General features: G+C 68.9%; 51 protein-coding genes and 1 pseudogene (1 of these 52 running past the window's edge). 32 read left to right on the top strand and 20 right to left on the bottom strand.

Annotation, left to right across the window (positions count from 1 at the left end):
* The 3 genes and pseudogenes from D6T64_RS06770 to D6T64_RS06780 form a co-directional block, all read right to left on the bottom strand.
* Window positions 1-1,405 (bottom strand): annotated as a pseudogene (locus tag D6T64_RS06770) (fructose PTS transporter subunit IIA); the annotation flags it as partial.
* A complete protein-coding gene (locus D6T64_RS06775; RefSeq protein ID WP_119973479.1) occupies window positions 1,402-2,463 on the bottom strand; it encodes a 1-phosphofructokinase family hexose kinase in 1,062 nt (353 codons plus the stop codon). The pseudogene D6T64_RS06770 and the gene D6T64_RS06775, both read right to left, overlap by 4 nt.
* Window positions 2,460-3,248, bottom strand: a complete 789-nt coding sequence (locus tag D6T64_RS06780; protein ID WP_119973481.1) for a DeoR/GlpR family DNA-binding transcription regulator — start codon at window positions 3,246-3,248, stop codon at window positions 2,460-2,462. Before D6T64_RS06780 ends, D6T64_RS06775 begins: the two co-directional genes overlap by 4 nt.
* 211 nt (window positions 3,249-3,459) lie before the next feature.
* Between D6T64_RS06780 and D6T64_RS06785 the strand changes: the two genes are divergently transcribed.
* Window positions 3,460-4,665, top strand: a complete 1,206-nt coding sequence (locus D6T64_RS06785) for an exonuclease SbcCD subunit D (RefSeq protein ID WP_119973483.1) — start codon at window positions 3,460-3,462, stop codon at window positions 4,663-4,665.
* A complete protein-coding gene (locus D6T64_RS06790) occupies window positions 4,662-7,709 on the top strand; it encodes an AAA family ATPase (RefSeq protein ID WP_119973486.1) in 3,048 nt (1,015 codons plus the stop codon). Before D6T64_RS06785 ends, D6T64_RS06790 begins: the two co-directional genes overlap by 4 nt.
* 18 nt (window positions 7,710-7,727) lie before the next feature.
* On the opposite strand, the gene D6T64_RS06795 is transcribed toward D6T64_RS06790, so the two are convergent.
* Entirely contained in the window at window positions 7,728-8,690 is a 963-nt protein-coding gene (locus D6T64_RS06795; RefSeq protein WP_119973488.1) for an alpha/beta hydrolase, read from the bottom strand.
* Between the two features lie 138 nt (window positions 8,691-8,828).
* Between D6T64_RS06795 and D6T64_RS06800 the strand changes: the two genes are divergently transcribed.
* From D6T64_RS06800 to D6T64_RS06810, 3 genes are all read left to right on the top strand, one after another.
* Window positions 8,829-9,743 carry an AraC family transcriptional regulator gene (locus tag D6T64_RS06800; protein ID WP_119973491.1) on the top strand — a complete coding sequence of 305 codons (915 nt, stop codon included), beginning with the start codon at window positions 8,829-8,831 and terminating at the stop codon, window positions 9,741-9,743.
* A gap of 83 nt (window positions 9,744-9,826) precedes the next feature.
* The gene (locus tag D6T64_RS06805; protein ID WP_119973492.1) at window positions 9,827-10,333 is read left to right on the top strand and encodes a 5' nucleotidase, NT5C type; all 507 of its coding nucleotides are present in this window, start codon (window positions 9,827-9,829) and stop codon (window positions 10,331-10,333) included.
* Window positions 10,334-10,447: 114 nt separating this feature from the next.
* A complete protein-coding gene (locus tag D6T64_RS06810) occupies window positions 10,448-11,851 on the top strand; it encodes a S1C family serine protease (RefSeq protein ID WP_119973495.1) in 1,404 nt (467 codons plus the stop codon).
* 89 nt (window positions 11,852-11,940) lie between these two features.
* Here the strand turns inward: D6T64_RS06810 and D6T64_RS06815 are convergent, their stop codons facing one another.
* The 4 genes from D6T64_RS06815 to D6T64_RS06830 all read right to left on the bottom strand — a co-directional run bounded on the left by D6T64_RS06815 (window position 11,941) and on the right by D6T64_RS06830 (window position 16,844).
* Window positions 11,941-13,086, bottom strand: coding sequence for an ABC transporter ATP-binding protein (locus D6T64_RS06815; RefSeq protein ID WP_119973497.1), 1,146 nt, complete (start codon window positions 13,084-13,086; stop codon window positions 11,941-11,943).
* Between the two features lie 70 nt (window positions 13,087-13,156).
* The gene (locus D6T64_RS06820; RefSeq protein ID WP_233550885.1) at window positions 13,157-14,833 is read right to left on the bottom strand and encodes an ABC transporter permease; all 1,677 of its coding nucleotides are present in this window, start codon (window positions 14,831-14,833) and stop codon (window positions 13,157-13,159) included.
* Window positions 14,834-14,898: 65 nt separating this feature from the next.
* The gene (locus D6T64_RS06825; RefSeq protein WP_233550886.1) at window positions 14,899-15,975 is read right to left on the bottom strand and encodes an ABC transporter substrate-binding protein; all 1,077 of its coding nucleotides are present in this window, start codon (window positions 15,973-15,975) and stop codon (window positions 14,899-14,901) included.
* A 122-nt stretch (window positions 15,976-16,097) separates the two neighbouring features.
* On the bottom strand, window positions 16,098-16,844 hold the full coding sequence (locus tag D6T64_RS06830) for a tyrosine-protein phosphatase (RefSeq protein WP_119973502.1): 747 nt from the start codon (window positions 16,842-16,844) through the stop codon (window positions 16,098-16,100).
* 99 nt (window positions 16,845-16,943) lie between these two features.
* Between D6T64_RS06830 and D6T64_RS06835 the strand changes: the two genes are divergently transcribed.
* On the top strand, window positions 16,944-17,348 hold the full coding sequence (locus tag D6T64_RS06835; protein ID WP_119973504.1) for a DUF2834 domain-containing protein: 405 nt from the start codon (window positions 16,944-16,946) through the stop codon (window positions 17,346-17,348).
* A gap of 87 nt (window positions 17,349-17,435) precedes the next feature.
* On the opposite strand, the gene D6T64_RS06840 is transcribed toward D6T64_RS06835, so the two are convergent.
* The 4 genes from D6T64_RS06840 to D6T64_RS06855 form a co-directional block, all read right to left on the bottom strand.
* Window positions 17,436-18,254, bottom strand: a complete 819-nt coding sequence (locus D6T64_RS06840) for an amino acid ABC transporter ATP-binding protein (protein ID WP_119973507.1) — start codon at window positions 18,252-18,254, stop codon at window positions 17,436-17,438.
* Window positions 18,241-18,909 carry an amino acid ABC transporter permease gene (locus tag D6T64_RS06845; RefSeq protein WP_119973509.1) on the bottom strand — a complete coding sequence of 223 codons (669 nt, stop codon included), beginning with the start codon at window positions 18,907-18,909 and terminating at the stop codon, window positions 18,241-18,243. The genes D6T64_RS06840 and D6T64_RS06845 overlap by 14 nt, the downstream gene beginning before the upstream one ends.
* A 53-nt stretch (window positions 18,910-18,962) precedes the next feature.
* Window positions 18,963-19,766: an amino acid ABC transporter substrate-binding protein gene (locus D6T64_RS06850; protein ID WP_119973511.1), complete on the bottom strand. Its 804-nt coding sequence runs from the start codon at window positions 19,764-19,766 to the stop codon at window positions 18,963-18,965.
* A 144-nt stretch (window positions 19,767-19,910) separates the two neighbouring features.
* Window positions 19,911-22,073, bottom strand: a complete 2,163-nt coding sequence (locus tag D6T64_RS06855) for a RecQ family ATP-dependent DNA helicase (RefSeq protein WP_119973513.1) — start codon at window positions 22,071-22,073, stop codon at window positions 19,911-19,913.
* Window positions 22,074-22,270: 197 nt separating this feature from the next.
* Between D6T64_RS06855 and D6T64_RS06860 the strand changes: the two genes are divergently transcribed.
* The gene (locus D6T64_RS06860) at window positions 22,271-23,014 is read left to right on the top strand and encodes a hypothetical protein (protein ID WP_119973516.1); all 744 of its coding nucleotides are present in this window, start codon (window positions 22,271-22,273) and stop codon (window positions 23,012-23,014) included.
* Window positions 23,015-23,027: 13 nt separating this feature from the next.
* Here the strand turns inward: D6T64_RS06860 and D6T64_RS06865 are convergent, their stop codons facing one another.
* Window positions 23,028-23,627, bottom strand: coding sequence for a DUF2510 domain-containing protein (locus D6T64_RS06865; RefSeq protein ID WP_119973518.1), 600 nt, complete (start codon window positions 23,625-23,627; stop codon window positions 23,028-23,030).
* Window positions 23,628-23,755: 128 nt separating this feature from the next.
* On the opposite strand from D6T64_RS06865, the gene D6T64_RS06870 reads away from it, so the two are divergent.
* Genes D6T64_RS06870 through D6T64_RS06880 form a run of 3 tightly spaced genes read left to right on the top strand, consistent with a single transcriptional unit; the run spans window position 23,756 to window position 26,807 of the window.
* The gene (locus tag D6T64_RS06870; protein WP_119973521.1) at window positions 23,756-25,096 is read left to right on the top strand and encodes a M18 family aminopeptidase; all 1,341 of its coding nucleotides are present in this window, start codon (window positions 23,756-23,758) and stop codon (window positions 25,094-25,096) included.
* Between the two features lie 54 nt (window positions 25,097-25,150).
* A complete protein-coding gene (locus D6T64_RS06875; RefSeq protein ID WP_119973524.1) occupies window positions 25,151-25,804 on the top strand; it encodes a MerR family transcriptional regulator in 654 nt (217 codons plus the stop codon).
* 13 nt (window positions 25,805-25,817) lie between these two features.
* Window positions 25,818-26,807, top strand: coding sequence for a hypothetical protein (locus tag D6T64_RS06880; protein WP_233550888.1), 990 nt, complete (start codon window positions 25,818-25,820; stop codon window positions 26,805-26,807).
* 206 nt (window positions 26,808-27,013) lie between these two features.
* Here the strand turns inward: D6T64_RS06880 and D6T64_RS06885 are convergent, their stop codons facing one another.
* Window positions 27,014-27,919 carry an oxygenase MpaB family protein gene (locus D6T64_RS06885; protein WP_119973526.1) on the bottom strand — a complete coding sequence of 302 codons (906 nt, stop codon included), beginning with the start codon at window positions 27,917-27,919 and terminating at the stop codon, window positions 27,014-27,016.
* A 79-nt stretch (window positions 27,920-27,998) separates the two neighbouring features.
* Between D6T64_RS06885 and D6T64_RS06890 the strand changes: the two genes are divergently transcribed.
* Entirely contained in the window at window positions 27,999-28,286 is a 288-nt protein-coding gene (locus D6T64_RS06890) for a hypothetical protein (protein WP_119973529.1), read from the top strand.
* Window positions 28,287-28,305: 19 nt separating this feature from the next.
* Here D6T64_RS06890 and D6T64_RS06895 read toward each other — a convergent pair whose 3' ends face one another.
* Window positions 28,306-28,899: a molybdopterin-dependent oxidoreductase gene (locus D6T64_RS06895; RefSeq protein ID WP_119973531.1), complete on the bottom strand. Its 594-nt coding sequence runs from the start codon at window positions 28,897-28,899 to the stop codon at window positions 28,306-28,308.
* A gap of 162 nt (window positions 28,900-29,061) precedes the next feature.
* Between D6T64_RS06895 and D6T64_RS06900 the strand changes: the two genes are divergently transcribed.
* Both D6T64_RS06900 and D6T64_RS06905 read left to right on the top strand, forming a co-directional pair.
* The gene (locus tag D6T64_RS06900) at window positions 29,062-30,570 is read left to right on the top strand and encodes a sugar porter family MFS transporter (RefSeq protein ID WP_119973533.1); all 1,509 of its coding nucleotides are present in this window, start codon (window positions 29,062-29,064) and stop codon (window positions 30,568-30,570) included.
* 66 nt (window positions 30,571-30,636) lie between these two features.
* Window positions 30,637-32,007, top strand: a complete 1,371-nt coding sequence (locus D6T64_RS06905; RefSeq protein ID WP_199719088.1) for a TIGR02679 family protein — start codon at window positions 30,637-30,639, stop codon at window positions 32,005-32,007.
* 3 nt (window positions 32,008-32,010) lie between these two features.
* Here D6T64_RS06905 and nicT read toward each other — a convergent pair whose 3' ends face one another.
* From nicT to D6T64_RS06925, 4 genes are all read right to left on the bottom strand, one after another.
* Window positions 32,011-33,123: a Nickel transporter NicT gene (nicT, locus tag D6T64_RS06910; RefSeq protein ID WP_119973535.1), complete on the bottom strand. Its 1,113-nt coding sequence runs from the start codon at window positions 33,121-33,123 to the stop codon at window positions 32,011-32,013.
* Entirely contained in the window at window positions 33,120-33,860 is a 741-nt protein-coding gene (locus tag D6T64_RS06915; protein ID WP_233550890.1) for an ABC transporter ATP-binding protein, read from the bottom strand. The genes nicT and D6T64_RS06915 overlap by 4 nt, the downstream gene beginning before the upstream one ends.
* A gap of 73 nt (window positions 33,861-33,933) precedes the next feature.
* A complete protein-coding gene (locus D6T64_RS06920) occupies window positions 33,934-35,043 on the bottom strand; it encodes a FecCD family ABC transporter permease (protein WP_119973537.1) in 1,110 nt (369 codons plus the stop codon).
* Complete coding sequence (locus tag D6T64_RS06925) at window positions 35,033-36,199, bottom strand: ABC transporter substrate-binding protein (RefSeq protein ID WP_119973540.1); 1,167 nt, start codon at window positions 36,197-36,199, stop codon at window positions 35,033-35,035. The genes D6T64_RS06920 and D6T64_RS06925 overlap by 11 nt, the downstream gene beginning before the upstream one ends.
* Before the next feature lie 177 nt (window positions 36,200-36,376).
* On the opposite strand from D6T64_RS06925, the gene D6T64_RS06930 reads away from it, so the two are divergent.
* The 17 genes from D6T64_RS06930 to D6T64_RS07005 all read left to right on the top strand — a co-directional run bounded on the left by D6T64_RS06930 (window position 36,377) and on the right by D6T64_RS07005 (window position 55,811).
* Window positions 36,377-36,724, top strand: a complete 348-nt coding sequence (locus D6T64_RS06930) for a hydrogenase maturation nickel metallochaperone HypA/HybF (protein WP_119973542.1) — start codon at window positions 36,377-36,379, stop codon at window positions 36,722-36,724.
* A 69-nt stretch (window positions 36,725-36,793) separates the two neighbouring features.
* Entirely contained in the window at window positions 36,794-37,648 is an 855-nt protein-coding gene (gene hypB, locus D6T64_RS06935; protein ID WP_233550891.1) for a hydrogenase nickel incorporation protein HypB, read from the top strand.
* Entirely contained in the window at window positions 37,623-38,714 is a 1,092-nt protein-coding gene (locus D6T64_RS06940) for an NADH-quinone oxidoreductase subunit B family protein (protein WP_119973547.1), read from the top strand. The genes hypB and D6T64_RS06940 overlap by 26 nt, the downstream gene beginning before the upstream one ends.
* A gap of 65 nt (window positions 38,715-38,779) precedes the next feature.
* Window positions 38,780-40,573: a nickel-dependent hydrogenase large subunit gene (locus D6T64_RS06945; protein WP_119973549.1), complete on the top strand. Its 1,794-nt coding sequence runs from the start codon at window positions 38,780-38,782 to the stop codon at window positions 40,571-40,573.
* Between the two features lie 2 nt (window positions 40,574-40,575).
* Window positions 40,576-41,625, top strand: a complete 1,050-nt coding sequence (locus D6T64_RS06950) for a NifU family protein (RefSeq protein WP_119973551.1) — start codon at window positions 40,576-40,578, stop codon at window positions 41,623-41,625.
* Entirely contained in the window at window positions 41,622-42,401 is a 780-nt protein-coding gene (locus tag D6T64_RS06955; RefSeq protein ID WP_199719089.1) for a DUF5947 family protein, read from the top strand. The genes D6T64_RS06950 and D6T64_RS06955 overlap by 4 nt, the downstream gene beginning before the upstream one ends.
* Window positions 42,394-43,092: a DUF6084 family protein gene (locus tag D6T64_RS06960; RefSeq protein WP_119973556.1), complete on the top strand. Its 699-nt coding sequence runs from the start codon at window positions 42,394-42,396 to the stop codon at window positions 43,090-43,092. The genes D6T64_RS06955 and D6T64_RS06960 overlap by 8 nt, the downstream gene beginning before the upstream one ends.
* Window positions 43,089-44,552 (top strand): hypothetical protein, encoded by a 1,464-nt coding sequence (locus D6T64_RS06965; RefSeq protein WP_119973558.1) that lies wholly within the window; start codon window positions 43,089-43,091, stop codon window positions 44,550-44,552. Before D6T64_RS06960 ends, D6T64_RS06965 begins: the two co-directional genes overlap by 4 nt.
* Complete coding sequence (locus D6T64_RS23635) at window positions 44,549-44,668, top strand: DUF6893 family small protein (RefSeq protein ID WP_377011093.1); 120 nt, start codon at window positions 44,549-44,551, stop codon at window positions 44,666-44,668. Before D6T64_RS06965 ends, D6T64_RS23635 begins: the two co-directional genes overlap by 4 nt.
* Entirely contained in the window at window positions 44,668-45,195 is a 528-nt protein-coding gene (locus tag D6T64_RS06970; RefSeq protein WP_119973560.1) for a hydrogenase maturation protease, read from the top strand. The genes D6T64_RS23635 and D6T64_RS06970 overlap by 1 nt, the downstream gene beginning before the upstream one ends.
* Complete coding sequence (locus D6T64_RS06975; protein WP_119973562.1) at window positions 45,195-45,485, top strand: HypC/HybG/HupF family hydrogenase formation chaperone; 291 nt, start codon at window positions 45,195-45,197, stop codon at window positions 45,483-45,485. The genes D6T64_RS06970 and D6T64_RS06975 overlap by 1 nt, the downstream gene beginning before the upstream one ends.
* 219 nt (window positions 45,486-45,704) lie before the next feature.
* A complete protein-coding gene (locus D6T64_RS06980; RefSeq protein WP_119973565.1) occupies window positions 45,705-46,343 on the top strand; it encodes a hypothetical protein in 639 nt (212 codons plus the stop codon).
* Between the two features lie 205 nt (window positions 46,344-46,548).
* Window positions 46,549-51,402, top strand: coding sequence for a TIGR03773 family transporter-associated surface protein (locus D6T64_RS06985; RefSeq protein ID WP_119973567.1), 4,854 nt, complete (start codon window positions 46,549-46,551; stop codon window positions 51,400-51,402).
* Window positions 51,403-51,407: 5 nt separating this feature from the next.
* On the top strand, window positions 51,408-52,976 hold the full coding sequence (locus tag D6T64_RS06990) for an anchored repeat ABC transporter, substrate-binding protein (protein WP_233550893.1): 1,569 nt from the start codon (window positions 51,408-51,410) through the stop codon (window positions 52,974-52,976).
* A gap of 53 nt (window positions 52,977-53,029) precedes the next feature.
* The gene (locus tag D6T64_RS06995) at window positions 53,030-54,025 is read left to right on the top strand and encodes a choice-of-anchor M domain-containing protein (RefSeq protein ID WP_233550894.1); all 996 of its coding nucleotides are present in this window, start codon (window positions 53,030-53,032) and stop codon (window positions 54,023-54,025) included.
* Window positions 54,022-54,909 (top strand): anchored repeat-type ABC transporter ATP-binding subunit, encoded by an 888-nt coding sequence (locus tag D6T64_RS07000; protein WP_233550895.1) that lies wholly within the window; start codon window positions 54,022-54,024, stop codon window positions 54,907-54,909. The genes D6T64_RS06995 and D6T64_RS07000 overlap by 4 nt, the downstream gene beginning before the upstream one ends.
* Window positions 54,906-55,811 carry an anchored repeat-type ABC transporter permease subunit gene (locus D6T64_RS07005; protein WP_119973574.1) on the top strand — a complete coding sequence of 302 codons (906 nt, stop codon included), beginning with the start codon at window positions 54,906-54,908 and terminating at the stop codon, window positions 55,809-55,811. Before D6T64_RS07000 ends, D6T64_RS07005 begins: the two co-directional genes overlap by 4 nt.
* 259 nt (window positions 55,812-56,070) lie before the next feature.
* Here D6T64_RS07005 and D6T64_RS07010 read toward each other — a convergent pair whose 3' ends face one another.
* Window positions 56,071-56,877, bottom strand: coding sequence for a DUF6390 family protein (locus tag D6T64_RS07010; protein WP_119973577.1), 807 nt, complete (start codon window positions 56,875-56,877; stop codon window positions 56,071-56,073).
* A 104-nt stretch (window positions 56,878-56,981) separates the two neighbouring features.
* On the opposite strand from D6T64_RS07010, the gene D6T64_RS07015 reads away from it, so the two are divergent.
* On the top strand, window positions 56,982-57,635 hold the full coding sequence (locus tag D6T64_RS07015; protein WP_119973580.1) for a gluconate 2-dehydrogenase subunit 3 family protein: 654 nt from the start codon (window positions 56,982-56,984) through the stop codon (window positions 57,633-57,635).
* Window positions 57,632-57,671, top strand: the beginning of a protein-coding gene (locus tag D6T64_RS07020; protein WP_119973582.1) for a GMC family oxidoreductase. Its footprint extends 1,697 nt past the window's final position; 40 of the gene's 1,737 nt are visible here — the first part of the coding sequence; its start codon is at window positions 57,632-57,634; the stop codon falls past the right edge of the window. Before D6T64_RS07015 ends, D6T64_RS07020 begins: the two co-directional genes overlap by 4 nt.

A 57,671-nucleotide genomic window follows, 5' to 3' on the forward strand; every position in this document is an offset into this window, starting at 1 on the left:
ACGACGGGCATCAGGCTGCGCAACCAGCGCGGCACACTGAGACGGCCAATGGCCGCGGCGACGACGCCGGCGAGCAGGCCACCGACGATACCGCCGAGGAAGCCGGCGCCCATGAAGCCGGCGACGGCACCCGCGACAAAGCCGGGCGCGATCCCGGGGCGGTCCGCAATGGCGAAGGCGATGTAGCCAGCCAGGGCCGGAACCAGGAAGCCCATCGACAGGGCGCCGATCTTGAAGAAGACCGCGCCCAGGTAGATGAGCAGGCCANAACCAGGAAGCCCATCGACAGGGCGCCGATCTTGAAGAAGACCGCGCCCAGGTAGATGAGCAGGCCACCCTCGGGGAGGTTGCCGAAGCTGTTGTTGAGGACCACGTCGTCGGCGACATCGGTGATCTGGTAGCCGCCGAGCAGGAAGCCGAGGGCGATGAGCAACCCTCCGCCGGCGACGAACGGGATCATGTAGCTGACGCCGGTGAGCAGGGCGCGCTTGACCTTCTGGCCGAAGTGCTCACCGGCCTCGGTGGATTCGTCGGCCACGGCGCCGGAGCCGCCGGCGACGCGGCGGGCGTTCGGGTTCTCGGAGGCGGCGAGGGCTTCCTGGATCATCTTCGCGGGTTCGTCGATGCCCCGTTTGACCGGGGAGCTGATGACGGGGAGTCCCGCGAAGCGTTCGCGGCCACGCACGTCGACGTCGACGGCGAAGATGACGGCGTCGGCGGCGGCGATGATCGAGGCGGCGAGCGGCGTCGCGCCGGCCGAGCCCTGGGTTTCGACCTGCAGGTCGACGCCGGCCTCCTTTGCGGCGGCAACGAGGGCATCCGCTGCCATGTAGGTGTGGGCGATGCCGGTGGGGCAGGCCGTGACGGCCACGAGGCGCTTGGTCGCGGAGTGGGCCCCGGAGGAGGTGCCCGTTCCGGTGCCCTCGGCGGGCACGCTGCCGGCGGCGACCGGGACCGGGGCGACGACGGCGCTGACGAGCTGCACGATCTCAGCGGCGGAACCGGCAGAACGCAGCGACGCCGTGAAGTCTTTCTTCATGAGCGAGCGGGCCAGCTTGGCGAGCAGCTTCAGGTGCTCCTGGTCGGCGCCGTCGGGGGCGGCGATGAAGAAGACGAGGTCGGCGGGTCCGTCTTTGGAACCGAAGTCGACGGGGCTCGCCAGGCGGGCGAAGGCCAGCGTCGGCTCGGTCACGGCCGTGGAGCGGCAGTGCGGGATGGCCAGGCCGCCGGGGATGCCGGTCGCGGTCTTGGCTTCACGGGCCAGGGCGTCTTTCAACAGCCCGTCGACCTCGGTGGCCCGGCCGCTGGCGACCACGAGCTCGACGAGGTGTCGAATCACGGTCGACGGCTCGGCGCCAAGGTTGCTGTCCAGAGCGACAAGCTCCGGGGTAATCAGTGCACTCACTGGTCATCCTCCTTTGGATGGGTGGGGTACGCCGCCACGGTGACGACTTCGTTGTTACTGGGTTCTGTATGGGTACTGGGTTCTGTATGCGTGTTGCGTTCTGTATGGGGCTGGGGGAATGCCGTCACGGTGACAGCATCGGGTCTGGTTTGTTCGAGGGCCGGCACGGTCGAGCCGGGCAGGGCGGCGGCGGCGGCGCCATGCGCGGCGGCCTGGCGCAGACAGTCGGCGGGGGAGGCCCCGGCGTTGCTGCTGAGCAGAAAGCCGGCGAGGGCGGAATCGCCGGCGCCGACGGTGCTGACGGCCACCATCGGCGGGGTCGTGGCAAGCCAGTACCCGTCCTTCGTGACGAGTAGTGCGCCCTTGGAACCGAGGGTCGCGAGCACGGCGCCCACGCCGGCGGCGATGAGCGTCTGCGCGGCGGCCGCGGCGAGCTCGGGGTCGGCTTCGAGGCTGTCAGGGTTGGAGATGCCGGTCAGTTCGGCGAGTTCGTCGGCGTTGGGCTTCAGCAGGTCGGGCGCGGCGGCGACGGATGCCGCGAGCGGCGCCCCCGAAGAATCGATCGCCACGCGCGGCGCGGCCGCACCAAAACGTGCGCGCAGGGTGCGGGTGACGTCCGCATAGAACGTCGCCGGCACTCCGGGCGGCAGCGAACCGGCCAGAACGACCCAGCGCGCGCCCTCGGACTGGCTGAGCACGAGTTCGACAAGGGCGTCCTGCTGTTCACGCGTCAGCGCGGGGCCGGGCTCGTTGACCTTCGTCGTCGTGCCGTCGGGCTCGGTGATGGCGACGTTGCTGCGCAGGGCCGTCCCGATCGGCAGACCGAGGTGCGGAACGCCCTGAGCGGTGAGCGCGACCAGCACGGGGTCCTCGGGGTCGCCGGGCAGAATAGCGAGGCTGCGCACCCCGGACACTTCGAGGGCACGACAGATGTTCACGCCCTTGCCGCCGGGTTCCTGGTGCGCCGAGACGGCCCGCTGCACCTCGCCGCGGGCGAGGGCGCCGGGCAGGGCGATGGTGCGGTCCAGGCTCGGGTTGGGGGTAAGCGTTACGATCATGCGATCACGACCTCTACGTCGGCCGCGGCGAGGGCTGCGGCGAGTTCCGGATGGGGGGCGGCGTCGGTGATGAGGGTGTCGATCTCCCCGAGCGTCGCGAAACGCACGAGGGTCTCCTCACCGAGTTTGGAGGAATCGGCCAAGGCCACGACCCGGCGGGCCGAGCGCACGATGGCGCTCTTCACGGCCGCTTCGACGGAGTCGGGGGTGCTGAAGCCGAAGTCGGGGTGCACTCCGTTGGCGCCGATGAAGGCGATGTCGGGGCGCAGGGCCTCGAGCTGTTCGATCGTGGTGCGACCGACGATCGCCCGGGTGAGCCCGCGAACGCGGCCGCCGAGGATGTGCAGCTGCACGGCATCCGTTCCCGAGAGCTTGTAGGCGATCGGGATGGCGTTGGTGATCACGAGCAGCGGGTCGGCGCCGGGAGCGGGCACCCAGTCGCAGAGCAGGTCGGCGAGGCGCTCGGTGGTGGTGCCGGCGTCCAGCACGACCGAGCCGGTGCGGCCGAGCGGCATCATGGCCAGCGCGGCGGTTGCGATGCGGGACTTCTCGTCGAGGCGCTGGGTCTGGCGCTGCTCGAGGCTGGGCTCGGACAGACTCTGCCGGTCGGTGGCGACGGCGCCGCCGTGTACGCGGCGTAGCTGGCGGTTGTCCTCGAGGGTGGACAGGTCGCGGCGCACGGTTTCGGGGGTGACATTGAACCGGGCGGCGAGGTCGTTCACGGTGACGCGGCCCCACTCGGTGACGAGTTCGGCGATCAGTAACTGACGTTCTTCGGCGAACATGATGCCTCCTCGACTTTGAGTGGATGTGCGGTGACCCGGGGCGTGAAACGAAGCTGAACGGGGGTGAATCAGGCTTGTGACACTGACTGTAGCTTCGTTTGCCTGTACATGCAAGAGAAAACACAGACAAACAAAGAAAATTTCTGGCGTTCGGGACGGGCCACGGGGTGGGCGGCGGGGAGTGTCGGTGGGTGCCGTTAGCGTGGAACGCATGAAGATTCTGCATACCTCGGACTGGCATATCGGGCGCACCTTTCATACCCACCCCACCCTCGACCACCTCGGCACGGTGCTCACCGCCCTCGTCACGGTCGTGCGTGACCGGGGCGTCGACGTGGTCGTCGTCGCCGGTGACATCTTCGACTCGGCCATGCCGTCCAAAGACAGCCTGAGCGTGCTCACGACCGTGCTGCGCCAGCTGAAGGATGCCGGCGCGGTTGTGGTCATGACCAGCGGCAACCACGATTCCGCCGCGCGGCTCGGCTTCCAGTCCGAATGGGCCCGGCTCGCGGGCATCCATATCATCACCGGGCCGAGCGAATACCTCGAGCCCGTCACCGTGGAGGATTCCCACGGTCCCGTTCACTTCTACGGCATCCCGTACCTGGAGCCGGTCATCGTCCGCCATCACCTGCGTGCCCTGCAGAGCCCGGAATCTGGCGATGTGGAGCTGAAGACACACGAACAGGTGCTCGGTTTCGTCATGGGGCAGGTGCGGGCCGATGCAGCAGCGCGCGGCGGGCGCAGTGTGGTGCTCGCCCACTGCTTCGCCGCCGGGATCAAACCCGCCGCCGAAGCCAGCGAGGTCGAGCGGGACATCACCGCCGGCGGACTCGACGTGGTGTCCACGAGCGTGTTCGACGGCCCCGACTACGTTGCCCTGGGTCATATTCACGGCCGGGCGACACTCAGCAACCGGGTGCGGTACTCCGGGGCGCCGCTGCACTACTCCTTCTCCGAGGCGGGCAAGCCGCGCGGGGCCTGGCTGGTTGAGCTGGGGACGGTGGATGCCGATCCGATCGTCGAGTGGGTCGATCTACCGGTGCCACGCCGCCTGAGCGAGATCACCGGCACGCTGGAGGAGTTGCTCGGCGACGCTCGGTTTCTCGAGAATGCGGGGGACTGGGTGAAGGCCGTGCTCACCGATCAGGTGCGTCCACTCGACGGCATGCGACAGCTTCACGAGCGGTTCCCGTTCTGCGTGGCGCTCGAGCATCGCCCGACCGTGGTGGTGGCTCTCGAAGCCTCGACCTACCGGGAACGCGTGCGAGCGAAATCCGACCCCGACATCGTGGCCGGCTTCCTCGAATACGTGCGCAACGGCGTCGGGCCGACCGAGTTCGAAGTCGCCCTGATCGCCGAGCTCCTGACGCAGCAAGCCAGCATCGAGTCCGACGGTGCGGTGGTTCGCCCATGAAAATCCTGCGGCTGCGGCTGGCCGGCTTCGGCCCGTACAAGAGCGAACAGCTCATCGACTTCGAGCGGTTCGACGACGACGGCATCTTTTTGATCACCGGCAAGACCGGGGCCGGCAAATCGAGTATCCTCGACGCCATCTGCTTTGCGCTCTACGCCCAGGTGCCACGTTTCGACGGCGGTGAGCTGTCGTTGCGCAGCGACCACTGCGCCCCCGACGACCCCACCTTCGTCGAACTGGATTTCAGCATCGGGGGTCAGCAGTACCGGGTCTACCGCACACCCCGCTACACCCGGCCGAAGAAACGCGGCGGGGGAACCACGGTCTCTCAGCCCGATGCCGTGCTCGAGGTGCGCCGCGGCGACGAGTTCGTCGGTGTCGCCGCCCGCCCGGTCGACGTCGGCAACGAACTGTCCCGCATCCTGCCCCTGAAGGTCGACCAGTTCCTGCAGGTCATCCTGCTCGCGCAGAACCGCTTTCAGAAGTTCCTGCTCGCCAAGACCGACGATCGTCGCACGGTGCTGCGCACCCTGTTCGGCACGGCGCGGTTCGAGCAGCTCGAATCCGCGCTGCTCCTGCGGCGCAAGACGGTCGACGGGCAGCTCGCCACGGTGGTGCGCAGCATTGAACAGCGGGCGGCATCCGCTGCCACCCAGCTGCGGCTGCCCGCCGTGCCCGACACGCCGGGCCTCGATTGGTTCGACGCCGGGCTCGCCGAACTCCACTCAGAACTCGCTGCGGCAGCGGAGCATGCCGACCGGGCCGCCGTGGCCCTCTTGACCGCGGTGGCCGGGCAGAAGCAGGTCGACGATATCGCACGTCGCCAGGCTCGCCGTGACGACGCGACGACGCGGCTGCGCGCCCTCGACGCGGAGCAACCGGCCATCGACTCCGAACGGCTGGCCCTCCAGGCGGCGGACCGCGCCGCGCGGGTGTGGCCACAGATCCGGGCAGCCGAGCAGTCGGCCGCCGCCCTCGCGACCGCCGTCACGGCTGAAACGGATGCCCGCACCCGCTGGGCCGCCGCCCTCGGCGACGTCGCCCTGAACGGCTCGAACGCTGGAGTCATGCCGGATGCAGCCAGGCCCGATGCCGGCGCGCCCGATGTAGCCCAGCCCGACGCCGGCCCGTCCGACACGCTCACGATCGAGAGCGTGCGCGCACTGCTCGACGGTCTGCTCGGGCGCCTCGGAACCCTCGACGACGCCCTCGGCGACGAGCGGCGTCTTCCCGCTCTGGACACCGAGATCGCCGGCCTCGCCGCGAGGGTGAACGCCGCCGCCGACGAGCTGGTCGCCGCCCAGGCCCGCATCGATGCCCTACCCGAACGGATCACCCTCGTCGAGACCGATCTCGCCGCGACGACCCTCGTGGCCGCCGGCGAGGGCGAGGCGAAGGCCGACCTGAAGCGGGCCACAATCGCACGTGAAGCCGCACAGGTCGTCGTCGACTGCGGCGACGAGCTCACGAGCGCCCGGGCCGGTGAGGCCGCGGCGAGCAGTGCCAACGCCGCAGCCGCTGCGCGCTACGAAGCGCTCCTGTCGACTCGGTTTGCGGGATTCTCGTCCGAGCTTGCCACCCGGCTCGTGCCCGGGCAGCCGTGTTCGGTGTGTGGGTCGGCCGAGCACCCACAACCGTCCACGGCGGTAGCCGATCCGGTCACCGAAGCCGACCTCGATGAGGCCCGACACATCATGATCGCCCGTCAGCGGGACCTCGCGGCGGCACACACCACCCTGCAGGCGATCGGTGCTCGCCTCTCCGCCGCACAGGCGACAGCCGGAAACCTCGGTGTCGACGAGCTGACCGTCGCCGTCACGGCCGCAACGGCGTCGCTGCGCACGATTCGGGCGGCTGCCGCCCGGCTGGGCGGCCTGACCGAAACGGTCGCGTCCCTTCGTGCAGACCTGGCCGCGGCGACCGCCGGGCTGGTCGACGTGCGGGCCGTTCGAGACGCCGCAGTCACCGCGCACACCGAGCGCCTGAGCCACCGGCACACGGTCGCCGACCGCGTCACCGTGCACCGCGGCGCCTTCGCGAGCATCGGTGACCAGGTCGCCCAACTGGAGCAGCAGCGGGACGCGAGTCGCCGGCTGGTCGACGCCCTCGATCTGGCGCGGGAACGAACAGACGCAGACCTGGCCGCCCGCAGCACGCTGGCCGTCCAGCTGCTCCACGAGGGCTTCAACTCGGGGGCCGCGGCCACCGCGGCCCGCCTGTCCCAGGCGCAGAGCACCCAGCGACAGACGCTGGTGCGGGCACACGATGATGCCAGCGCCGCCGCCCAGGCAACCCTCGCCGAGCCCGACCTGATCGGGCTGCCGCTCGAGCCGGTGAACCGGGAACCGGCCGACCTGCTGCTGCGCGAGGCCAGTGTCGCCCGCGACGACGCCCTCACCGGCCACAGCTCGATCTCGGAGCGCGCGGGCCAGCTGGCGACCGTGGTGACGGATGTCCGTCGCCACTTCGCGGCATCCGCTGCCCTGCTCGTGGAACAGAAACAGGTGCGCGGCCTCGCCGACGTCGTGCACGGCGACGAACCGAACACCAAGCGGATGCGCCTCGAAAGCTTCGTGCTCGCCGCCCAGCTCGAGGAGATCGTCGCGGCGGCGAACCAGCGGCTGCGCACCATGACAAGCGGACGATACACGCTCGAACACGACGACACGGCGGAGTTCCGGGGCACCAAGTCGGGGCTGGGACTTGCGATACTCGACGAACACACCGGTCGGGCACGGGCGACCCACTCCCTGTCGGGCGGCGAGACCTTCCTGGCGTCGCTCGCGCTCGCGCTGGGACTGGCCGAGGTGGTCACCAATCAGGCGGGCGGCATCACCCTCGACACGCTGTTCGTTGATGAAGGCTTTGGGTCCCTCGACAGTGAAACCCTCGAAACGGCGATGGGCACCCTCGACACCCTGCGCGCCGGCGGGCGCACGATTGGGCTGATCAGCCACGTCGAGTCGATGAAAGAGCAGATTCCGGCCCGGCTGAGCATCGTGGTCACCGACCGGGGCGACAGCTTCGTGGAGGCGCAACGGTAGCGGGCGCCGCAGGCAGGGTCAGGAGTGCAGGGCCTCCTTCAGCGTGGTCGTCGCCTGGGCAATCGCAGCGCGGGCAGCCTGGGTGTCGTGCAGCTGGTTGAGCATCACAAAGTCGTGCAGGATGCCCGTGTAGCGCACCGCCGTCACCGCAACGCCGGCGGTGCGGAGCTTGGCGGCGAAGGCCTCACCCTCGTCGCGCAGCACGTCGGCTTCCCCGGTGATGATGAGCGCCGGCGGCAGGTCGCGCAACTGTTCGGTGGTGGCGCGCAGGGGGCTCGCGGTGATCTGGGCACGGTCCTTCTCGTTGGTCGTGTACTGGTCCCAGAACCATTTCATGGCCGCGAGGCTCAGAAAGTAGCCTTTCGCGAAGAGCTTGTAGGACTCGGTGTCGAACCTCGCGTTGGTCACCGGGTAGAACTCGACCTGCTGCACGAAGTGCACATCCTGGCGTTCCTTGGCCAGCAGGGTGAGCGCGATCGCGAGGTTGCCGCCGACCGAATCCCCAGCCACGGCGAGCCGTGAGCCATCGAGGTTCTGGTCGACACCGTCGCGAACGATCCACTGTGCCACCGCGTAGCACTGCTCCAGGGCGATGGGATATTTTGCTTCGGGAGCCCGGTCATACTCCGGAAAAACGACCGCGGCGTGGGCGCCGATCGCGAGGTCGCGCACGAGGCGGTCGTGGGTGTGGGCGTCGCCGAACACCCAGCCGGCCCCGTGCAGGTAGAGGATCACCGGAAGCGTGCCCGTGGTGCCGACCGGGCGCACGATACGGGCGTTCACGTGTCCGGTTGGTCCGCCCGCGATCGACACCCAGGCTTCGTCAATGTCCGGTTTGTGGATGTGGCTGGACTGCACGTCGTCGACGGCACGGCGGCCGTCGTTGGGCGGCAGCTCGTAGAGATAGGGGCGTTCGTCCGTCGCTTCGGCGAAGGCCTGGGCCGCCGGTTCGAGGACGATGTTGCGGGGGTTTGCGGTCATCAGAATCCCATCAGTTTCGGCTCTCGTTCATCGTCGCCGACCTGAGCGGGATCCGGCAGGCGCGTGCACGGATCGGCTACCTCCCGTGCGTGCAGCGACCAGTGGCCCGCGTCATACCCGGGTGAGTACGATATCGGCATGGTTGTGCTCACCCGCCGATTCGACCAGCATCCGTCTGACAGCCCTGCGGAGCACGGCTACGAACGCTTTGTGATCGGACGCCGCGAATCCCTCCAGCCCGAGGTCATCCGCGGTCCCGGGCACACCGGTTGCGACCTGGTAACCGTGCAGGTTCAGCAGATCGGGTGTCTGGAACTGTTTCAGGGCGGTCAGGTCACGCCGGTGCCCGCGGGGCATCTGCTCATTTTTGACGCCTCTCACCCGTTCGTGCTCACCTATCCGGGGCCCCATCTGAGTTCGCGGTTCGAAACGCCCAAGCGTCGCCTCGGCCTGTCCGACGCCGATCTGGCCGCCCTCTGCCGGGCGCCCCTGGGGCTGGCGGCGACGGATGCGCCGGGTGGCGGGGCATCCGTCGCCGCAGCCGCGATTACCCAACTGGCGCGAGTTGCCGGCACCCTGAGCGCCCGAGCCGGCGCCTTGATGGCGGAGGTGATCGTGGACCTTGTGCGGATCGCCGCCACCGAACAGCTCGCGGTGTACCCGTCCAGTGACCTACGGCATCGCGGGGTGGTGCAACAGGTCAGCGACTACATTGACGCGCATCTGCGCGACGCCGATCTGGCCCCGGCCGCGATTGCAGCTGCGCGGTGCATGTCGCTGCGGGCGCTGCACAAGGCCTTTGAGAACGAGCCTGCCACCGTGCACCGGCTGATCCAGCAGCGTCGGCTCGAGCACGCGCGCACCGACCTGGGCGCGCCGGGGGAGCCCCCGATTCCGGTCGCGGCGATCGCCGAACGGTGGGGGTTCGGCAGCGCGTCGCTGTTCACCCGGCTGTTTCGTCAACGGTTTGGCGCGTCACCGAGTGAGTGGCGTCGGGCGAGGCGTGATTCGCTCGACATCTGGGGGCCGGACTCTGCCCCCAGAGGGGGGTGAGATTGGGGATTGCCCCGGGGCGCGCCCCCTGCCACGCTCGACATGCTGCGCACACTGGGGCGTGCGGCTGACGGGAGCCCGGCGTGACGCAGAAAATTCTCTACATCGACCTCGACAATGCGCTGGTCAACGTGCAATCGGGTATCGACCGGCTCACCAACGCGGAGTACTGCCGCTACGAGAATCGTCTGGACGAGGTTCCCGGCATCTATGCGCGGATGGAGCCGTTGCCCGGCGCGATCGAGGCGTTTTGCACCCTGGCCAAATCGTTCGACACCTACATCCTGTCGACCGCGCCGTGGGCGAACGCCAGCGCCTGGCAGAACAAACTCGAGTGGGTGCACGAGTATCTCGGGGCGGAAGCGGGAACCCCGGCCTACCAACGGCTCATCCTCTCGCATCACAAACACCTCAATCGTGGGGAATTCCTCGTCGACGACCGCTCCGCGATCGGCGCCGACCGGTTTGAAGGCGAACTGATCCAGTTTCTGACCCCGGACTTTCCGGATTGGGCGACCGTCACGCGGTACCTGCTCGAGCGCGCAGGTACCGAAGACGACCGCGCCCCGCGGCGTCTTTCTCACGCCTGACACCCATCTGGGTCATAGGAACCGCATAGCCGCATGCACTTTGCTCTGTCTTAGAGACGATGGCTGCACGCCGTTGCCCTGAGTGACAGACAGAACTGAGTGAAAGGCAGAGCAATGCGCACACCTGACGACGACCACAGCCAGAACGCCCACGACACCGCGAACGACCGGTCGGCAGAGCACATCGAAGCGGATGCCGCTGCGGCCGCTCCATACGTCGTCGTCTACGAGGTGGCCCCGGACGGCACGACGGGGACCAACCGGATCGCGACCGGATTCGCCCCGCCGTCCACACGGAAATCGTTCTGGCGTTCCCGCACCGCTGCGGCGATCGGCGTCGCTGCGGCGCTCATCGTGGGGTCGAGCGGCATCGGTTACGCCGTCGGCCAGGCCGGCAACGCCAGCGCCACGAGCGACCTGAGCACGACCTCCGTCACCGGCGACATCCCCGGAGTGACCGACGGAACGACCGGCACCGACGACGGCACCACATTCGGTGGTCCGCCGGCCGGGTTCTCCGCTCCGAACGGTGTCGACCCCGGTGCGGGCTTCGGGCCCGGCTCGTCGCAGGGCTCCTCGGGATCGTCGACGGACACGAGCACGCTCGAGTCGACGGCCGCAACGGACGCCCAGTCGGCCGGCATCGTGCTGATCGAGACCGAACTCGACTATGAGAGTTCGGCGGCCGCCGGCACCGGTGTGGTGCTCAGCAGCGACGGGCTCATCCTCACCAACAATCACGTGATCGAGGGCTCGACGAGCATCTCGGTGACGATCGCCACGACCGGCGACACGTACACCGCCGAGGTCGTGGGCACGGATTCCAGCGCTGACATCGCTGTGCTGCAGCTGCTGGATGCCTCCGGCCTCACCCCCGCAGACCTCGACACCACATCCGCCGTGGCCGTCGGCGATGCCGTCACGGGCGTCGGCAACGCCGGCGGAACCGGGGAACTCACGGCCGCCGCCGGGGCTGTCACCGCGCTCGACGAAACCATCACCGCCCAGAACTCCGACGGCTCCAACGCCGAAACGCTCAGCGAACTCATCGAGGTCAACGCGCAGATCGAATCGGGAGATTCCGGCGGCCCGCTGCTCGACGCGGACGGCGAGGTCATCGGCATCAACACCGCGGCCTCGTCGGGAACCGCGACCGTGACGGGTTACGCGATCACCATCGAGAACGCCCTGGACACCGTCGCCGCGATCGAGTCCGGCGTCGAGACCGACACCGTCACCATCGGCTACCCGGCCTTCCTCGGCGTCGCGGTCGGCGCCACCGCGACCGACGGCTCAGCCCTGCTGCAGGCCGTCATCGCCGGCACCCCCGCCGCCGCAGCCGGCCTCGTCGAGGGAGACACCATCACCGCCGTCGACGGCGTTCCCGTGACCGGCGCGACCCTGTCGACCGTGCTGCAGGGCTACTCCGTTGGAGACGCGGTCGCGGTGACGTGGACCGATGCCGCGAGCACCAGCCACACCGCATCCGTCACCCTGATCGCCGGGCCCGCCGACTGACCCGCGCCCAGGACTTTCGCCCACCCGACGCCGTACCGTTCGACGGTGTTGGGCGGGCTTTTCGGCGTTTCGGGCCGGAGACGATGGCGCTAGCCGCCAATCTCCGTCGAATGGTACGGGGCTGCGAACACGGCGGCGGGGGCGGGTGCCGCGGCGCGCGGATAGAAGACGGCTCGCCGCACCGACACCCGCACCGGCTCCCCGACCAGCGGGCGGACGCCGGGAACCCGGCACCGCACCGAGGCTCCCTCCCAGTCGACGACCACATCGTTGCCGGTGCGCCCGAACAGCGACGAGGTCACTCGGGCAGAGCCGTGGTCGTCGTCGCCCTCACCGCGGACGTCCTGGCGATCAGCGCTCGCGGCGACGAGGTCGATGTCCTCGGGAAGCACCGCGATCGACCCCGGCCCGGATCGCCCGCCCACCGCCTCGATTCGGCTGCCCGGCACGGCACACGGGTGGTCCGTCGCGACGAATCCGCTGGGCGAGAGCACCCCGCTGAAGATCGTGGCATCGGACAGGAACCTGGCCACCGCGGGGGAGTTCGGCAGGGATACCAGTTCGGGTGGCGCGCCGATCTGCTGCACGCGACCACCGTCGAGAACCACGACGCGGTCGGCCAGTGCGAGGGCTTCCTCCCGGTCGTGGGTGACGTGGATCACGGTGAGACCGATCGAGCGGGTGAGAGCCTGCAACTCGAGGCGCAGCGCACCGCGCAGGGGCTCATCGAGCGCCGAGAGGGCCTCATCGAGCAGCAACACGCGCGGCGAGCCGATGATCGCCCGGGCGAGGGCGACCCGCTGGCGCTGTCCGCCGGATAGGGTCGCCGGGTTGCGCTTGTCGAAGCCGGTCAGGCCAACCGTGCTGAGCACCCGCGCGAGCTGTTGCGCACGCTGTGCCCGGCCCACCCCGGCGCGGCGCAGCGGATAGACGATGTTCTGGGCCACCGTCAGGTGCGGCCAGACCGCGTGCTGCTGAAACACCATGCCGAGCCCGCGTTTCTCGGGTGCCAGCAACGTGCCCGGCCCGGCGACTAGAGTGTCGCCGATGTGCACCGTGCCGGTGGTCGGCGCGAGGAAGCCGGCGATGGCCCGCAGCAGGGTGGTCTTGCCTGAGCCCGACGGACCGACGAGGGCGATGAACTCGCCGTCGGCCACGGTCAGGTCGACGGCGTCGAGCCCCACGGTGCCGTCGGGGTAGGTCAGTCCCAGTCTGCTGAGGGTAACGGATGCCACGGTGAACCTTTCCAAGAATCGGGGAGAGTGCGGCGGCGTTCGTGTCGCCGGCGGTCAGTGTTGCTGGCGATCAGTGTCGCCGGCGGTCGACGAGCCCCAGGCCCGCCAGCCCGACCAGGGTGACCAGCAGCGACAGTGCCGCGGCGGCGTTGTAGGCGCCGGCCTGTTGCAGGCTGAAGATCGACACCCCCAGGGTCTGGGAGCCCGGGGAGAGCAGCAGCACCGAAATGGTCAGTTCCCGCACCGCCGTGAGCGCGACGAGTACACCGCCGGCGACGGCGGCGGGCACGGCCATGCGCCACGAGATGTCGATCAGGGCGCGCAGGCGGCTGGCGCCCGAAATGCGGGCGGCCTCCTCCATGCTCATCGGGGTGGACCGCAACGGCGCGGCGACGGCTTGCACCACGACGGCGACGAACGCCATCACATAGGCACAGAGAATCAGCCACGGCGTATTGAACAGGCCGATTCTCGGCGCGATGATCAGCCAGCCGACCGCGATGACGAGGCCGGGAATCGCCTGCGGCAACAGGGCCACGGTCGCGAGCGCCGCATTGGAGCGGGCACGGGTGCGGGTGACGATCGTGCCGACGGCGAGGCCGAGCACGGTGCAGATCAGCCCGGCGAGCACCGACAGCATGACGGAGTTCGTCGCACCCACGATCGTGCCGGGCGCGGTCGTGGCCCGCACGATGTTATCGAGAGTGAGGTTCTCCCACGCGAGCGGGACGCCCGGCGCCGGCAGCAGCGCCTGGCTGGTGAGGGCCAGCAGCGGCAGCAGCGTGATCGCCAGCACCAGGGTCCAGGCCACGATCGACGTCGCCGCGCGCGCACGGCCGAGGCGAATCGGCTGCGGCGGCGCCGACGATTGGTCGAGTTCGACACGGGTGCGGTTCACGAGCAGATCGATGACCATCGACAGTACCGCGACACCGAGCAACACCACGCCGATGGTGGCCACCACCTCGAGCGGAGATTCCACGGTTCCGGACTGGATGTACCGGTACACCAGCGTCGACAGGGTCACGAACCGCTCGGGCAAACCGATGATGGAGGGAATCCCGAAGTCCGCGAGGTTGGACACCGCAATCAGCGTGAACGCGCTGAAGGCCGCCGGCCGTAGCAGCGGCAGGGTGATCCCGGTCACCGAGCGCAGCAGCGACGCCCCGCTGATGCGCGCCGCCTGTTCCAGATCCGACGGCACCCGCCTCAGGGCCGCCGACATGATGATGTAGGCGATCGGATACGAGTGCACGATCAACAGGAACACCACGCCGTCGCCACCGTAGATGATCCAGAGCGGGCCGCCGAACCACTCGGTCCAGGCCCGGTTCACGGGCCCGGTGGGACCCGCTATCCCGATCCAGGCGATCGCGCCGACGAAGGGCGGCACCAGCAGCGGCGTCAGAGCCAGCAGCCGCAGCGTGCGCCGCCCGCGCAGATCGCTGCGATCGAGCAGTAGCGCGAGAATCGTGCCGACAAGCACCGCCCCGACCGCCGACGTCGCCGCCGAAACCACGCTGTTCCGTGCCGCCTCCACGACGTCACCGCTCAGCAGCAGCGGCAGGTGGTTGTTCGTGATCGCGAGCACGACGATCGCGGACAGCGGCAGCAGGATGACCGCCCCGCAGACCAGCCAGAGCACCGCCCGCAGCCCGTCGATCCCATCCCACGGGGCCGCCCAGCGTGGCCGTCGCTGCGGTTGTGGTCCAGCGGATGCTGCGGTGCCGGATGTGGTGGCAGGCACGGTGGGCCGAACGCGGTCACGACGGACCGGGCCCGGGCCGGGCGGGGCGGCTGGCGGCATCCGCTCTAGCTGAACAGTTCGGTGAAGCGCGCGACAGCGTCGGCGCGCGAATCGCTGATGACCTGCAGGTCGGGGGAGAGGATGGCGATGTCGTCCATCGCCGGTGCGCCCTCGGGGGTGCCGACGTCGTTCCGCACCGGCAGGTAGGACTGCTCGACGGCCAGTTCCTGCCCTTGCGCGCTGACCAGGAAGTCGACGAACGCCTCGGAGGCGTCCTGCTCGCTCGTGCTGGCGAAGATACCGACCGGCTGGGAGACGTACGGCACGCCCTCGGCGGGATAGGAGACATCGATGGGGGACCCGGCGGCCTTGAGCTCGCGCACGAGGTAGTCCACGACGATGCCGATCGGCTGGGTACCGGTCGCGACGGCCTGCGAGACCGGGCCGTTGCTCTCGGCGATGACCGGGTTGTTGGCGGCCAGGGCACTGAGCCAGTCGTCGCCGAGGTCGGGGGTATTGAGCCAGACCGCGGCGTTGTATGCGGCCGCGCCCGAGACATCAGGGTTGGGCATCGTGATCAGGTCGGCGTAGGCGGAGTCGGTCAGCTCCTGCCACGAGGTGGGCGGGGTGTCGATCATGGTCGTGTTGTAGGCGATGACCGTGGGAATGATGCGGGTGCCGGTGTAGAACCCGTCGGGGTCGACGACATCGGGGTTCAGGGCGTCCACGTCGGCGGGCGTGTAGGCCCGGAGCAGGTCGTCGGCCTTGTACCCCTCGAAGGTGCCGGCATCGGCGGCGAGCAGAACGTCGGCCTGCACGTCGCCCGAGGTGAGCTCGGCTTCGATGCGGGCGGTGAGGTCACCGGTGCCGGCGCGGAACACGTCGACCGTGACGCCCGGCTCGATCACGTTGAACGCAGCGACGACGGCATCGATTTTGGCCTGCGGCTCGGAGGTGTAGAGGGTGATCGTGGCGGCCTCGGTCGTCGCGCTGGCGTCGTCGGTGGTGTCGGTGGCGGCGGAGCAACCGGTCAGCGCGAGACCGACCAGGGCGAGTCCCGCGAGGGCGTTGCGGGTGTTGCGGGTGCTGAGGGTGCTGAGGGAATTGCGCATCGGGGGAAGGCGCGGGGTGGTGCGGGGCATGGGGTCCTTCGGGTCGGGCGCGGAAGTCGTGCGGGTGTTGCCGGCAGGCCTGACAGGCAGGCCCGGGAATCGGGGGTCAGCAGCAGTGCCGACGGATGTGTGCACTGTGAGTCCAGTGCGCGTCAGTCCAGCGCGGTGTCGGGGTCGGTGCCGAGGCTCGCGGCGTAACGCTCCCGCAGGGCATGGAACTGGTCGATGGTCAGCCCGCCACGCACGAGGTACGCTTCGACCCCGCCGAAGCGGTCCAGCACGGTCAGCACATGCCGCAGGGCGTCGGCCGGGCTGTCGAGGTGCAGGCTCAGCGCGGCCTCGTATTCCTCTTCCGTCAACGGCAGCTCGCGCAGGGCTGCGTCGGCCAGGTCCCGGCGAAACAGCCGCACCTCGGTCGTCGAGCGCGCGTAGTCGTCGACAACGTCGTCGGGCGCGGCACCCGCGGCGAGCAGAGTCAGGGCGACGACCAGGCCGGTGCGGTCCTTGCCGGCCGCGCAGTGCACGAGAACGGTGCCGGGAGTATCCGCGACCACCGCGACAGCCTGGGTCAGCTGCGCCGCCCGAGCGTAGAGGATCGTCTCGTAGATTTCCTCGAGCGTCTCTCCGTACGGCGACACCGGCGACACCGGCGACTGACCGTGCGGCGCCGCATCCGTCGCCTCAAAAATGGGCAGGTGATGTACCGGAATCGGGTGCCGCACCACCCCGCGCTCGCCGCTGTCGCGCAGGTCGAGCACGAGGGCGACCTTCAACCGGGCCAAGACGGATGCCCCCGCCTCCGTGATCGCATCCAGGGTCGCCGACCGTAGCAGCCACGGAGAGGCGGCGCTGCCGATGCCGCGCACGTTATAGGTGCCGGGCACGCTCAGGATAGTCATGCCCTCAGCATCCTTCGGCGAGGTGAACGGCTGGTGACCCGCACCTGTCGCGTGCCCGAACTTTCTTGGGCGTAGTGGTTTCCGGGCACACTGGGTGGCATGAGTATTCAATCCCCGCGCGTTCTCCCCCGCGTGCCCCTGCACGCACACTGGACGCCGCTCGCCGTCACCTACCTCGTGCTCAGCGTCATCGGCCTGATCGGCACCTGGACCTATAACGTCATCGCGATCCTCGAGCGCCGTGACTATCTGGGTGACTGGGTGGGCAGCGGCCCGTCTGTCTCGTCGCTGACCGTCGACCTGTTGATCGCGGCGATCGCCGGCAGCGTGTTCATCATCGTGGAGGCGCGGCGGCTCGGCATGAGGCGCGGCTGGCTCTACGTGGTGCTGTCCGGGGTCACCGCGTTCGCCTGTATGTTCCCCCTGTTCCTCTGCATGAGGGAGCGCACCCTCGCGGCCCGCCGAGCCGGGGCCGAGAACGCACCCCAAGAAACGAGCACCTAAATAGACATTGCGCGAGTGAGCACTTTCTGCAGTTCCGGAGCCCGGGAAGTGCATAAAGTGCTCACTCGTGTGAGGCTGGACCGCGCGTCAGAACGGAAAGAGCAGGCGGTGCAGGAACTGGCGGGTGCGTTCCTCGCGGGGGTTGCGCAGCAGGTCTTTCGGGGCGCCGTGTTCGACGATGGTGCCGCCGTCGACGAAGGCGATTTCGGAGGCGACTTCGCGCGCGAATTCGAGTTCGTGGGTCACGATGACCATGGTCCAGCCCTCGGTGGCGAGTTCCTTGATGAGTCGCAGCACGTCACCGACCAGCTCCGGGTCCAGGGCCGAGGTGGGCTCGTCGAAGAGCAGCAGCTGGGGGCGCAGGGCGAGGGCGCGCACGATGCCGACCCGCTGCTGCTGCCCGCCGGACAGCTCGAAGGGGTAGCTGTCTTTCTTTTCGGTCAGTCCCACCCGGTCGAGCAGCGCGAGGGCTTCGGCGGTCACCTCGGCCCGGTTGCGCTTCTGCACGATGACCGGGCCTTCGATCACGTTCTCGAGCACGGTCTTGTGCGGAAACAGGTTGTAGTGCTGAAACACCATTGCCGAGCGGTCACGCAGGGTCGTGAGCTGCTTCTTGCCGGGGGCGGGGTCAAAGGTGAGCGTGGCATAGCCGGCCACGTCGATGGTGCCGCCGTCGGCGAGGTCGAGTCCGTTCAGGCAGCGAAGGATCGTGGTCTTGCCCGAGCCCGACGGCCCGATCAGGGCGAGTACGGTGCCGCGGTTCACCGTCAGGTCGATCGATTCGAGCACCCGGGTTGTGCCGAAGCTCTTCTGCAGGCCGCGCACGGTGAGCAGGGCGGGGGCATCCGCTCGTGACTGAGCAACCCCCTGCGGGGCTGGTGGGCGGGGTGGGTCAGCGGGCGACATAACGGTCCAATCGCTTCTCGAGAAAACCCTGGCCGGTCGACAAGACGAGGCAGATGACCCAGTAGACCAGTGCTGCCTCGAGGTAGATCAGCATGAATTCCTGGCTGAACGCGGCAATCTGTTCGGCCTCGCGGAACAATTCGGTGACCAGGACCAGCGAAGCAAGCGAGGTGTCTTTCACCAGGCTGATGAAGGTGTTGGACAGTGGCGGCACCGAGACCCGGGCGGCCTGGGGCAGAATGATGCGGCTGAGGGTGCGGGAGCGAGACATGCCGACCATGTAGGCCGCTTCCCACTGGCCCTTGGGCACCGAGAGGATCGCGGCGCGGATGACCTCGGCCGCATAGCCGCCGACGTTGATCGAGAACGCGATGATCGCGCTCGGCCAGTAGTCGAGCACGATGCCGAGCGAGGGCAGCCCGTAGAAGATGACGTACAGCTGCACGAGCAGCGGAGTGCCGCGCACGAGCGAGATGTAGACGCGGGCGATGTTCGAGATCCAGCGCTGTCGGGACAGGCGCATGAGTGCCAGCGCGAGCGCGAGGACCAGCCCGATCGCGAACGAGCTCAGCGCGAGCGGAATCGTTCCGGTGATCGCCCCGAGCACCAGGGGGCCGAGGGAGCTGACGAACAGCTCCCAGCTGGACTCATTCATGCGCGCGATTCATCAGTTTCTTGGGTCTCCTGTGAGCGGATGCCGATCCGGGGCTACTGGCTGACGTCCGCGCCGAAGTAGGTGTCGCTGATCTCGGCCAGGGTGCCGTCGGCGCTGAGTGTGGCCAGGGCCTCGCTGATCGCGCTGGCGAGCGCGTCGCTGCCGAGCTCGACGGCGAAGGCGCTCTCGGAGCGGTCGGTCGTCTCGACGGCGACCTTCAGGCCTGCGGCGCCGGTCTGCTTCTGGTAGTCGAGAAAGGTGAGCTTGTCATTGATGGTCGCGTCGACGCGGCCCTCTTCGACAAGCGCCACGGACTGGGCCCAGCCGTCGACGGCTTCGACGGTTGCGCCGCTCTCGGTCGCGAGGGTGTACCAGTTGCTCGTGAGTGACTGGGCGGTGGTCAGCCCGTCAAGGCTGTCAAAAGAGGTGATGGAGGTGTTGTCCTCGGGAACGACGATGACGCCGGTCGAGTAGGTGTACGGCGTGGAGAAGGCGTAGGAGTCGATACGCTCGGGGGTGATCGAGACCTGGTTGGCGATCACGTCGAACCGGCCGGAGGTCAGCCCTCCGAAGATGCCGTCCCACTGGGTTTCCTCGAAGCTGGCCTCGACGCCGAGTTCGGCGGCGACGGCTTCGATGACCTCGACGTCGTAGCCGGTCAGGTCGCCCGAGCCGTCTTCGTGGAACGAGAAGGGCCGGTAGGTGCCCTCGGTGCCCACGGTCAGCACGCCGGAGTCCATGACGCTGCTGAGCGAATCATCGGTCGTGCCGCCCGTAGAGCATCCGGTCAGCGCGACGGCGGTCGCGGTGAGAAGTACTGCCGAGGCGATTCTGAGCGTGGTGCGGTTCAACTTCATAAGTGAGTGGATGCCTTTGACGTAGGTGCGTAAACAGTGCGACAGCGTGCGTACGGAAAATCGCCGAATGGCAACTCCCCAGACTAACAAGGCGGGCACCGTGCCGAATATTCCGCCGCGCCCGCCCGAGCATCACGTCCAGCCCTACGCTCGCAGGGCCAGGGTGAAGGGCAGCACGGCTCCGGCGCCCGCCCGGCGCAGGGCCCGCCCGGCGACGGTGAGGGTCCAGCGGCTGTCGGCCAGGTCATCGATCAGCAGCACCGGCTTGCCCGCGAAGCCGTCGGGCGCGGCCGTCTCAAGCGCGGCCGCGAGGTCGTCGTCGACCGCGAACCGCTCCCACACCGCCGCGAGGCGGTAGGCGCTGTTGCCGCCGCTCGTGCCGGTTGGCCCGCCGTTCACCGGTTCGAGGGTGCCGAGATAGGGCAGCCGGCCGACCTGCGCGAGTGCGCGGGCCACGGAATCGATCAGCAGCGGATGTGTGCGGCTCGGCATCGCGACAACGGCCGCCGGTCGTTCGTCCCACGTCCAGTCGGCGAGCACCCGGATGCAGGCTGCCGTCATGGCCTGGCTGGCCGGGGCATCCGCTGCCCCCGGTGCGAAGACCTCGCGCAGCGGGCCGCCCCAGCCGAGGTCGGTGAGCCGGGCGAGGGCCCGGCCCGGGGCGAGCCGCTCGGTGACGGTGATGTTTCCCTTCACGTTGACGCCGAGCGTTGCGACCCCGGTGGGCCACTGCGCGCGCGGTTCGATGGTGACACCAGCCCGGTCGAGCGCGGCCGCCGCCGCGGCGGCCGCGGAATCGAGCACGTCCACCGGGTACCACGGCGCGGTGCAGTTGTCGCAACGGCCGCAGGGTACGGCGGTGTCGTCGTCGAGGGCGCGCTGCAGAAACTCCATGCGGCAGGCGCTCGTGCGTTCGAATTCGAGCATCGCCTGCTGCTCGCTCTGCCGGGCGGCGGCGATGCGCTCGTAGCGTTCGGCGTCGTAGGCCCACGGCTGCCCGGTTGCGATCCAGCCGCCCTTCACGCGCTGCACGGCACCATCGACGTCGAGCACCTTGAGGAGCAGCTCGAGGGGAGAGCGGCGCAGGTCGACCCGGGCCTCGAGCGCCGGGGTCGACAGCGCAGCACCGGCTTCGGCTAGAGCGTTCAGCACCGATTCGGCCTTATTCTGGCTCGGCATCGACGAGGTCGCGAAGTACTGCCAGATGTCCTCGTCTTCGACGCCCGGCAGCAGCAGTACGTCGGCGTTCTCGGTGGCGCGGCCGGCGCGGCCGACCTGCTGGTAGTAGGCGACGGGGGAGGACGGGGCCCCGAGGTGCAGCACGAAGCCGAGGTCGGGCTTGTCGAAGCCCATCCCGAGCGCGCTCGTGGCGATCAGGGCCTTCACCTCGTTGCGTTTGAGCATGCCCTCGCTCTCCTCCCGCTCGGTGGTGTCGGTCTGGCCGGTGTAGGCGCGCACCTCGTGGCCGGCCTCCCGCAGCAGCCGGGCGGTGTCCTCGGCGGCCGACACCGTGAGGGTGTAGATGATGCCGCTGCCCGGCAGCTCGGCGAGGTGGCTCAGCAGCCACGACAGCCGGGCACGGGAATCGGGCAGCCGCAGCACGCCGAGCCGCAGTGACGAGCGGGCGAGCGGCCCACGAATCGTGACGACCTCGGCCGTACCGCCCGCGCCGGAGCTGGTCGGAGCGCCGGGAGCGACCCGACCGACCTGCTCCGCGACATCCGTCACGACCCGGCTGTTCGCCGTCGCGGTCGTGGCGAGCACCGGAACCCCGGCCGGCATCTGCGCGATCAGGTCGCGCAGCCGGCGGTAATCGGGGCGAAAGTCATGCCCCCAGTCGGAGATGCAGTGCGCTTCGTCGACGACGAGCAGCCCGACCCGGTTGATGAGCGCGGGCAGCTGTTCGTCGCGAAAGCTCGGGTTGTTCAGGCGCTCGGGACTGACCAGCAGCACATCGACCTCGTCGGCTTGCAGCGCGCGCATCACGTCGGCCCACTCGTGCGGGTTCGCGGAGTTGATCGACACGGCGCGCACCCCGGCGCGGGCCGCCGCGGCGACCTGGTCGCGCATCAGCGCGAGCAGCGGCGACACCAGAATGGTCGGCCCCGCGCCCTGACGGCGCAGCAACAGCGTGGCGACGAAGTACACCGCCGACTTGCCCCACCCGGTGCGCTGCACCACAAGCGCTCGGCGGCGCTGGTCGACCAGGGTCTCGATGGCCTCATACTGGCCCTCATGAAAATCGGCGTCGTCGTTTCCGACGAGGGTTCGCAGAATTTCGAGAGCGGATGCGCGGGTGTCGGTCATTCTTCCAGCGTGCCAGATTCCACCGACACTGTCGCCGACGCTCAGTCGTGGGGCCGTGGTGAATGCAGGACACGGCGCCGAAAATGCGCTGAATCGTCCTGCGTACGCCGAGACCGGCGCAGATCGTCCTGCTTTCGCTGGAGGCACGGGCAGCGGATGCAGCGGCGGCTGACCGATTCCCTCGGTAGGCTCGAAGGGTGAACGTGATCCAGGAGTTCGAGACGCGAATGCTCCCCGATTTGGTTCCGGGTTTTCGGCAGCTGGTCGGCCAGGCACGGGTGAGCGACCCGATCCTGCTCAACCAGCGCGCCATGGTGCGCATGCTCGTACCCGTGCAGTGGATCCTGCGTCGGGTCGGGACTGACGGCATCCGCTTGACGAAAGCCGGCCACCTGCCGCCGGCCGTCGTCATCGAGGCGTCGTTCGAGCTCGACTGGGGGTGGCCCATCGAGGTCAACCGCGAGGTGCACATTCGCCCCCTGCGCGAACTGCGCGTGCACCTGCGCGACGTCGGGTTGCTGCGGGTGAGCAAGGGAACCCTGCTGCTCACCGCACGCGGCCGCACCCTCGCCGAATCGCCGCGCGAACTGTGGCGTTACCTGGCGGCGACGATCCATCACAGCCGCACCGCGGGAGTGAGCGATGCCACCCGGCTGTTGTTGCTCTACGTCGCCACGCGAACGCTGGATCACCGCGCGGAGTACCTCGAGGTGCTGGCTCGCGGGCTCGGCTCGATCGGCTGGGCGGTGTCCGAATTCGGCGTGTCGGGCGAGGACGCCGCCGAAGAGATCATCGCTCCGAAATGGCGCTTGCTGACCCGTCTCGGTGTCTTCGAGGAGTCCGGACACGGCTTCGGTCGCACCGAGACCGTCACCGTCGGCGGCGCCGCTTTCGCACGCGCCGCTCTCAAGGTCGAGGTTGCGGCCGTACCCTCGGCCTAATCGCCCGGTGAGCCTAGGTCGGGATGCTCCCGTTCGGGAACACCTCGTTGACAGCGTCGACCATGCGGGTCACTCCGACGATCAGCGAGACGACGAAAATCCCCAACCAGACCCAGGCCGGCGTCATGCCGCGGCCGGCGCGGCGGCTCACGATCACCGAACGGCCGAAGACATACACGCCCGACCAGAGAAACGCCCACGCCCAGTGGAACGGCTTCGTCACGCCGATTTTCAGGAGCTGGCGCCGGTCGAAGAACGCCATCACGACGGTGGCGGCATAGACGCCGAAAGACACGAGGTTCGACGTGACCTCCTCCGGGCTGGTCGGCGCCGTGGCGTCATCGAGCACCAGTTGTAGCGTCGCCGTGAGGTCGACCGACGACGAGGCCATGAGCGTGAGTAGGGGAAGCACGGCGATGGCCCAGATCAGCGGGTTATAGACCGGCGTGGTCGGCCCGAGCACGGCCGGGGCGCTCACGCCGTAGACCTCCAGGGCGGGGTCGTGCAGGTCATCGGTCCAGCGGGTGCCGTCCCACCAGCGCTGCCGGGGCGAGCCCATCGGGTCGGCATACCAACCGGGCGGATGCGCGCGGGGCGCGGGCGTGTCGGACATAAGTCCCCCTCGAGTCGTCGGTTCAAGCTTAACGGATGGTCGCGGGACGCTGGCCGGGCAGCTGCGGGGCCGGACCGGTGATGCGCGGCGACCGTGGGCATCCGCCGTTCAGGTGGTTGGATGGGGAAATGGATGCCACCCCCAGCTACATTGACGACTTCGCCCGGTTCATCTACGCCTCGCCGTCGTCGTACCACGCGGTCGCCGAAGCCGCCCGCCGCCTCGACCTCGCCGGCTTCAGCCGGTTCGCCGAGGCTGAGGCATGGGCTGAGCAGCCGGGACGGCACTACATCGTGCGTGACGGCGCCCTGATCGCCTGGGTGCAGCCCGCCGGCGCCGGCCCGACGACCCCGTTTCGCATTCTCGGGGCGCACACCGACTCGCCCGGCTTCAAGCTGAAGCCCAAACCCACCATTGGATCGAACGGATGGCTGCAGGCCGGCGTGGAGGTCTACGGCGGGCCCCTGCTCAACTCCTGGCTCGACCGCGAACTGGAGCTTGCCGGCCGCCTCGTCACCCACGACGGCACCGAGCATCTCGTACGCACCGGGCCGTTCCTGCGCATTCCCCAGCTCGCCGTGCACCTCGACCGCGAGGTCAACAACGGCCTCACCCTCGACCGGCAGCGCCACCTCAACCCCGTCTTCGGCGTGGGTGACGTGGCCCAGGCCGACCTCGTCGGGCACCTTGCCGGGCTCGCCGGCCTGGCCGGCAGCGACATCGCCGGCTACGACCTGCTCACGGCCGACACCGCGCCGCCGGCGACGTTCGGCCTCGGCGGGGAGCTGTTCGCGGCCGGCCGCATGGACAACCTCACCTCCGTGCACGCCGGACTGCTTGCACTGATCCTGGCCGGCGACGCGGCGTTCCCCGGCGAGAACGAGGGCCCGGGCGAGCACGAGGCACACGGCGAGGTCTCGAACGAAACCGCCCCCGTCATCAGCGTGCTCGCGGCCTTCGACCACGAAGAGATCGGCTCCGCCTCGCGGTCGGGCGCCGCCGGCCCCCTGCTCGACGACGTGCTCACCCGCATCGGTGCCGGCCTCGGCGCGACCGTGACCGACCGCCTGCGCGCCTACGCCGAATCCTGGTGCCTGTCCGCGGACGCCGGCCACGCCGTGCACCCCAACTACTCCGAACGCCATGACCCGGCGAACCTGCCCGTGCTCGGCGGTGGCCCGCTGCTCAAGATCAACGCCAACCAGCGCTACGCGACGGATGCCGTGGGCGCGGCCCTCTTCGCACGCACCTGTGCGCGCGCCGGCGTCACGTACCAGGAATTCGTGTCCAACAACACCGTTCCGTGCGGATCGACCATCGGGCCGCTCACCGCGACCCGGCTCGGCATTCGCACCGTCGACGTCGGGGTGCCGCTGTTGTCGATGCACTCCGCTCGCGAACTGTGCCACGTGAATGACCCGGCGGCGCTGTCCGCGGCCGTGACCGCCTTCTTCACCCCGGAGGAGTGAGATTTAATCACGAATCTCTAGACAGCGGCGCTATCGGATAGTTACACTATCCACATGAAAATGGCCGAACTGAGCACGGTGAGCGCCGTCGCCGTGGCGACCATCAAGTTCTACCTGCGTGAGCGCCTGCTGCCCGCGGGGGAGCGCACCTCGCCCAACCAGGCCGACTACACCGAACAGCATGTGCGGCGCCTGCGCCTCATCCGCGGCCTGCTCGACGTGGGCGGGCTCTCGGTCGCGGAGGCCCATCGGGTGCTCGACGCTCTCGACTCCGAGCAGCCGCTGCAGCAGATCTTCGGCGTCGCGCAAGCCGCGGTCTCGGAGCACATCGACCCCGCGAGCGTGCCGGCATCCGCCCTGGCCCGCGTCGATAGCGTCACCGACGGATGGCTCGTTTCGCCCGACAATCCGGGCCGCCTGGCCGCCGCGCAGGTGATTGCCTCCCTCGAGGCCATCGGGCACCTCTCCGCGCGCGGCTGGGTTGAACGCTACGCCGCCGCCGCCCTGCTGATCGCCGAGGCGGATCTCGACGAAATCGATGCCATCCCCGACCGGGAAGGGAAAGCCGAGACCGTCGTCGTGGGCACCGTGCTCGGTGATGCGTTGTTCTCGGGCCTGCGCCGCACGGCGCAGGAACACGTCTCCGCCCTGCGCTACCAGCCCGGCAGTGCTGCTCATCATCACCCGTCCCTGGCCGAAAGCCCGTGAGTAAGGACTCACCATGTCGCGTGCACGCTCCGACTCATCCGTCACCCTGACCCGTGCCGTCGTTCCTCGCCCCGAGTCCGGCCTGAGCGCCGTGCCCTGGCACCGCCCGCTGCTCGGGCTGGCAATCGCCATGACCGTGTTGGCCGCCGTCGCGGTGATCGGGCTGATCGCCGACCCGCGCACGGTCACCGGGCTGCTGCTCTGGTCGAAGCCCCTGAAATTTGCCCTGTCGATCACGATCTACGCCGTGACCCTGTCCTGGCTGATCGGGCAGTTGCAGCGCGGCCGCCGCCTCGCGTGGTGGGCCGGAACTGTCTCGGCCGTGCTGCTGCTCGTCGAGATGATCATCATCGTCGGTGCGGCTCTGGCCGGAACGACGAGTCACTTCAACGTGGCCACCCCGTTCGCGACCACGATGTGGGCGATCATGGCGACCTCGATTGCGGTCGTCTGGGTGGCCGCGCTGGTTGTGGCGGTGCTGCTGATGCGGGCGCGGCTCGGCGACCGGGCCCGCACCCTCGCGATCCGTGCGGGCGTCGTGATCGCGGTGATCGGCATGGGCCTCGGCTATCTCATGACCGGGCCCACCGCCGAGCAGCTCGACGATTTCCAGGGCATCGCCGGCGCCCACACCGTGGGCCTGGCCGACGGCGGGCCCGGCCTGCCGATCCTCGGCTGGAGCACCGTGGCCGGCGACCTGCGCATCCCGCACTTCGTGGGCATGCACGCCCTGCAGCTGCTGCCGCTCGCCGCCGTTCTGTTCGAACTTCTCGCCCGACGGATGCCCCGCCTCCAGTCCTCCGCGGTGCGCGCCCGACTGCTCGGGGTGCTGATCGCCCTGTACGCCGGAGTGCTCGTGTTATTGACCGGCCAAGCCCTCGCCGGCCAGTCCATCGTGCGACCGGATGCCACCACCCTCACGATCGCCGTGACTCTGTACGCGCTCGCCGCGGTCGCCGCTACGATCATCCTCGCGCGGCAGCCTCGAAGGGGCGTTCTGTGACACTCCGTGCGGGAGGTGTCCGTGCGTGTGGTGTCCGTGCGTGAGGTGTCGCAGAACGCCCCTTGAGCGAGACGTCGGTGCCGCGAGTGGGCGCAAATGGCCCCTTCCCGCCGATTCAAGGGGCCATTTACGCCCACTCGCGGCTGGCAAGGGGCTATCTGCGCCCACTCGGGCGGGTCGCGGAGAGCGCCCGGGGTGGGACGGCGTCACGCAGCGGCGGCAGCTGCTTCGAGGCGCGCGATGCGCACCCGGGCGGCGTCCTCCGATGACGACGAGCTGCCGAGCAGGGTGCGCACGAGACCGAGCACCACGCCGGTCGCCCAGACGGCGGGCCAGCGGGGTTTGCGGAGTCCGAGCATCCGTCGGTATTCGGCCGGCAGCGACCCAACGGCACCGGCGAACATGATGCGGTAGAACGGCTTCATCGAGGGGCGCAACGGCGGGTTGCGGATGAAGCGCACCGCCTCGGCGACGCGGTCGTCGCTCTTGAGCACCCCGGCGGCGCGGAAGGCCTCGAGCTGCGCCCGCAACTCGCGTTCGGAGCGCGGTGGGTCGGCCACTCCCACAAGCTCGCCGGCCTTCGCCCACTCCCGCACGTACTGGTCGGCGCCGCCCGGGATCGGGGAGCCCCACACCGTCTCGCAGGCGAGGAACGCGTCCGTGAACACCACGTGCACCCACGACAACAGTTCGGCGTCACCCGCGTGGTACGGCTTCTCCACGCCCTGGGCATCGAGGTAGGTGCCCGCGACACGCTCGTGGAACTGCGCGACCCTCGACGATTCCCGCTCGGCCAGTGTGGTGTCGGCGAAGGTCACGGTGACGAGCCACTGGATCGTGCCCGACAATCGGCCGAGGGGGTCTTCGTGGTACCGGGACCAGTCGTGCACGCCGGCCATCGCCCCCGGGTGCAGCGTCTGCATGAGCAGCGCGCGGATGCCGGCGACCATCGTCGCCATACCGCCGTGCACCGCCCAGGATGCCGATCCCGGACCAAAGAAGCCCAGGTCATCACCGAGTTCGATCTTGCCGACCCACGGCGGGCGGCCGTCATTCTTGCCCGACAGCGTGGTCAAGAGGTGTGAACGCCAACTGTCTGCAAACCTGCTCATGCCGAGGAGACTAGCGCGCGCGGCTGGGATTCCCAGGCGAGCCGGCATCCGTTGTCGCCGACGCGCCTACGCTGGGCAAATGCCCTCGTTCCGCGTGACCATCGCCATCGGTGCACTGCGCCCCGGCATCGCCCCGGCGGCCGTGCTGCCCGCCGCCGCGGCGGCCGCTGCCGACCTGACGACGGTCGAGGCCAGCGACCTCGCCGTGGTCGCGGGCTCTGCCCGCCTGATCGTGCGGTTCACCGCCGAAGACCGGGAGATCGCCGCTCAAATCGCCGACCACGTGCTCGAGGTGACGGGCACCCTCGCCGAGCCTCGCTCGTCGACCCTCACGAAACGCGTGGGCGGCCGCTGGCTCGCAGCCTGACCCGCGTCGCCCGGCTTCGCTACCAATAACGCTCTTCCTGCCACGGGTCGCCGCGCATGTGGTATCCGTTGAGTTCCCAAAAGCCCGGCTCATCGCGCCGCATCAGTTCGAGCCCGTGCACCCACTTGGCGCTCTTCCAGAAATACAGGTGCGGCACGATCAGGCGTGCCGGGCCGCCGTGTTCCGGGGTCAGGTCCTCATCGTCGACCTGGTGCGCGATCCAGGCCTGGCCGCCGCGCAGATCGGCCAGGGACAGGTTGGTCGTATAACCACCGTAGGAGTGTGCCATGGCGAATTCGGTGCGGGTCGTCACGCCGTCGAGCAACACGTCGAGCGAGACGCCCCGCCAGCGCGTTGCGAGCTTCGACCAGCCCGTGCCGCCGTGGATATCGACGGTCACGTCCTCCTGCGGCAGAGCCTGAAACTCAGCCCAGTCCCAGCGATGGTCCCGGTGGCGTTCGGTGCGAATCAGAAATTCCCAGTCCTGACGACGGATGCTCGGAATCGGACCCGAGGAGCGCACCGGCAGGTCGTCGGTCACGGACTGTCCGGGCGGGAGCAGGGGACTGTCCTGACGCCTGCGGCTCAACAACTTTGAGGGGATCAGCTTCATGACGCTCCTTGCACAACCAACACCAGACGGGTTCCGCGAACACCGCAGCCTAGCGGGGGCCTCGCTGCGCGGATAAGGGCTTGTGCGCCGGGCAATTTTCTGCATGCCCCCTTTCGGGCGTAGGCTCGGCAGGTTGCATATTCATGAACCCGAGGGACCGCAATGACACAGGACACGCCCACCACGCCCCGACAAACCCCCTCGTCGGGCGAGAAAACCCTCAAACCGTCCACGAACCGCAAGGTCATCGCCCTCGCGATCGCCGGTGCCTTCGGTGGCTTCCTCTTCGGCTTCGACTCCAGTGTGGTCAACGGCGCCGTCAACGCGATCCAGCAGGAGTTCGGCCTGAACGCCGCCCTGACCGGGTTCGCCGTGGCCTGCGCCCTGCTCGGTGCCGCCCTCGGCGCCTTCTTCGGTGGACGAGTCGCCGACCGCTACGGCCGTATCCCCGTCATGATCATCGGCGCCGTCGTCTTTCTGCTGAGCTCACTCGGCTCGGGCTTCGCCTTCGGTGTCGTCGACCTCATCATCTGGCGGGTGCTCGGCGGAATCGGGATCGGCCTCGCATCCGTCGTCGCCCCGGCCTATATCGCTGAAATCTCGCCGCGCAACATGCGCGGGCGCCTCGGCTCGCTGCAGCAGCTCGCCATCACCATCGGTATCTTCACCGCGCTGCTCAGCAACGCGACCCTGTCCGACAACGCCGGCGGAGCGGACGCCGAATTCTGGTTCGGCCTCGAAGCCTGGCGCTGGATGTTCCTGATCGGCGCCGTTCCGGCCATCGTCTACGGCGTGATCGCGTTCCTGCTGCCGGAATCCCCGCGTTTCCTGGTGCTCACAGATCGGGAAGCGGATGCCCGAGCCGTGTTCAACAAGGTCTGGCCGGACGGCGACGTCGACCGGGAGATCCGTGACATGCGCGCGTCGATTGAGGGCGATCGCCGCGCAAAGACCACCGGGTCGCTGCGCGGCTCGAGCTTCGGCCTGAAGCCCATCGTCTGGGTCGGAATCACCCTGTCGGTGTTCCAGCAGTTCGTGGGCATCAACGTGATCTTCTACTACTCGACCACCCTGTGGGAGGCCGTCGGCTTCCAGGAACGCGACTCCCACGCCATCTCGGTGGCCACCTCGGTCACCAACATCCTGGTCACGCTCATCGCGATCGCGTTGGTCGACCGTGTCGGCCGCCGCCCGATCCTGCTGTTCGGCTCGGTCGGCATGACGGCGTCGCTGGCCACCATGGCCATCGCCTTCAGCCAGTCGATCACCGTCGACGGCGAGCTCAGCCTGCCCGGCGCGTGGGGCCCGATCGCCCTCGTCGCCGCCAACGTTTTCGTGATCTCCTTCGGTGCCTCGTGGGGCCCGGTCGTCTGGGTGCTGCTCGGCGAGATGTTCCCGAACACGATTCGGGCCAAGGCCCTCGGCCTCGCGGCAGCCGCCCAGTGGATCGCGAACTTTTTGATCACGGTCACGTTCCCGCCCATGTCGGATACCTCGCTGCCTCTGACCTACGGCATGTACGCCCTCTTTGCCGCCCTGTCGTTCTGGTTCGTCATGACGAAGGTGCCGGAGACCAACGGTATGTCCCTCGAAGAGGCCAACACGCTGTTGCCGCCGAAGAACGCGGCCCGGAACGCTGCCAAGGCCGCGGCCAGGGCGACCTCCAAGTAGGCTGCGCGCGCCGCGCGTCCCGCTCCAATCCCGGCCCGTTCCCGACGAACCTGATAAACAGGAGGGGTGACCCCGATCAACCCCAGCACCGCTGACCTCGCCACTCTGCGCCGAACCCTCGGCACCCCCGAACTCGCGTGGCTGCTCGCCCGGCTGCGCACCCGCCTCGAAAGCACCGGGCAGCTCACCGGAACGGTCACCAAACCACAGGCATCGGCGGGGGAGCGCGCCGCGGTCGCGCGGTTGCTGAATCGGCCCGTGCGAGCCGGCACCTCGGCATCCGTCTCGCTCGACACCCTCGATGACGTGCTGCGCCGGTCGGGCCTCTGGCCGGCCGGGCTCGCCGCGGCCGTGGTCGCGCTCACCGGCACGGTCGTCGACCCGCTCGAACGGGCCGGGGAACGCGACGCCTGGCAGGCCGCCGCGAACACCCTGCGCCGACTCGGACGGCCCGAGCTCTCCGGCTGGGCCGATCGGGTGATCCGCACCGGTGCCCTGCGCCGGGCTGCCCCGACGGCCGCGGGCGCGCAGGCCCTCGCCGCCCAACTCGCCACCGTGGCCGGCGCCCTGCCGACGAGCGGGGAATCCCTCGGCGCCTTCGCGTCCCGCACCGTGCACGACGCCCACGCCCTCGACGTGCACACCCCGCTCGGCACCCTCGCCGTCGGCCTCGCGAGCGCACTGGGTTCGGCCCTCGCCAGCTCGCCCTCCGCTGCACGCTCCGGCGAGCAGACGGGCGGTGCAGCGACCGCGACGGACGCCCTGCGCGGGCCGGTGCCCACGTCGTCGCCGACGGATGCCTCGGCCGACTCCGCGCGCTGGCGCCGCGAGGCGTGGCACTCGGTGGGCGTCGTGCTCGACGAGCTCTCGTCGAGCGTGCTCGTTCTCGGCCTGCCTGGCGGTGACACGTCACCCACTGCACGCGCCCTCGCGGCCCTCGCCGAGGCCGGTCAGCCGGTCGTGCTCACCCTGCGGCAGCTTCTCGCCGACGAGCTCGGCACGGTGCCGCCGGTGGTCTTCGTCTGTGAAAACCCGGCCGTTGTCGCGGCCGCCGCCGACGCGCTCGGCGCGACCTCGGCGCCGCTCGTCTGCCTGAACGGCCAGCCCGGGGCGGCGGCGATTCGGCTGCTCGAGCGGCTCGTGGCCGACGGCGCTGCCCTGCGCTTCCACGGCGATTTCGACTGGAGCGGAATCGGCGTCGCCCGGGCCCTCGCCGAACGGGTCGCGTGGACCCCCTGGCGGTTTTCCGCCGCGGACTACTCCGCGGCGTGTGCGGAGCGGAGCGCCTTGCCGGCGTTGCTCGTGCTGCCGGGGGTCAGCGCGGCGAGCGTGGAAACACCGTGGGATGCTGACCTCGCCGAAGCCATGGCATCCGTCGGCCTCGCCGTGGATGAAGAACTCGTGCTGGCCGCCCTGCTGGCTGACCTCGCCCTCTGACGCTCAATCCGTATCAGTGGGCGCGGGGCGCACGGCCGCCGACCAACGTTCCTCGACATGGCCGAGGCGCCAGCCGGCGAACGCGATGATCCACGCGAGCACGCAGATCGCGATGATGACGTAACCGACGTTTTCGAGGTTGAGTGAGCCGATCGCGTAGAGCGGACCGGAGACGATGCCGATCTGGTCGACCAGGATCGAGAGGAGTTCGATCGATCCGATCACGAGCGCGACCGCCACCGACACGGCCGTGATCACGAGGTTGTAATAGACCTTGCGCACGGGCTTGGTGAACGCCCAGCCGTAGGCGTAGTTCATGAAGATGCCATCGAGGGAATCCAGCAGGCTCATGCCGGCCGCGAACAGGATCGGCAGCGTCAGGATGGCATACCAGGGCAGGACGAAAGCCGCCGCGCCGCCGGCCAGGATCAGGAGGCTGACCTCGGTCGCGGTGTCGAAACCGAGGCCGAACAGCAGGCCGATCGGATACATCTGCCAGGGCCGGGTCACGACCCGGGTGGCGCGGCCAAAGATGCGGTTGGCGAAACCACGGTTGGCGAGCTGGTCTTCGAGCGCCGCCTCATCGAACTCGCCGTGGCGCATGCGGCGGAAGACCTTCACGATGCTGAGCAGGATCACGAGATTGATGATGCCGATCAGGTAGAGGAACGAGCCGGAGATGCCGGTTCCGATCACGCCCAGCACCGACTGCAGGGTCGACGAGTCCTCCTCGACCGGCCCGGCGAGGGCACGGATGCCCGCGGCCAACAGCGCGCACAGCCCGAAGACGATCGTCGAATGGCCGAGCGAAAACCAGAAGCCCACCGAGAGCGGGTGGCGCCCGTCGTTCATGAGCTTGCGGGTGGTGTTGTCGATGGCCGCGATGTGGTCGGCGTCGAAGGCGTGCCGCAGCCCGAGCGTATAGGCGGTCAACCCGATTCCCACCCCGAAGAGCCCGGCCGAACCAATGCTCAGCTGCTGGGGAACGACGAGGGCGATCAGTACTCCCCAGCCGATCAGGTGCAGGAGAATCACACAACCGGCCATTCCCCCGAGCGAGGCCCACTCGCCCCGGCTGAGGGCCCGTCGCATCCGCTGCCACCGCGCGGCGTTCATGGGGCGCCCTCACCGTGCCGCGCGGCCGGGGAATCGTCGTAGTGGGTGACGATCGTGCGGCGCGGGGCCGGAACCGCCGCACGGGTCGCCTCAGCACCCGAATCGAGGTAGTCGACGGCGCTGACCCGCACTCCGTACAGCGCCGACAGGCTGGTTTCGGTCAGCAGTTCTGCCGCAGGCCCCTGCTGCGCCTCGCCCGGGTGCAGCAGCACGACGGTGTCGGCGAGGTAGAGGGCATGGTCGGGGTCGTGGGTGCTGAGCAGCATTCCAATGCCGTCGGCGGCGAGTTCGCGCAGCAGCCGCAGCACCCGCACCTGATTCTTCAGGTCGAGCCCGGTGGACGGCTCGTCGAGGATCAGCAGGTTGGTTTCGGCGGCAACGGCCCGGGCGATCAGCACGAGCTGTTGTTCCCCGCCGCTGAGGGTCGGAAAAGACCGGTCGCGCAGGGCCGCGATGCCGACCCGTTCCATTGCGAACAGGGCGGCGGCCCGGTCGCCGGCCCCCGGGCTGCGAAACAGCTGCACGTGCCGGGCCCGTCCCATCAGCACCATGTCGAAGGCCCGGTATGCGAACGACGTTCCGCGGGCCTGGGGCACGAAGCCGACGGCCTCGCGCCGGCGCACGCTGCCCTGCTGCACCGGCAGCAACCCGGCCGCGCAGCGCACCAGGGTCGTCTTGCCGCTGCCGTTCGGGCCCAGCACCGCCGTGACCGATCCGGCCGCCACCTGGAGGGTCACGTTCCGAAACACCGCAGGCTGCCCGGGGTACCCAAACCCTGCCTCGCGCAACTCGAGCAGGACCGGGGCGACGTCAGGCACTGTCCCAAATCCGGTCGCGGTGGCGTCGCAGCAGCACAAAGAACACCGGCGCCCCGATCAGCGCCGTCAGCACGCCGAGCGGAATCTCCCCGGCGGTGAGCGAGCGCGCGACCGTGTCCACGACGATGAGGAGGGCCCCGCCGAGCAGAACCGACACCGGCAGCAGCACGCGGTTGTCGGGGCCGACCCACATGCGGGCGAGGTGCGGAATCACGAGGCCCACCCAGCTGATCACGCCGCTGACCGCGACCGCGCCGGCGACGATCAGGGCGACGGATGCGAGCACCACCCAGCGCAGCCGCCGCGGACGCACCCCGAGCGCCGCCGCATCGTCGTCCCCGAGCGAGAGCACGTTGATGCGCCAGCGCAGGGCCAGCACGACGACCGTGCCGAGCAGGATCGGGCCGACCGCGACGAGCACCTGTCCGGGAGTCGCCCCCGCGATGCTGCCCAGCAGCCAGAAGACAATTGCCGGCAGCGTCGTGAACGGGTCGGCGAGGTAGGTCACGAGGGCGACGAGCGCGGAGAAGAATGACCCGGTCACCACCCCGCCGAGCACCAGCATGAGCACGGGGGTGCCGCCGCGGCCCGAGGTGATCAGAAAGACCAGCACCAGGGCCAGCAGCCCGCAGGCGAACGACCCACCGACGAGCATCACCGGGCCGAGTCCGAGCAGCAACGCGAGGGCCCCGCCGAAGGATGCCCCGGCCGAGACCCCGATGATGTCGGGGCTGACGAGGGGGTTGCGAAAGATCGCCTGCAGGGCGGCGCCACCGAGGGCGAGACCGCCGCCGACCAGCGCCGCCAACAGCACCCGCGGCATCCGCACCAGCAGCACGACGTTGTGTTCGGTCGGCGGAATGTCCTCACCCCCGAATGCGCCCCCGGGGTCGGTGCCGAGCAGGATCTGCACGACGTGGCCGAACGGAACATCGAAGCGGCCGAGCGTCAGCGCGAGCAGCGCGACCGTCAGCAGTGCGCCGAGGGAGATGAGAATCGGGCGCAGGGTGCGAACGCGTTCCGGCGTGGGAGCGCGGCCGGGGCCGCGGTGCTCGCGCGGCGCGCGGCGCCGGTCGATCCGGGCATGGCTCTCATCCAGCATGGAACTGCTGGTAATTGGAGGACCGGTCGTTCACATCCATCCAGAGCACGGTGTTGATCTGGGCGTCGGTGGGGGTGTGGTCATAGAGAAACGGATAGTCGGCTGTGATCTGGGCGCGCAGGGTGCTCGTGCTGAGGGAAGGGAAGGCGATGTCCGCCAGCCAGGTCCACATCAGCGGGGACTCCTGACCGGGCGGGTCCCACCGGTAGCCGCCCAGCGGTACCTTGTAGACGCGCCGGTTGGTGACCGCACGAACCCCCGACCAGGCCGGATTCGAGTAGATGTCGTCGGGCATCGCTCCGTCGAAGTTGCCGAGCAGGATCACCTCGGGGTTCCAGGTCAGCACCTGCTCCAGGTCGACGCCGACCATGCCGGTTCCGGGGGCGGGGGCATCGCCCGTCGCCGGGTTGGTGCCGCCCACGAGCTTGATGTAGAAATCGTTGTAGGTGTTCGCGCCGGCGACCTTGAGACCCTCGGTGAACCGGTTGAAATAGAGGATGCTCGGGCCAGGCTGCGCGCGTGCGGCGGCGTCGGCCTGCACCTGGGCGAGGGCACCATCGCTGCGCGCCTTGATCTCCGTGGCGCGTTCGGGTTTTCCGAGCATCGTGGCGAAAATCTGCACCCAGGAGTCGACGTCTTCCTGGGTGCCGTTATTGGTGAGACCGATGACCGTGAGACCGGCGTTTTCGAGGGGTTCCACCAGGGGAGAGTCGCTCCACTGCACCACCACGTCGGGCTCGAGATCGAGGATGCTCTCGACGTTGGGCGTGAAATCACTCGTGGCGATGTCGTGCGGAAGTTTCAGCAGCTCCGGAAAGAACTGGCCGAGGATGCCGTCTTTGATCGCCATCCAGGAGGCATTGTGCATGCCGACCAGGTGCTGCGCCGACCGGTCGACGGCCACGATCAGCGACGCCGACGGCATCGGAATCGTCACGACCCGGGTCACGGCCTGGTTGAAGGTGAGCACCGTGCCGCGGTTGTCGGTCACCTCGATTTGCGTCGGGCTCCCCGATCCGCTCGGCACGGCCGGCGTGGCCGAGGAATCGGTGCAGGCCGCGAGCACGACCGTGCCTCCGACGAGAAAGAATCCGGCGAGCACGGTGCGTCTGCTGAGGAGGGCCGCTGCGGGGGGTGTCGTTTCCGGTGTCGTCATCAAGATCCTCCTGGTGGGCGCGGGTGGGCGCGGCAGTGCCGGAAGCGGAATTCCAGACAGCATCCGCCCGATCCCGGGCACTGTCAACGGTTCGACGGCCGCCGAACGATACGGCCCGAATCCGGCATTGCGAGGACCGAGACCCGGGTCTACATTGTTTCTTCGAGGTGGAATACCGTGCATGAACTGTCGATTGCGTCCAGCCTCGTCGACACGATCCGTGACCGTACCGGCGAGCGCACTGTCGCGTCCGTTCACCTGCGGATCGGGCAACTGTCGGGCGTTCTGGCGGATGCCCTCCGCTTCAGCTTCGAGATCGCCGCGGCCAACACCGCTCTCGAGGGGGCCGAATTGATTCTCGAGCAGCCGGCCGGCCGCATCCGCTGTCGCACCTACGGGCTCGATTCCGGCCTGGTCGACCAGTTTCTGCTGTGCGCGTGTGGCAGCGCCGACGTTCAGGTGACGGCGGGCCGCGAGCTCGACCTGGTCGCCGTGCAACTGGCCGCCGTCGAGGCTGCCGGTTAGGAAGGGACAACCGTGTGTTCAACGTGTGGCTGTAACGACGACGCCGGAGTGCGGGTCGACGGGAGATCCGTGACCGGCCTCACACTGATCGCCAATCCCGCCCACGACCCTCACAGCCACCCCCACGACCACCCGCATTCCCACCCGCACGGCCACGATTCCGATGTTCACCCGACCGAGACCGTGCTGTTCGAGCAGAGCCTGCTCGCCCACAACGACCTGCTCGCGGCCCGCAACCGGGGCTGGCTCGAGGGCCGCGGCATCCGTGCGCTGAACGTTATGAGTTCACCCGGCTCCGGCAAGACCACCCTGCTCGTGCGCACCCTCACCGAGTGCGCCCTCACAGAGTTTGCCCTCACCGCGTCCGGTGGGCGGATGCCGTTCGCCGTCGTCGAAGGTGACCAGGAGACCTCGATCGACGCCGACCGCATCCGCGCCACCGGAGTGCCGGTCGTGCAGGTCAACACCGGAGCGGGCTGCCACCTCGACGCCGACATGCTCCGGCACGCGCTCGACACCCTCGACCCTGACCCCGGATGCACGGTGCTGATCGAAAACGTCGGCAATCTCGTCTGCCCGGCCCTGTTCGACCTCGGCGAAGCGGCCAAGGTCGTCATCGTCTCGGTCACCGAGGGCGACGACAAACCCCGAAAATACCCGCACATGTTCGCGGCGGCCGATCTTGTGGTGATCAACAAGAGCGACCTGCTTCCCTACGTTGAATTCGATGTCGAGCGGTGCGCGAGCCAGGCCCGACAACTGAATCCGAATGTTGACGTGCTGGTGGTGTCGGCCACGACGGGCGCAGGCCTCGACGGTTGGTACCACTGGCTGACGCGCCCGTCCGGCGCAATCCGCGGCGACGCAACCCGCGGCGAGGCGAACCCAGGAGACACCGATGCCCACTACTACACCCACTACTGATCCCGCTGCCAAGCGCACCGACGCGACCCCCGCCGAAGAGGCCCTGATCCACGTGCTGTGGATCAATGCCGGCCTCAGCTGCGACGGTGACTCCGTCGCCCTCACCGCGGCCACCCAGCCGAGCGTCGAGGAGATCGCGCTCGGTGCCCTGCCCGGCCTGCCGCACATCGCGATGCACTGGCCGCTGATCGACTTCGAGTGCGGCCCAGAACACGGCGCCGACGACTTTCTGGAGTGGTTCCGCAAGGCCGACCGTGGCGAACTGGAACCGTTCGTGCTGATCGTCGAGGGCTCGATCCCGAACGAGAAACTGCACGCCGAGGGCGGCTACTGGAGCGGTTTCGGCAACAATCCCGACACCGGGCAGCCGATCACCACGAGCGAATGGCTCGACCGACTCGCCCCGAAGGCCACGGCGATCATCGCCGCCGGCACCTGCGCGACCTACGGCGGCATCCACGCGATGGCCGGCAACCCGACCGGCGCGATGGGGGTGCCCGACTACCTCGGCTACGGCTGGACCAGCAAGGCCGGCATCCCGGTCGTCTGCGTGCCGGGCTGCCCGATCCAGCCCGACAATCTCTCCGAAACCATCACCTACCTGCTCTACCAGGCGACCGGGCAGGCGCCGATGATCCCGCTCGACGACAACCTGCGGCCGACCTGGCTGTTCGGCCACACCGTTCACGAAGGATGCGACCGGGCCGGCTACTACGAGCAGGGCGACTTCGCGACCGAATACGGTTCACCCAAGTGCATCGTGAAGCTCGGCTGCTGGGGGCCGGTGGTCAAGTGCAACGTGCCCAAGCGCGGCTGGATGAACGGCATCGGCGGTTGCCCGAATGTGGGCGGCATCTGCATCGGCTGCACCATGCCGGGCTTTCCCGACAAATTCATGCCCTTCATGGACGAACCGCCCGGCGGCAAACTGTCGACGACGGCGATCATGCCCTACGGCACGACCATTCGAGCGCTGAGGAAGATCACCGGCACCACGCTCGACAAGGAACCGCGCTGGCGCCAGCCCGGCAACAAACTTCTGAGCGGTGCCGTGCGCACCTGGTAGCCGCACCCCTGACGGAACACCCCCGACACATCTCGCCCCACCTGGCCACGAGAAAGGCGCCAGCAATGACCTCGACCATCCCGACCCCCGCACACTCGGCGCCGGGGGATGACTCCCTCGTCGAGATGAACTGGGACCCCATCACCCGCATCGTGGGGAGCCTCGGCATCTACACGAAGATCGACTTCAACAACCGTGAGGTGGTGGAGTGCCACAGCACCTCGTCGATCTTTCGCGGCTATTCCATCTTCATGAAGGGCAAGGACCCGCGCGACGCCCACTTCATCACGAGCCGCATCTGCGGCATCTGCGGCGACAACCACGCCACCTGCTCGTGTTACGCCCAGAACATGGCCTACGGGGTGAAACCGCCGAACCTCGGCGAGTGGATCGTGAACCTCGGCGAAGCGGCCGAGTACATGTTCGACCACAACATCTTCCAGGAGAACCTGGTCGGCGTGGACTACTGCGAAAAGATGGTGAAGGAGACCAACCCCGGGGTTCTCGCGCTCGCCGAGAACACCCGCGCCCCGCACGAGGGTGACCACGGCTACCGCACCATCGCCGACATCATGCGCACCCTCAACCCCTTCACGGGCGAGTTCTACCGCGAGGCACTGCAGGTGAGCCGCTCCACGCGCGAAATGTTCTGCCTGATGGAAGGCCGGCACGTGCATCCGTCGACGCTGTATCCCGGCGGAGTCGGCACGGTCGCGACGATCCAGCTGATGACCGACTACATCACCCGCCTGATGCGCTACGTCGAATTCATGAAGAAGGTCGTGCCGATGCACGACGACCTCTTCGACTTCTTCTACGAAGCACTGCCCGGCTACGAACAGGTCGGGCTGCGGCGCACCCTGCTCGGTTGCTGGGGAGCCTTCCAGGACCCGGAGTACTGCAACTTCGAATACAAGGACATGACCGAGTGGGGCCGCAAGATGTACGTCACCCCCGGTGTCGTCGTCGACGGCAAGCTCGTCACGACCGACCTCGTGCGCATCAACCTCGGCATCCGCATCATGCTCGGCTCGTCGTACTACCAGGACTGGACCGGGCAGGAGATGTTCGTCACGAAGGACCCGCTCGGTAACCCCGTCGACCGCCGGCATCCGTGGAACCAGCACACCAACCCCCAGCCGCAGCGCCGGGACTTAGACGACAAATATAGCTGGGTGATGTCGCCGCGCTGGTTCGACGGCACCGACAACCTCGCCCTCGACACCGGCGGCGGCCCGCTCGCCCGGCTCTGGACGACCGCGCTCGCCGGGCTCGTCGACATCGGCTACCTCAAGGCCACCGGCACCAGCGTGCAGATCGAGCTGCCCAAGACCGCCCTGAAAGGGCCGGTCAGCCTCGAGTGGACGATTCCGCAGTGGAGCAACACCCTCGAACGCAACCGGGCGCGCACCTATTTTCAGGCCTACGCGGCCGCGGCGGCGTTGCACTTCGCCGAGAAGGCTCTCGACGAGATTCGGGCCGGGCGCACCAAGACCTGGGAGAAATTCGAGGTGCCTGACGAGGCCGTCAGCTGCGGTTTCACCGAGGCCGTGCGCGGTGTACTCAGCCACCACATGGTGATTCGCGACGGCAAGATCGCCAACTACCACCCCTACCCGCCGACCCCGTGGAATGCGAGCCCGCGGGACTCCTCGGGAACCCCCGGCCCCTACGAAGACGCCGTGCAGGGCCAGCCGATCTTCGAGGAGAATGACCGGGAAAACTTCAAGGGCATCGACATCATGCGCACCGTACGCAGTTTCGATCCGTGCCTGCCGTGCGGGGTGCACATGTACCTCGGCGAGGGCAAGACCCTCGACCTGCTGCATTCCCCGACGCAGACGCTGACCGGCGAGTAGCCATGGGCGAGGTGCGTGCCACCGGCATCGCGACGCTGATCGATGCGCTCGGGGCGGGCGGCATGCTGGCCCGGGAGCGCGCCGAAGACCTCGTGCGTCAGGTGACCGACCTCTACGGAGAAGCACTCGAACACGTGCTCACGATTGCCAGCCAATCCGACGCGAGCCAGACGGACGCCCGCCAGACGGACGCCCGCCAGACGGATGCCCGCATCGGCCGGGCCGAGGCATCCGCGCTCGACGCCGCGCCCGGCACGCACGCACCCGGCGCGTCGTCGATCGTTGATGCCCTCGTCTCCGATGAGCTGATTTCGGGGCTGCTGCTGGTGCACGGCCTGCATCCACAGGACGCCCCGACCCGGGTCGCCGCCGCCCTCGAGAGCGTGCGCCCCTACCTCGGCTCGCACGGCGGCGACGTCGAACTGCTCGGCCTCAGCGACGACGGGGTCGTGCGGCTGCGGCTGCTCGGCAGCTGCAACGGATGCCCCTCCTCGTCGGTCACCCTGAAGCTCGCCGTCGAGGACGCCATCGAACGGGCAGCCCCCGAGGTCACCCGCATTGACGTGGAGCAACCCGCGAAAGTGGCGGCGGTGATCCCGGTGGAGGCGTTGCGCATCCGCCTGGCCGATGCCCCGGAACCCGTTCCCGCGAGCGCGGATGCGGGCGGTTCCTGGGAGCCCGTCCCCGAGCTTGCCGACCTCGACCCCGGGGAGGTGGCCGGATTCATCGTGGCGGGGGTGCCGATTCTGGCGACCCGCACGAGCGCTGAGGTGTTCGTGTTTCGGGACTACTGCCCGCGTTGCGCGGCCTCGATGGCGGGGGCAACCCTGCAGCGGGCGCTCGCCGCACCCGCCGGCGGCGGGTTGCTGCGCTGCCCGACCTGCCGCAAGCACTTCGACGTGCGCGGCGCCGGGGCCTGTATCGAAGACAAGGGGGTGCACCTCGACCCACTGCCGCTGCTGCTGCGCGCAGGGGTGCCGAGCGTGGCGGTGCCGAGCAGCCTGATGCCCAGCAGCCAGATGCCCAGTCTGGCCGGCGGGGTGCCCTCGTGAGCGACGCCGGCAGCGGGGGAGCAGGGGTGGAGTCCGCATTCGCGGTGCTGCGCCGTATCACCCGCACCCGCCCGACCGTGGACCCGGGGCCGCGCTGCGAGATGTGCGGGGAACCCATTGGCGAACCGCACCAGCACGTCGTCGACATCGACAGCCGCGCCATGCTGTGCACCTGCCGGCCCTGTTACCTGCTCTTCACCGACGCCACCGCGCACCTGCGCTACCGCTCGGTGCCCGACCGCTACCGCCGCTTCACCGACTTCGACCTCGGGGCCGGCCAGTGGGACGAACTGGAGATTCCGGTGGGGCTCGCTTTCTTCTTCGACAATGCCCAGGCCGAGCAGACGATCGCGTTCTATCCGGGGCCGGCCGGGGCAACCGAGTCTGAGCTTCCGCTCGGCGCGTGGAACGCGGTGCGGGCCCGCAACCCGGGCCTGGACATCGTGGCTCCCGACACCGAAGCGCTGCTGGTGCGGGCGCCCGGCGCCGACGGGGTCGGGCCGCGGGGTGCCGGCGGGGGTGCCAGGGTCGGCGTCGGCTCCGGGCAGTTCGAGTGCTACCTCGTGCCCATCGACGCCTGTTACGAACTCGTCGGCGCGCTGCGGCGGGTGTGGCGCGGTTTCGACGGCGGCCAGGAGGCGCGCGCCCAGCTGACCGCCTTCTTCGACCGGGTGGAGGCGCGCAGCCGGCCGGCACCGGCCGGGGCGGCATCCGCTGGCCTCGCGACGGGTGTCCAGGCACCGGCTCGACCGAGCAGGGGGACCACGGATGCTTGACCTCGGGTTCAGCGTGCTCGATATCGCGGCCGAGCCTTATGCCGCCGCGCCGCAGCTGACCGCGCGGCTGCGGGTGACCGAGTCGACCGGGGCGGTCGTGCACGCGATCGCGCTGCGCTCGCAGGTGCGCATTCATCCGCAACGGCGTGCCTACGATGCCGAGGAGGAGGCCGGGCTGCTCGACCTGTTCGGTGAACGGGCCCGGTGGACCTCGACCTTGCGGTCGTTTCTGTGGCTGCAGTGCAGCACGACGGTGTCGGGCTTCACCGGGGAAACCGAGGTCGACCTGCCGCTCGTGTGCACCTATGACTTCGACGTGGCCGCCGCGAAGTACCTGCACGCCCTGCGGGGCAGCACGGTGCCGCTCGAACTGCTGTTCTCGGGCAGCGTGTTCACGAAGGGCGCTGTGTCCATGACCGGCGCGACCGGGTTCGCGGTCGAGCAGGTGCCGTGGAACTGTGAAGCCTCGTACGCGCTGCCCGTGTTGGTGTGGCGCGACCTGATGGACCGCTATTTTCCGAACGCCGGCTGGATCCGTCTTGACCGGGACGTGCTCGGCGACCTCGCCCACTACAAGGCCTCGCTCGGGCTGACCTCGTGGGAAGCGGCGATCGCCACCCTGCTGGCCGGCGCCCAGGCGCAGGATTCTCCGAGCCGGCAGCACGTGTCGGGTCGGGAGGTGCGCTCATGACCGGCGGCCGACACCCTGGCCTCACCCTCGCTCGCGCCGTGGCCGACGCCGTGCTCTACGAGGGTTACCTGCTCTACCCCTACCGCGCGTCGGCGCAGAAGAACCAGGCCCGCTGGCAGTTCGGCATCCTCGGCCCTCCCGGCGCCGCCGCAGCCGGAGTCGGCGAAGAACCCCACATGCTGACCGATACCCTGCTGCGGGTCGCGCCGCCGGCATCCGCTGCCCGGTCGGTCGCCGTCACCGTTTCGGTCTGCGTGCGCTTTCTGCAGCTGCAAACCCGCACGGTGGAACGGGCCGTGGCTGACGGAAACGACTTCGAGCCCGTTGCCGAGCTGCAGGTGCACGGAGCGCGGTGGCTGAGCTGGGACGAGGCCGTGCCGTGCGAGCTCGAACTCGGCCCTTTCGCGCTGGAACAGTTGGAACGCGGGCTGACCGTGCCCCTGTCGGTTCCGGCCGGCGAAGACCTGGAGTGGCTTGCCGAGTCGGGCTCCTCCGAAAAATCTGGCCGGCCCGGTGCGGCACCGGGTCGGCTGGTGCGTCGTCGCCGAGCGCTGAGCGGCTCGCTGCGTCTGGAGGCCGAGGCGCTGCCCGGTGGTGATGCCGGCGGTGACCGGCTACTGCGCCTGCGGGTCGCGGTCGAAAACGTGGCGGTGGGCGTTCCGTCTATGAAAGCGGATGCCGTCGCCACCTCGTTCATCGGCACGCATCTGCTGGTGACCTGCGAAAACGCGGGTTTCATGTCGGTGCTCGACCCGCCCGTCGAAGCACAGGCATCCGCTGCCGAGTGTGTGCACGAGCGCTGCTGGCCCGTGCTCGCGGGGCCGGAAGGGCAGGACGACGTGCTTTTGGCGTCGCCGATCATTCTCTATGACCATCCTTCGGTCGCCCCCGAGAGTGCTGTGGCCCTGTTCGATTCGACCGAGATCGACGAGATCCTGACCCTGCGGGTGCTGACGCTGACGGAGGAAGAGAAAGCCGAGGCGCGGGTCACCGACCCACGAGCCGCGGCGATCATCGACCGCTGCGAGTCGATGACCGCCGATGAACTCGAGCAGCTGCACGGAGCGCTGCGCAGCCCCCGTGCCTTCGAGGGCACGGCCGCGTTCGAAATCGAAGACCCGGGGGACGTGCCCTGGTGGAGCCCCGAGGCCGACGAGAGTGTACGGCCCGACCAGGACGTGGTCGTCATCGACGGGGTGCCCGTGGCGCGCGGCAGCCGGGTGCGCCTGCACCCGCGCCGGAATGCGGATGCGCAGGACCTCTTCTCCGCCGGTGAGACCGCACGGGTCGCCGGGGTGCATTTCGATGTCGACGGCAGCACCCACGTCGCGGTCACGCTCGAGATCGATCCCGCGGCCGACCTGCACGACTGGTTCGGCCGCTACCTCTACTTCGCGCCCGACGAGCTCGAGCCCCTCGAGCCTCCCGACGCGGATTTTCAGCAGAAAGGAAGGTCATGAAATTCATCGGAGGCGTGACGGTCTTCGCGCTCATTGCGAGTGCAGCGGTCGCCGTGGTGGTCGGTATGCGTTCGATTCCCGATATTCAGCGCTATCTGAAGATGCGTGAGATGTAGTGGCGGCGCGCGTCCTGGTCGCCGGCGTGGGCAACATCTTTCTGCGCGACGACGGGTTCGGCCCCGAGGTGGCCCGTCAGCTCATGACGGATGCCGCCGCCTCCCGGCCGGGCGTGCGCGTCGTGGACTACGGCATTCGGGGCATGCACCTGGTCTACGACCTGCTCGACGGCGTCGACCGGTTGGTTCTCGTGGATGCGCTACCGGCGCGTGGCGCGCGGGCGGCGGCCGGGGACATCCGGGTGCTGCAGATTCGCCCCGAAGACGTGGCGGGCCGGTCCGGCCGAGGCGTGAACGCCCCGGATGCCCACAGTATGGATCCGCTCGCGGCCCTTGACGGACTGCACGCGCTCGGTGGTACGCTGCCGCTCACTTACCTCGTCGGCTGCGTGGCCGGGGACACCGAGGAGGGGATGGGCCTGAGCGACGAGGTCGCCGCATCCGTTCCCGAAGCGCTCGCCGCGGTGCGCGCGTTGCTGGCTGCTGACCTGACAGGATTCACGACCCAAGAGAGTGGAGGCGAATAATGTGCCTGGGAATTCCGGGGCGCGTCGTGGAACGCGTGGAAGGGTTCGGCGACCAGCTGGCCCTCGTGACCGTGGCCGGAGTGCCGCGGCGCATCAATGTCGGCCTGCTCGACGACGGAGCCTTCGACGTGGGCAGCTGGGTCGTCATCCACATGGGCTTCGCCCTCGAGGTGGTCGACGAGACGGCCGCCGGTGAGGCCCAGGAGGGGCTCGAGATGCTCGGTCGCGCCGACCCTGACGGCGCGAGTGGCTCGGATTCACCCACTGGTCCAGACCTCGACACGAACTAGGTGAGCGGATGCCCGGGGCGATTTTGGGGCGCGGGCGGCGCGGGTGTAGCGTGGCTTAACGAGAAACGTTCTCACTAAGCGCGGCGACCGAGCCGCGCACGCCACTGGAAAGGCACCATCATCTCCATCTCGACACTTCCCACCAACGCTCCTTCCGCAGCCTCGAGCCATCACATTGCCACCGCGCCGTCGTCCGTCACTCGGTCCCGCCGTCGCGGCGTGCTGGGCGGCGCCGCCCTCGCCGGTGCGGTCGCGCTCACGCTGACCGCCGCGACCGGCGCGAGTGCCGCCGCCAACTATTCCTTCAGTGAGGGCCACGTCGATGTTGTCCACGTGGGCTTCGATTCGACCGGTGCCGGTGCCGGTCTCGGACTCTTCGTCGGAAACGAGGGCGACCCGGCCTACGCCGAGGGCGTCTATGCCGCGGCTGACTCGCAGTTCGAGGTGACTGACACTCCTGCTCTCGGTGGCTTCGTGCTTCCCGAGAACCCCGACGTGGCGGATGCGAACGGCGTGCTGTTCGCCGGGTTCTCCGGTTCCGGCGACCTGATCGAATCCGGCATCTTCGGGTACGGCGATCAGATTTCGGTCACCCTCGAAGACTGGGATTTCGTGCCGGCCGCCGGTGAATCGGCCGGAGCGACGTTCCTGGTCGAGCAGCAGTCCAGCAGCGACATCTTCTTCGACGGAACCGGTGATGTGCAGGACTTCACCGTCAATGCGCTTGATGCCCCGGAAGCCTTCCACGAGCACGCGACCTGGACCTTCGAGAAGGCCGGCACCTACACCTTCGACTTCACCGCCGAGGGCAACGGGCTCGCGGCCGATCTGACCCCGTTCACCTTCGTCGTCGGCTAGTTCGAACCCTCTGCACACTGCCACCGGGCACAGATGGTGCCCGGCGGCAATGCGTGTAGCGCTACAGTAGGGGCTTGCGCCGTTAACGATAACGATTCTCGTTCTCTTTATTCGCGTCGCGTTCGTCCGGCCACCGCCCGGTCTCCATGACACACAGACTTCGACACATCTTCTCCGTCCGCAAGCGGGGGAGTGGAAAGCATCCATGCACCCCCACGTTCGCCGGCCCACCGCTGCCGCTGCCGTCACCACGGTTCTCGCCCTGCTCGCCTCCCTGCTCGTGACGTCGCCCGCCGCGGCGAGTGAGACGGCCGACGCCGTCGCGACCGATTCGGCTTCCGATGCTCTCACCGCCGTGCCCGCCGACGGTGCGACCCTGCTGGACCTCGTCTTCGACACCACGATCGACACGACGGTCGACGCGCCACTGCGCCTCGGTATTCTGCCCGCGTCGAGTGACCCGCACGGCACGGCCATGGCCGTCGACCCGGCCGACACGCTGCTCGTCGTCGACGACGTGTCGGCCGTGACCGGCCTGTTCAGCGCCGCACACCTCGCGCTGCCTGCGGGCTACACCGCTGCGGGCGCGGCCGACGTGAACCTGACCGGCGTGACCGGGCCAGAGGGAGCATCCGTTTCGGTGACGGATGCCGCGGGCACCGTTCTGCTCGGCACCGCGCCGCTGCCCACGGGCGACGCGGCCCCCGTGACGCTGTCGCTCGACGGCACCTCGGACCTGACCGGGCTGTGGGCGTTCAGCGCCCACGGCGACTACACGATAACCTTCGACGCGGCGCTGCCCGTCACCGACGCCGCCGGCGTCACCGACTCGCTCGCGACGGCCGCCACGACTTACCAGTTCAGCGTGGGTGCCGCAGCGGATGCTGCCGCCGAAGCCGAAGCCGAAGCCGAGGCCGAAGCTGCAGCTGCAGCAGCAGCGGTGGCCGCTGACGCTGCCGCAGCAGAGGCAACCCCGGAGATCGTTGACTCGGCGGTCACCGAGTCGGCCGCAGACCAGACCGAGGTCGAAGTCACGACGGGCGATGACGCATCCGTCAGCGTTGCCGGGAAGAACGACAACGACACCGAGATCGACACCGAGATCGAGATCGAGACCGAGATCGAGACCGACAGCGAAATCGACGGCGGTGACGACGTGAGCGCGGCGACCACCTACGCATCAACGATGGCATCCGCCGTCACTGCCGACGACAGCTCGACCGAGACCGAGACGGCCGAAGCGCCCGTGGTGCTGTCGGCCGGTAACCTCGCCATCGCTCCGCAGCTCAGCGCCTCTGCCGAGGTCGCCGCGGGAACTTTTGATCACATCGACCTGGGAATCTCAGACCGCACGCAGGGCGTTTTCGGGGTGCAGCCCTGGTCGGCGTTCGACTCCACGATCATCCACCTCGGCAACGACGAACTCGATGCTGACAGCGGTCGGTGGGCGACCCCATCGATCGTGCCCGACCTGAACGGTTATACGCGGGGTGACGATGCCCGCGTGGTGCTCGGTATGGAGCAGGGTATCTCCGGGCGCGGGCGAAATGTGTCCTTCACCTGGGACCTGCCGATGTTGAGCGGAACGGCCGTTCTCAGCGGCGTGACCGGCGGTGCTGCCGCTGCCGCGCCGGGAATAGTGCGGGTGACCGATGCGATGTCGACCGAAGAGGTCTGGGACAGCAGCCGCTTCGGTACCAGCGCGCAGACCACGGTGACCGAGTGGAGCAAGGCGGTTCGCACCCACTACTCCGGCTGGTCGTTCAGCGACCCGGGCCGATACTGCGTCTCTGTGACCGTCGGCCTGACGTCGACGGCGAACGGCGTCAAGACGGCGACCGACACCCTCACCTTCTACGTGGGGGATCTGCCCGAGACCGTGGTGCCGTGCGCGCTGGATACCGATCTGCCCGACGTGATCGAAGAAGACGAGGAAGAACCCGAGGTCGAAACCCACTTCATCCACCAGAACGGGCACATCGACTATCGCGTGCACCTCGTCGACGGCGAAATTGCCACCGCCATGAGCTTCGGACTCGACCGGGAACGCTACTATGCGTCCTTTGACAACATCGTCCTTGCTCGTACAAAGCCCATGCAGACCGTGCCCGAGCCGACCGACGCGATGGACTTGACGGCGATCGGGCCGGTCGGTACCGAGTACTGGCACTTTCCTCGAGCCGGCGGAGCCGAGGAATGGGTTTGGCCCGGACTCAACACCGAAGACGTCGACGGCGACGCCGTCATCTCCCCGATCACGACCACGCTCACCGACTATTGGGTCGACGGTGTGCGCCAGCCGGACAACGCCGATGTCATTCTGCAGGGCGATTGGACTGCTCCGCACGACCGCTCGAAAACCCCGATCAATACCGCCCGTGAGCTGCCGCAGTCCTTCGAAGACCCGGTGAACCGGCATACGCACTTCGAGTGGGATTTCACCGCCCAGGGCGTGTACTGCCTGAACCTGACGTCGAGCGCCATCATGGCCGACGGACATCGCTCGAGTGACTCCGGAATCCTCACGCTCGTCGTCGGTGACGTCGATGCGTCGACCGTTGTGCCCTGCGAGCTGCAGAATCTCGAGGTGCCGCCGGTTGCGCAGAAGAGCGCACCCGCGATCGACACGACGGATGTCTACCTCGCCACCGACGGCGACATCTCGCTGGACCTGTTCGCCGACGGCGGCCTCGACCTGGTGGCCAGCACGGCGAGCGACTCGGTGGGCTCGACCAGCAATCGTCGGGCCGACGACCTGGTGATCTCGACGAGCTCGTGGAGCTTCGCCGATACCTGGCGTTGGGATTCCACGACGTCCTCGCGGTATGGACAATCCGCGGGCCGGTACTTTCCCGGCCTGGTGATCGACACGACCGGGGTGCTGCCGAGCGCCCTGGGGGTCGATACCGGTGTGACGATGGACCTCGGTGACGTGGCCGGCCCCGGCGAGTTCAGCTTCACCAACTTTGGCGATCGAAAGACGGCGGCCCTCGACTCGGCCCCGGGCGGCCCGCGCAGCACGACACTCTCGGCGATGTCCCGCAGCGACGGAGTCTGGTGGGACGTCACCGAGGCCGGCGTCTACTGTGTGCCGCTGACCTTCTCCACGACCGCGGTCGACGGCACCACCAGCAGCGCGTCGACCACCCTCACCTTCGTGGCGGGCAGTATCGACCCGGACGACGCCGATTACGTCGACCGGACCGGCCTCACCAGTTGCGCGAACGGCCAGCAGCCGACGCAAGCTGCCAGCGACGACGACGGTTCGTCCGAGCCCGACCCGATCGACTGGAACGTGCCCAACGGCACCCTGACCGACTCCGGCGCCGTGATCCTCAACGACGGACACGTCGACATCGCTTCGGTGCTGAACAAGAACGCGCTCGTGGATGGCGCGCTGAAGACCCAGATCAAGGACACCACCGAATCCAGCGACGCCCTCTGGCGCGACCCCGAACAGACGGTGCTGCAGGTGCTGCCCGGCGCGCAGACATCCGCTCCAGGCAGCGGCGACTATGCGTTTCTCGGCGAGCGCGGCGACCCCCTCTGGCAGGTGACGCAGACCCAGCAGCAGGGCCTGCTCTGGCCCGGCTGGTCGACCGAGCAGATCGCGGTCGAGGGCACCCAGACCGGTGTGGACTGGGCGCTGACGGATGCCTCCGGCCCCGGTGAATTCGCCCTCTACGAGGCGAGCTCCACCGTCATCGGCGGTGTCGACGTGCGCTTCAACACCCGCGACGGCCTCACGAGCGCCGACAGCTATGTCATCCCGAAGAACACGCACGCCCACGGCACCTGGGCGTTCAGCGCCGAGGGCAGCTACTGCCTCGCGTTCACTCGGTCCACAACACTGGCTGGCGGCGCAGCCGCGGTCGACGACTTCGTGCTGGCCTTCGCGGTCGGCGAGGTCGACGTGACCGGCATCGACCCTGCCGACTGCTTCGCGGGCACTCCGAACACCGAGGACCCCGGCGCCGGCGAACCCGATGACGGCAGCACCGATGTCGACGCGGGCGCCGGTTCCGGCGATACGGGCGCTGGCATCGGCACCGGCACGACCGCGCCGACGGTCACGACGCCGGCCTCACAGGCCCAGGCCGCGACTCAGTGCGTGGCCGGCGGCACCATTCTCTCGGCCGGTCACGTCGACTATGCCTCGCGGCTCGTGAACGGACGGCTGCAATCGCTCATCAAGGACGGCAGCACCCAGTCCACCGTCTGGCGGGAACCCTCGCAGGTCGTGCTGTGGCTGAAGCCGTCGTCGCGGGTGACCCTGCCCGCCGGGTACTCCTCGATCGGCACCGTCGGATCGAGCATCTGGCAGGTTCCGCAGACCCAGAACACCAACCTGGTCTGGCTCGGCTGGAACACCGAATCCCTCAACGCCGCTCAGGCGAGCAGCCCGGTGTCGTTCTCACTCGACGCCGTCGACGGCCCCGGCAGCGTGAACGTCTACCTGAACGGCGAGTTCGGCGGGGTGAAGTCGGTCGTCTTCGCGAACGGCGGCACCCACAGCGTCGACCTCGGAAAGCACGTGCACGGCAACTGGGCGTTCAGCGCCGAGGGCACCTACCACCTCACCTTCACCCAATCCGTGACACTGGCCAACGGGCAGGTCAGCCGCGACACCGAGACGCTGACCGTCGCCGTCGGCGACGTCGACCCCGCGACCGCCTTCGCCGGAACCGGCGGCTGCGGCGTGGTCTCGAACGCGGCGCTCCTCACTTCGACCATTGCAGCAGAGGATGCCGCCGACGCGGCGGCCGTCGAGGCTGCCTCGCTGAAGGCGCTCGAAGACGCGGCGGTGCTCGCCGCGGCCCAGGTCGAGGCCGAGGCGGCCGCGGAGGCCGCCGAGAGAAAGCTGGCCGAGACATCCGTCGACACGATCGACGACGTGAGCGGCGACCCGCTGGCCGCCCTCGCCGCCGGCAACCCCGTACCGGCCCTGCTGCTCGGCCTCGGGCTGCTGCTCGTGCTCGGCGCGGCCGCCGGCGGAATCCTGTGGCAGCGTCAACGCCGCTGGAGCGCCCTGCCGACCAGCGCGGGCGCAGACCACTGATGACCGTGGCACGAATTCGACCAGCAGCACGGGCCGCCGCGCTGCTGGTCGGCGCTGCCGTGCTGATCGGCGGCAGCGGATGCGCCACCACGGCCACCCCGCAGTCCGACGCCGACCTGCAGGTCATCGCGACGACCGGCATCCTGCGGGATGTCGCCGAGCACGTGGGCGGTGACCGGGTCAGTGTCACCTCGCTCGTGCCCGACAGTGCCGATCCGCACACCTACGAACCGTCCCTGCGCGACGTGCGCAACGTGGTCACGGCGGATGTCGCCTTCAGCAATTACATGCTGCTCGAGGAGCACAGCATTATCAAGACCCTCGACGCCAACCTGCGGGAGGGCGTGCCGAACATCTCGCTCGCCGAGGGGGCCGTGAAGTATGCGGCCGAGATCATCCCGCTCGTCGAGAACGTGTCGCTCGACACGGTCTGGCTCGGCCTGCGGGCCGCCGGGGACGGCACCGAGTACGGGGCGACCCGGTCCTCGGACGTGCTCGTGAGCGCGACCGCGGTCACCGGGCCGGGTGACGTCTTCGGCTACCTCACCGGCACCTTCGGTGACCCCGAGGTGTACTTCGACTCGAGTGACGGCTTCGACCAGGCCACCGGATACCGGGGCGACACCGCCCGGCTGCCGGTCGACGCGCACACGCACATGTCCTGGGTATTCACCGCACCGGGCCGCTACGAACTGACGCTCGAAACCCGGCTGCAGGCTGACCAGAACGCGAAGCCGGTGAAACTGGCGACCGAGACGTTCACCTTCGCCGTGGGCATCAACCCCGCTGACGTCGCCGAAGACCACACGATTCTGGATCTCGGCCACGCCGACTTCACCGCCAACCTCGACACCGACGAGCTGTACGTGCAGTACGACGCGGAGGGTGGCGGCGAGGGCACCCAGACGGTGTACGCCGCCGACGAGGTCGTCATCGAGGTGCCGAGCACGGCGATCGCGGAGATTCCGGCGTCGTCGCAGTTCAACTTTCTCGGTGAGGCCGGGGCGCAGATCTACCAGCTGCCGCAGGCCGTGCTCGGCAAACACGTGCACGGCGAGATCGACCCGCACCTGTGGCAGAACGTGCGCAACGTGATGGCCTACGCCGAGCTGATGCGCGACACCCTCACCGAGCAGGACCCGGCCGGCGCCAAGGAGTACCGCGACAACACCGACACCTACCTCGCCGAACTCGATGAGCTCGACGGGTACCTGCAGGCCACGATCGACACGATTCCGGCGGCCGATCGCCAGCTCGTCACCACCCACGACGCCTTCGCCTACCTCGCGGATGCCTACGGGCTCGACGTGGCCGGATTCGTCACCCCGAACCCGGCGACCGAGCCGAGCCTGGCCGACCGGCGCAAACTCACCGAGACGATCCGCAACCTCGGCGTGCCGGCGGTGTTCCTCGAACCCAACCTCGTCGCCCGCGCCTCGACCCTCACCGAGGTCGCGGGCGAGCAGGGCATCGAGGTGTGCACCATCTACGGCGACACCTTCGATGCCACCGTCACGAGCTACGTCGAGATGATGCGCTTCAACGCCGACAGCCTGCTGCGGTGCCTGGGCTGAGGCCCGCGCGCATCCGCTTACCCACCTTGATATTGAGAAAGTTCAGGACCCACGTGCTTCACACCCGACATTCCCGGCGCCTGCCGTTCGCGGCCGCGACCGTGCTGCTGATCGTCCTCGGGGGGGCGGCGGCGACATCCGCCGCCGCCACGACCACCGACCCGCTCGACGACCCGCTGAACCAGAGCATTGACTCCGGCCAGACCGTTGCCACCGACACCGCCGTGCTGAGCCGCGGCCACATCGACCTCGGCCCGCGCATCATCGACGGCACGTTCACCCTGCTCGTGCACGACGATGCGGCGAAGGCGGATGCCGCCGCCCAGTCCGTGTGGCGCCAGGCGTCGCAGACGGTCATCCAGCTGACGGATGCCGCCCTGCTGCCCGTGCCCGAGGATCCGGCCTACGCCTTTCTCGGCGTTCCGGCCGGGGAATCGGTGTCGGTGATCCCGCAGACGCAGAACCCCGACGTGGCCTGGGTCGGCTGGAACACCCAGGATCCCGAGGTGATGGACACCATCGACCGCGGTGTGACCCTGTCGCTGGCCGGCGTCGACGGCCCCGGCGCGCTCGTCGTCTACCTGCAGTCGGGCACATTCGGCGAGCCCGAGGTGCTCTGGGACTCCCGCAGCACCGAACCGGCCTCGGTCTGGGTCGACGTGAACACGCACACCCACGCCAACTGGGTCTTCACCGAGCCCGGCGTCTACCTGGCCGAGTTCCGCATCGACGCCGACCTCGTCGACGGCAGCACGGCCTCTGACACCCAGTCGCTGCGCTTCGCCGTCGGCGACGCCACGGACCCGCAGGCCGCGCTGGACGCGAGCCTGGTCAGTACCGAATCGGATGCCGCCGCCGACACCGCAGACGCGGCCGACTCGACCGCCGATACCGCTGCCGAACCCGCCGATGAAGCGTCATCGACAACCGTGATTCTGATCGCCGTGATCGCGCTCGTCGCCCTACTGCTGATCGTGGGCTTGACCTTCGTGGTGCTGCGCGGCAACCGCGCCAAGCGCCTCGCGCTGGCCGCTCGGGCGACCCGGTGACCGGCGTGGTTGTGACCCACGTGGCGTCTGCCCGTTCGGCGACTGCCGAGGCTGTGTCTGCCGGGGCTGATCCTGCCGGGGCTGAGCCGGCACGGGCCGCCTCGACTGGTGCGGCTTCGCCCGGAGCCCGGTCGACGGATGCCGCGGTGCGGGTCGAGGGGGTGGCCGTCGAGCTCGGCGGTCGGCTCGTGCTCGACGACGTGCACCTGCAGGTCGCTCGCGGCGAACTGGTCGGCCTGATCGGGCCGAACGGCGCCGGCAAGACTACCCTGCTGCGCTCCATTCTCGGGCTGGTGCCCACCGTGGCCGGCCGCGTGCTCATCAACGGCCAGCCGACCCGCGCCGGCCGCAACAACGTCGGCTATGTGCCGCAGCGGCACGAGTTCGCCTGGGACTTTCCGATCTCCGTCGAAGACGTCGTGATGAGCGGCCGCACCGGCGCCCTCGGCCTGTTTCGACGGCCGAAGCAGGCCGACTGGGCTGCGGTCGGTGATGCTCTCGACCGGGTGCGCATGAACGACCTGCGGCAGCGTCCGGTGGGGGAACTCTCCGGCGGGCAACGCCAGCGGGTGCTCGTGGCACGGGCCCTCGCGCTGCAGCCGTCGACGCTGCTGCTCGACGAGCCCTTCACCGGGCTCGATATGCCCACGCAGGAACTGCTCTCGGAACTGTTCATGTCGCTCGCCCGCGATGACCGGGCGGTGCTGATGACCACACACGACCTGGCATCCGCTCTCTACAGCTGCGACCGGCTCGCGCTGCTCAACCGCACGGTGGTCGCCGCCGGTCGCCCCGACGAGCTCACCGAGGCCCAGGTCTGGATGGACTGTTTCGGCGTCGGCGAGACGAGCCCGCTGTTACGAATTCTGGAGCTGGCCCGATGAGCCCGATCGACTTCTTTCTCGACCTGATCAATCCCGACCTGTCGTTTCTGCCCAAGGCCCTGCTGATCGCCGTCATGTCGTCGATCGTCTGCGGGGTGATCGGCACCTATGTGGTGCTGCGCGGAATGGCCTTCATCGGCGATGCCGTCGCGCACGCCGTGTTTCCGGGCCTCGCCGTCGCCTTCGTGATCAGCGGCAACCTCGTGCTCGGCGGCACCATCGCCGGGGTGTTGACCGCGGTGCTCGTGGCCCTGTTCTCGCAGAACCGGCGCCTCAAGGAGGACTCGATCATCGGCGTCTTCTTCGTCGCCGCGTTCGCCCTGGGCATCGTGGTGATCTCGCAGGCGCCGGGCTACGCCGGGTCGCTGCAGCAGTTTCTGTTCGGATCGATAACCGGCATCCCCGACGAAGACCTCTTCGTCGTCGGCGGCACCGGCCTGGTGATCCTGCTGGTCGCCTTCCTGCTGCACAAGGAACTCGTGGCGATCACCCTCGACCGCGAAATGGCTCGTTCGATGGGCGTGAAGGTGTTTTGGCTCGACATCGTGCTGTACGTGCTCGTGACCCTCGCCGTGGTGATCTCGGTGCAAACGATCGGCAACATCCTGGTGCTCGCACTGCTCATCACCCCGGCCGCCGCGGCGCGGCTGTTGACCGACCGGCTCGGCGTGATGATGCTGCTCGCGCCGGTGATCGGGGCGGCATCCGCTCTGGTCGGGCTCTATGTGTCGTGGTCGTGGGATCTGCCGACCGGCGGCACGATCGTGCTCGTACTGACCGCAGCGTTCCTGCTCGCCTGGGTCTTCGCCCCCCGCCACGGTGTGCTCGCCCGCCGCCGCCCCCGGTCCGCCGCGCGGGCCGCGTCTCCGGCCGCGAACGCACCCGCGTTCGCGGGGCAGTGAGCACACTCGGCGGCTCGAGCGCGGTAGGTGCGCCGCTGCGCGGTGGGCGTGCCTGCGGCGCAGCGGCGCACCTACCGCGCAACTCGTTGGCCGACTTCTGCGGACCGTCAACGGTCGCCTGAGCGCCGTACTGCGCCGCTGCGCGGGAGAAGTGTGGCCCGGTCGACCTCTGGGTGCTTCACGGACGCGGGGCGCAGCATCCGTCGCCGCGCACTGCGCCCGCCCCCGCGGTCAGAGCCGCCGGGTCAGAGCCGCCGGGTCAGAGGGTGTGGTCGAGGGCGACGGCGGTGCCGCGGTGCTCGACGCCGGAGTTCGCGATGCGCAGGTGCCGCTGGGTGTAACCGTGCAGCTGCCGCACCTGCCCCGGCGTGAGGCGGTCGCAGATCCAGTCCCAGTGCAGCGACACCGTGTCGCCCACTGCGAGATCGGCCATGAACCCGGTGCCCGCGACGGCGTGCCGGGCGGTCTCCACCGTCGAGCCGCTCAGCGTCAGGGAGATCCCGTCCCACGCGAGGTGTCGAGATTTCACCACGGCCTCATCACCGCTGATCTCCACGACTTCTCCCCAGCGGATGCGGCAGCCATCGAGCACCGTCAGCGCCGTTCCCGCCCGACGGTCGTCGCGCAGCAGGCCGAGCCACGGGTACACCTCGAAGACGTGGAAACTGTGGTTGGGCACCCCGCCGGCCAGCACGCCCTCCATCAGGTGGGAAAACTGGCGCCCGGTGCGCGCCCGAAACCGGTCCTCCATGGAGTTGCCGATGTTCGTGATGCCGACCCGCTCGAGCAGGGGATTGCCCACCCAGTAAGCCTCCACGACGCGGTGGTCGAGCGGATCGCGAATCCCGGTGCTCGCGGCGATCAGTTCGAGGTAGGGCCACGCGCCGGCGAAACCCTTCGCGAGTTCGCGCAGTCCGGCATCCGTCACGCCCGCCTGGCCATAGTGCAGCAGCGCGTCGCTGTCGGGCGGCCCGCAACTGCCGCGCGCGTTGGGCGGATACGCGTAGCGCACGAAGAGTTGGGCGCCGTCCGGCCGGGCGCCGCCGAGAACCTGGTCCTGAACCATGCAGGCACGCTAGCACCGGCCCCGACGCCCTTCAATGTGCCGGAGCCGACATTACCGAGCGGATGCTTGCAAACCGATCTTAAGTGATTTAGATTCACCTTCTTATGGCTTTTTCCACTGCCCCGGTCACGTCGGGTTACACGCTGCTCTTTTTCACCCCGGCCGAGGCATCCCTCATGGACGCACTCCTGGCGCGCATCATCCCCGATGAGCCGGGCTCGCCCGGGGCGAAGGGAGCGGGCGTGACCGAGTACATCGACCATGCCCTCGCGGGCAACCTGCAGGACCTGCAGCCGGTCTACCGCGACGGGCTGCGCGCCCTGTCGGCGTACTCGCAGGCACGCTTCGGGTCCCTGTTCCGTTTTCTCGACGGTCGTTTGCAGGAGGCGGTGGTGGAGGAGCTTGACCGGCTCGTCACGGCGGACGAACAGGCTTTTCTCGGCCAATTCTTTCGGATCGTGCGCGAACACACCGTGCAGGGATACTTCGGTGACCCGGCCTACGGCGGCAACCGGGACGCCGCCAGTTGGGCGCTCATCGGCTTTCCCGGGGCTCAACAGAGATATTCCAACGAGCAGCTCATGCCCGGGTTCAACGCGTCGGAGGTGCCGATCGTCACGGTGAACGACCTGTACCGGCGCATTCACGAGAAGCGCCACGGCACGGCAGCGGCCGAGAATGACGACCAGTTCGAGGAGGGGGCCGGGGGTGACCCGGTTGCCGTGTTGGGATCCACCGTGCCGGCGGACCGACCATGACCGAACGTTACGACGCCATCATCGTCGGGATGGGTT

The sequence above is a fragment of the Cryobacterium melibiosiphilum genome, assembly GCF_003602235.1.
Taxonomy (GTDB): domain Bacteria; phylum Actinomycetota; class Actinomycetes; order Actinomycetales; family Microbacteriaceae; genus Cryobacterium; species Cryobacterium melibiosiphilum.

Coding starts and splice junctions, on each gene's coding strand:
- D6T64_RS06775 (WP_119973479.1), bottom strand. CDS start 2,463: ATGATCGTAACGCTTACCCCCAACCCGAGCCTGGACCGCACCATCGCC.
- D6T64_RS06780 (WP_119973481.1), bottom strand. CDS start 3,248: ATGTTCGCCGAAGAACGTCAGTTACTGATCGCCGAACTCGTCACCGAG.
- D6T64_RS06785 (WP_119973483.1), top strand. CDS start 3,460: ATGAAGATTCTGCATACCTCGGACTGGCATATCGGGCGCACCTTTCAT.
- D6T64_RS06790 (WP_119973486.1), top strand. CDS start 4,662: ATGAAAATCCTGCGGCTGCGGCTGGCCGGCTTCGGCCCGTACAAGAGC.
- D6T64_RS06795 (WP_119973488.1), bottom strand. CDS start 8,690: ATGACCGCAAACCCCCGCAACATCGTCCTCGAACCGGCGGCCCAGGCC.
- D6T64_RS06800 (WP_119973491.1), top strand. CDS start 8,829: ATGGTTGTGCTCACCCGCCGATTCGACCAGCATCCGTCTGACAGCCCT.
- D6T64_RS06810 (WP_119973495.1), top strand. CDS start 10,448: ATGCGCACACCTGACGACGACCACAGCCAGAACGCCCACGACACCGCG.
- D6T64_RS06825 (WP_233550886.1), bottom strand. CDS start 15,975: ATGCCCCGCACCACCCCGCGCCTTCCCCCGATGCGCAATTCCCTCAGC.
- D6T64_RS06830 (WP_119973502.1), bottom strand. CDS start 16,844: ATGACTATCCTGAGCGTGCCCGGCACCTATAACGTGCGCGGCATCGGC.
- D6T64_RS06835 (WP_119973504.1), top strand. CDS start 16,944: ATGAGTATTCAATCCCCGCGCGTTCTCCCCCGCGTGCCCCTGCACGCA.
- D6T64_RS06840 (WP_119973507.1), bottom strand. CDS start 18,254: ATGTCGCCCGCTGACCCACCCCGCCCACCAGCCCCGCAGGGGGTTGCT.
- D6T64_RS06845 (WP_119973509.1), bottom strand. CDS start 18,909: ATGAATGAGTCCAGCTGGGAGCTGTTCGTCAGCTCCCTCGGCCCCCTG.
- D6T64_RS06850 (WP_119973511.1), bottom strand. CDS start 19,766: ATGAAGTTGAACCGCACCACGCTCAGAATCGCCTCGGCAGTACTTCTC.
- D6T64_RS06855 (WP_119973513.1), bottom strand. CDS start 22,073: ATGACCGACACCCGCGCATCCGCTCTCGAAATTCTGCGAACCCTCGTC.
- D6T64_RS06865 (WP_119973518.1), bottom strand. CDS start 23,627: ATGTCCGACACGCCCGCGCCCCGCGCGCATCCGCCCGGTTGGTATGCC.
- D6T64_RS06870 (WP_119973521.1), top strand. CDS start 23,756: ATGGATGCCACCCCCAGCTACATTGACGACTTCGCCCGGTTCATCTAC.
- D6T64_RS06875 (WP_119973524.1), top strand. CDS start 25,151: ATGAAAATGGCCGAACTGAGCACGGTGAGCGCCGTCGCCGTGGCGACC.
- D6T64_RS06880 (WP_233550888.1), top strand. CDS start 25,818: ATGTCGCGTGCACGCTCCGACTCATCCGTCACCCTGACCCGTGCCGTC.
- D6T64_RS06885 (WP_119973526.1), bottom strand. CDS start 27,919: ATGAGCAGGTTTGCAGACAGTTGGCGTTCACACCTCTTGACCACGCTG.
- D6T64_RS06890 (WP_119973529.1), top strand. CDS start 27,999: ATGCCCTCGTTCCGCGTGACCATCGCCATCGGTGCACTGCGCCCCGGC.
- D6T64_RS06895 (WP_119973531.1), bottom strand. CDS start 28,899: ATGAAGCTGATCCCCTCAAAGTTGTTGAGCCGCAGGCGTCAGGACAGT.
- D6T64_RS06900 (WP_119973533.1), top strand. CDS start 29,062: ATGACACAGGACACGCCCACCACGCCCCGACAAACCCCCTCGTCGGGC.
- nicT (WP_119973535.1), bottom strand. CDS start 33,123: ATGAACGCCGCGCGGTGGCAGCGGATGCGACGGGCCCTCAGCCGGGGC.
- D6T64_RS06920 (WP_119973537.1), bottom strand. CDS start 35,043: ATGCTGGATGAGAGCCATGCCCGGATCGACCGGCGCCGCGCGCCGCGC.
- D6T64_RS06925 (WP_119973540.1), bottom strand. CDS start 36,199: ATGACGACACCGGAAACGACACCCCCCGCAGCGGCCCTCCTCAGCAGA.
- D6T64_RS06940 (WP_119973547.1), top strand. CDS start 37,623: ATGCCCACTACTACACCCACTACTGATCCCGCTGCCAAGCGCACCGAC.
- D6T64_RS06945 (WP_119973549.1), top strand. CDS start 38,780: ATGACCTCGACCATCCCGACCCCCGCACACTCGGCGCCGGGGGATGAC.
- D6T64_RS06950 (WP_119973551.1), top strand. CDS start 40,576: ATGGGCGAGGTGCGTGCCACCGGCATCGCGACGCTGATCGATGCGCTC.
- D6T64_RS06960 (WP_119973556.1), top strand. CDS start 42,394: ATGCTTGACCTCGGGTTCAGCGTGCTCGATATCGCGGCCGAGCCTTAT.
- D6T64_RS06965 (WP_119973558.1), top strand. CDS start 43,089: ATGACCGGCGGCCGACACCCTGGCCTCACCCTCGCTCGCGCCGTGGCC.
- D6T64_RS23635 (WP_377011093.1), top strand. CDS start 44,549: ATGAAATTCATCGGAGGCGTGACGGTCTTCGCGCTCATTGCGAGTGCA.
- D6T64_RS06975 (WP_119973562.1), top strand. CDS start 45,195: ATGTGCCTGGGAATTCCGGGGCGCGTCGTGGAACGCGTGGAAGGGTTC.
- D6T64_RS06985 (WP_119973567.1), top strand. CDS start 46,549: ATGCACCCCCACGTTCGCCGGCCCACCGCTGCCGCTGCCGTCACCACG.
- D6T64_RS07005 (WP_119973574.1), top strand. CDS start 54,906: ATGAGCCCGATCGACTTCTTTCTCGACCTGATCAATCCCGACCTGTCG.
- D6T64_RS07010 (WP_119973577.1), bottom strand. CDS start 56,877: ATGGTTCAGGACCAGGTTCTCGGCGGCGCCCGGCCGGACGGCGCCCAA.
- D6T64_RS07015 (WP_119973580.1), top strand. CDS start 56,982: ATGGCTTTTTCCACTGCCCCGGTCACGTCGGGTTACACGCTGCTCTTT.